Source organism: Mesorhizobium sp. CA8 (assembly GCF_020164955.1).
Taxonomy (GTDB): domain Bacteria; phylum Pseudomonadota; class Alphaproteobacteria; order Rhizobiales; family Rhizobiaceae; genus Mesorhizobium.
Genome location: NZ_JAIUHG010000008.1, coordinates 159687 through 212969, shown reverse-complemented (window position 1 = coordinate 212969; position 53283 = coordinate 159687). Strand labels below are relative to the sequence as shown.

Here is a 53283-nt window from a genome sequence, read left to right as displayed (position 1 = left end):
GCGCGGCGACCAGCACGCCGCCGAGCGAAGGCCCGAGCGCCGTGCCGATCGCCGACATGGTCCCGAGCAGACCCATGGCGCTGCCGGTGCGCTCCTTCGGCACCGTCTCGCCGACGAAAGCGATCGTCAGCGCCATCATCACGGCAGCGCCCAGGCCTTGCACAGCGCGCGCGGCGATCAGCAGCGCCAGCGACGGCGCGAGTGATGCGGCAAACGAGGCGGCGCTGAACAGCGCGAGGCCGGCGATGAGCAGCGGCCTGCGGCCGACCAGATCGCCGAGGCGCCCGACGCTGACGATGAGCATCGTGATGGCGAGCAGATAGGCGAGCACTACCCATTGCACCGCCGCAAACGACGCGGCGAGGGCCACGCTCAGCGTCGGCAGCGCGACATTGGCGATGCTGGTGCCGAGCGAGGAGACGAGCATGGCAAGCGACAGGCTGGCCAACGCGCCCGCCGTCGAATGGCGCAGGCGCGCGGCGCGGGTTTCAGCAATGTCGGCCATGATTTCTTCTCCGTTGGTTGAACTTGCCGGGAAGATAAGCGTGGGCGTGACATGGCGGAACGCGCAGCATTTGCACTTGAATAGTGCATCAGACGCCATGTCGCTTTGGCGGATCCGTGCTATGGTTTCGCCATGTCGGGACCCGATCTCAACCTGCTCGCCACTCTGGATGTGCTGCTTGCCGAAGGCAGCGTCGCCCGAGCCGCGCGACGCCTGAAACTCAGCCCTTCGGCGATGAGCCGGGCTCTGGCGAGGCTGCGCACGGCGACCGGCGATCCGCTTCTGGTGCGCGCCGGGCGCGGCCTGGTGCCGACGCCGCGCGCCGTCGAGCTCGGCGCTGAGGTCGGGCGACTAGTGAGGGAGGCGGAAGCGGTGCTGCGGCCCGCCGAGCGGCTCGACCTTGCGCGGCTTGACCGCAGCTTCACGCTCCGCAACAGCGACGGTTTCGTCGAGAATTTCGGCCCGGCGCTGCTGGCCCGTGTGGCCGAGGAAGCGCCGGGCGTGCAATTGCGCTTCGTGCCCAAGCCCGACAAGGACAGCGGCCCGATGCGCGAGGGCGCGGTCGATCTGGAGACCGGCGTGGTCGGCGGTTCGACGGGCCCGGAGGTGCGCGCGCAGGCGCTGTTCCGCGACCGCTTCGTCGGCGTCGTGCGCGCCGGCCATCCGTTAAGCGAAGGCCGTATCACCGCCGCCCGCTTCGCCGCCGCCCGGCACATACTGATCTCTCGCCGCGGCCTCGACCGCGGCCCGGTAGACGACGCCTTGGAGCTCGCCGGACTGACGCGAAAGGTTGCGACCGTGGTCGGCGGCTTTGCCGAAGCGCTGGCATTGGCGCGCGGCTCCGACCTCATCGCCACCGTGCCGGAGCGCTATACCGGCACCCTGCGCGACGGGCTGTTCACCTTCACGCTGCCGGTAAAGCTCGCCGCGCTGACCATCTCGCTCTTGTGGCATCCGAGGCTCGAGGTCGATCCGGCGCATCGCTGGCTGCGCGGGCTGGTGAAAGAGGTGTGTCGCCTTCCCTTTCCGCCACTTCACCGGGACGAGAAACCCATGCCCTGAAAAGCCGGCGCCGGAAATGTGTTCGAATGCGAGAAGCAGGTAGCGTCGAACGGCAGTGCTATCTCGTTGGCGCATTTCGCGACAATTGCCCTGGACAACAGGTTTCCTGCCAGCCTGCAACGGAACCGGCCTGCGCGGCTACGGGATGCTGCGCGAGAAGCGAAACGGCGGGCGCCCTGGAAACGGGCATGAAAACCTATCGCGTCGAGGAGATAAACGGCGAAGCCGTCGTCGCGGTCCATTCGATAGAAGCCAAGACACCTTTCGAGGCGGCTGAGAAGGCGCTTGGCCAGAAAGTCACCTTGCGCGCCGGCGCCGACAGATGGGTGCGTGTGGTCGATCTTACCGAGCGGCCGCGGCCGGTGAGGCTCAGGCCCGCGATTTTCGAATTCAAGGCGGTCGGACAAGGAAATAGCGACCGCTTTTGCTCCGTGGCGCTTAGGCGCCGGCGGCGCCCATCAGCGCTGCAACCAAGGTCGCCAGAAAGACAAGCAGCCCCAATGGGACCCGATCCAGCCATGACCGCCGTCTGGCAAGAACTTCGAACAACCAATTGGTCATCGCAACTTCCCCCATTCGCTGGCGACATTCTATCACATCTTTCATGAGCGGATCACAGATGCGCCGGATGCCGCTTTCAAGGACCCCGTCGTCGCCAGGCGCCGGTGCTGCGCTGCCGAATTACACCCAAAAAAAGTCGAGGCCGAAGAGGCAGGCCGGCCGGCGAAAAATCAGCTTGTTCAAGCGGATAAGCCTATGTGTACGGCGCGGCCTGCGGCCATCGGAAAGGCCCGGAATTCCGCCATTCAGAGCTTCTCGGCGGGGCTCTGGCATGGCTGCAAACGCATGCTTCGGGCACCAAAAGACGACTAAAAAGGCGCTCCCAAGCGGTTGCCGGCAGCGTTGACAGGACACCGCCCGAATGGCAATCCGCAACCGCTGGTCACGCCATGACCGTTGCTGTTGGGGACGGACGGGGTTTCAGCAGCTTGGCGGCGGCGCCGGACGGGCGGGCACCTTCGAAGTGTGCCGCCCGCTCCTGGCCGGGCAACGTTTCCAGCTTATAAGAACAGCTCGCTTAAACAAATCGAGCCTGCTTTTGCGTTCTGAAATTCTCAGAACGTGAAGCCGGAGGACGGCAAGGCCGCAGTCACCGCCGAAAGCCTGTCACGTCTGGCCAGCGTCGGTTTGCAATATGGCTTCTTCATCGGCTGTCTCGACCCGGTCGAAGGCAAGATCAGGACAGCAACTATGCTCCGCGTGCTCCACGTCAAGCGACGAGAGTGAGGCGACCAGCCATCAAGCGGAAGAAATTTGACTGGCGAGCCGATCGGCGCATCAGCCAGCTAAGGCGAAGCGTCAGCCGGCGTGCCGCAGCCATTGGCGGTCGAACACGTCAAGGATGGCGCGGAACTCGGCCGGCGGGATCTGGCCGACGTCGCCTTCGCCGTCGGCTCCCAGGAACCGGCCGACCAGCCGGTCGACAGTTTCCGGATGCTCTATCGCTGTGCCGAGCGCCGCCAGGTCGGCTGCGATCGACCCCTGCGGAAGCAGATATCCTCCCCATGCTGGGGCGCCAGGCACCGGATCGCGCAGGCGCACCATGAGGATCCTGGTGAACGAGGGCTGCGCCTCCGGGCCGATGATGGCTGTGCCACACATATAGCCGCCGAGCACGCTACCCGGCTGTGACTGGGGGAACAGGCTGAAGAAGAACTGGGCGTCGCCGCCGACCTCCCTGACATGGACATACAGGCCGCGCTTCGCGGGCGTCACGGGGCCGCCCAGAACGAGCTGGCCGGTCGGCAAGGCCTCGCGGTAATGGGCGGTGAGGCCGTGCACGCCCGGTCCCGCTTCGATCGACAGGCTACCCTTGATAAGCTGACCGCGATAGTAGGGCGACCAGGCGCGCGAATAGCAGGCATAGCTTCCGATCAGCGCGATGCTCTGGGCGCGGTCGTCATGCGCAGAGGCTGCCTCGAACTGCTGCGCGGCGAGCCGTTCGAGCGCGCCCCGGTCCTTACCGTGACGGGCGCAGACGGTGGCGGTGAAGCTCGGCAGATCGCTTTCAGCGATCCACACGCCCGGCTGCTCCAGCTGCAGCAGCTTTGCCCAGTCCTCGTAGACGCTGAGCTCGCGCGGATGAGCCCGACCCTGCAGCCACTTGTCGGCGCGGCCGATATCGAATGCCGTTCTGGGATTGACGGCGCGGAACGCCGCCGCGAGATCTTTTCGGGTCACCGTCCCCAGCAAAGCCGAAGTCAGCCTTAATTTTTGCGCGATGTGCTGCGCCATGCCACAAACCCCTCGGCGCCTTTCGCCGCCAGAGCGTCTCGGCGCGTGGCGGGAATAGACGAATTGCCCACGATTCATTCAGCACGCCGGCAAACATCTCCGTTGCCGTATGCTTATTTCCATTTCCTAATATCACAGGAAATCCAGAGAATTCCACAGCCTTCCACGCACGCCGTCTTTGCGACCTGGCGACCGGCGCTAGGGTCCGCATCGGGATGAATACGTTCGGGATGAATACAGGGGAGATCATGAAACTCGTTTTATCCGCGCTCCTCGTTGCGGTTGCGCTGTCGCAAGCCGCCGAGGCCAAAACAAAAAAACCGCTGACCGAGACAAAGACCTGCAACGAGAAAAGTCGGCCGCTGCTCGATAAGACGGCCACCGGGGGCATCGTGCCCTCGGCGCCCCTGACATCGAAGAACGCCGATCCGGGCCAAGCCTATCCGCAGCCGCTGGACCTTCACTTCTAGAGCAATTCGGGGAACTGCGCTCGGCGGTCAACCGCATAAGACAAAGTAGCCGTTCCGGTGGCCCTTTAGGTTGTTCACCATACGGGGATTGTCGGGTAACGGCCGGAGGGCGGAACCAACAGCCTGAGAGCCGGGCTCGGCCGGCGCCGGCCCAGCCATCCGCGGCCATCCTCCCCTTATGTTGCACTGCGTTAGATTTGTTGCATTGCGATATGAGCCCGCAGGCGCAAGTTTTCCCCCAGGCGGGATACGAACGAACGTTGCGAGGTTCGTGTTTCGTGTCAGCATCGGCGCAGGATTTCCGACCCGACATAGAAGGGTTACGGGCGCTGGCCGTGGCGGGCGTGGTCGCCTTCCATTTCGGCCTGACCGCGCTGCCCGGCGGCTTTGCCGGGGTCGACATCTTCTTCGTCATCTCGGGCTATCTGATCACCCGCCATCTCGTCGCCGAAATCTCCGAAACCGGCCGGCTTGACCTGTTGCGTTTTTATGCCCGGCGCGCGCGGCGGCTGCTGCCAGCGGCGCTTTTCGTCATCGCCGCAACGCTTGCCGCGGGCGCGATCATCCTGTCGCCGGAGGAGCAGGCACTCTATTCCAAGGGCGCGATGTTCGCCTCCGCTTATATGATCAATCTGTGGCTTATCCGCTGGTCGTTCGACTATTTCGCCAATGACGCCACGAGCAATCCGTTCATCCACTATTGGTCGCTGTCGGTCGAGGAGCAATTCTATCTGGCCTGGCCGGCGCTGCTGATGCTGGCCGCCTGGGTGAAGCCCGGCAAGCGCGCCATCATGGTCGCGATCTCCGCTACTGGCCTCGCTTCCTTTGTTCTCTGCGCCTGGGTGACGAGCGTATCGCAGCCCTGGGCCTTCTACTTTTCGCCGCTGCGCGCATGGGAATTTCCCGCCGGCGGCCTCGCATCGATGGTGCCCGCGCGGCTGTTGCACGAACGCCCGCGGCTGGGGCGGGCGTTGAGCCTGACCGGACTGGCGATGATCGGGGTCGCTTATCTCACCTTCAGCGAGGACGCTCCCTTCCCCGGCTTTCTGGCGCTTCTGCCTGTGGTCGGTACGGTCCTTCTGCTCAAGGCGGGAGCGGCCGGCGCCAGGGACGGCACTCCTCGTTTGCGCAATTCCAAACGGAACTGCGTGAACGCCGCCCTGGCGCTGCCGCCTTTGCAATGGATCGGCAGGCTCTCCTATTCGCTCTATCTCTGGCATTGGCCGGTCATTGTCTATGCCGGCATGCTGGCGCCGGAGCTGACACCCGCCGAGCGGCTCTACTGCCTTGCGCTGACCCTCGCGCTGTCCATCCTCAGCTATCACCTCATCGAGAACCCGATCCGTCGCAGCGGCTGGCTGATGGCCGATGCGGCGCGGGCGCTGGTGCCGGCCCTCCTCCTGACCGGCACCGGCGTCGCAGCCGCTTACGGCAATGCGAGGCTCGCCGTGCACGACCTCGATCCGGAGCAGCGCATCATCGCGGCGAGTGCCGCGGAACCTTCCACGACCCGCGCCAGGGCGGGCTGCGTGCAGGACTATGAGACGGTGACGCCGACCCCTTGTGTGTTCGGCGACGGCAGGCGCACTATCGCCCTGTTCGGCGATTCCCACGCCGACCACTGGTCGACGCCGCTGATCGAGGCGGGCCGGAAAAACGGTTACCGGGTGGTGACCTGGCTGAAGAATTCCTGCCGCGCCTCGCGCATCAGCGTCTGGTCATCCGAGCTCAAGCGCGCCTACTCGGAATGCGACCGCTGGCGCGAGCAGGCGATCAAGGAGATCATTGGGGCAAGGCCGGCGCTGGTGGTCATCTCGGAGCTGGCGCTGACCAGCGGACGCAAGATGGCGGGCGGCGGAGGCGGAGGCGATACGGACAGCCAGGACGCCGACTGGCGGGCCGGCCTGCGCTCCACGCTCACCAGCCTGAGCCAGGCCGGCCTCAAGGTCGCCTTCATCCGCGACGTGCCGTTCAACAACGCGAATGTCGACACCTGCGTGGCGCGGGCGCTTTGGCGGAACGAAAGGCCCTCGCGCTGCGACCAGACGCGGGCCTATGCCGCCAACGACAAGATGGCCAGGTTGGAACGCGAGATCGTAACCAGCGTCCCCAACGCGTCCTATGTCGACCTCACCGACCGCTTCTGCAGCGCTACCACCTGCCACGTCTTCATCGACGGCAAGCTCGCCTTCCGCGACCAGCACCATATGGCGACGCCCTTCGCGAAATCGTTGAGCCGGAGGTGGAAAAAAGGGTGATTTCGAAAGTGGGGCGGTAGCGGCGCCCACTCCTTCGTCATGCTTGACCCGAGGATGAGGACCGGAGGGGCGTCGGCGCTTCACGCGCGGCGACCCCCTCTGTCGCCTTCGGCGACATCTCCCCCTCGAGGGGGGAGATTACCAGCCTCAGCCCACCACAACGACAAAGTGCTTCGTCACCGGCTCGAGGATCTTCCACGTCCCTTTGAAATCGGCCTCTACCACGAAAGCATCGCCGGGGCCGACCTCGACCGGCTCGCCGCCATCGGGCGTGATGATGATGCGGCCGGCGATCATGTGGACGAATTCATAGTCGGTGTAGGTGGCGTGATAGGTGCCGGGCGAGGCGCGCCAGGTGCCGGACATCACTTTGCCATCCTCGGTGGTGTGCTGGACCGCCGTCTGCATGGTGGGGGAACCCTCGACCGCGATCCAGCCCGGCAGATCGCCGCCATCGGCATGCTCGACAGCGCCGAACTTGAGAATGGTCTTCTTTGTCATGGAGGGCTCCTGTGGTTCGCCGGAATTGGCTTGCGACGGCATAGCCGATAACGGCAGGCCTTGCATGGTGCGATGCGACAAAGCGCGACGCCCTCTCTCCTTGAGGCCCCTCGAGGGGAGATAGCCCAGCGCATTTTCCTCGGAACACGGCCACCTCGAAACCGTTTAGCTTGTGAAGGGGCGTCCTCGAAACTCAAGGAGGCAGCGATGAAAAAGCTTCTGCTTGCTTCGATGATCGCCATCGCCTCGGCGTTCGCGATCGCGCCGGCCAGCGCCGGCGGCGTGCAACTCGGCATCGGCGTCGGTCCAAGCTATGACGACGACTATTATGGCGGATACTACCCTCACCGCTATTACCGGCACATCTATGATGACGACGACTACTATGCCCCCGATCGTGAGCGTTATGTGGTTCGCTATCATAGCCGGTATTATCGCGATAATTGCCGGGTCAAGATCGTGAAGCACTGGCGCCATCACCACCGCGTCATTGAAAAAATCCGCATTTGCGAGCGCTGATTAGTGCCCGCAATTTGCTGATCTCCACCGCGAGGGGAGATGACGACCCGCCCATCGCCAGCGGTGGGCGGGCGAATATTAGCGATTCGGAACATACGCTGCCTCCCGGGCGTTTATGGGGTGATCAACCCAGGGAGGCAGTCATGAAAAAGCTCCTGCTCGCTTCCGTTATAGCCATCGCGTCGGCGTCCGCCGTAATCGGCCCGGCCAACGCCGGACGCTTCGAATTCGGGATCGGCATCGGCGACGGCTATTATGATGACGATTATGAGGATTACGGACCGTCCTACGGTGACAGTGACCGGTACATCTATCAGCCGTACTATCACCAATATTACAGCTACAGGCCGCACTACTACCGGAATTACTATTTCCGGCAGCACAGGCGTTGCCAAGTCGAATATGTCAGACACTGGCGTCATCACCACCGGGTCTACGAGGCGATCCGCGTCTGCAGATATTGAGCTCGCTGGCAACGGCGGACTGGCTTTTTAGCCGCTTTTGCGACCCACCTCGAGGGCGACCACGCGCGGCGAATATTAGTGATCGGGAACATACGCTTGCTGCGGCGCGTTTATTTGGTAATTGGCCTTCAGGAGGAGGTTGCCATGAGAAAACTGTTACTTGTTTCGGCGATTGCCATCGCCTCCGCCGCAGCCACAGTCGCGCCTGCGGATGCACAGTTCTTCGGTCCGTTCGGCGGCTTCAGCCCGTTCTTCGGTGGTCCCTTTTACGGCGGCGGCCCGTTCTTCGATTACGGCGGCCGCTATTACGGCCCGCGTTACTATGATGACTATTATCCCGGCTACGTGGTCCGCTATCCGCACTACCGGTACCATCGGTATTACAGACATTACTACGTCTATCCCCACCGGTACCACCATAGGCATCATTACCGGCACCACAGGCATCACCACGGGCATTATTACCGGTATTAGCGGGCGGCCGGCGGACTGGCTGATCTCCTCCCAGTGGGGGAGATCGCTTCGGCGCCTTGCAAATTCCCGCCAAAATGCCATCTAACTCTCCGGCATCCACGGAGAAAATCTTTGACGCAGCGAAGCGGCAGCGCCGACCTGCCGCTGCATGGCGGGCGGGTCCCGAAATGGCTGGGCGAGCGGATGACGAAGCTCGGCGCGGTGCTGTGCGAGGCGATCATCCATCATTACGGCCGGGACGAGTTGCTCAGGCGCCTGGCGCATCCCTTCTGGTTCCAGTCCTTCGGCGCCGTGATGGGCATGGACTGGCATTCCTCCGGCATCACCACCTCGGTCATCGGCGCGCTGAAGCGCGGGCTCAATCCGCTCAGCAACGAGCTCGGCATCCATGTCTGCGGCGGACGCGGCGCGCATTCGCGCAAGACGCCGGGCGAGCTGCTGGCGATCGGCGATCGCGTCGGCCTGGACGGCGATGCCCTGGCCACCGCCAGCCGCCTCGTCGCCAAAGTCGACAGCGCCGCCGTACAGGACGGCTACGACCTTTACCTGCACGGCTTCATCGTCGCCGATGACGGGCACTGGGTGGTGGTGCAGCAAGGCATGAACGGCGACGCCCGACAGGCGCGCCGCTACCACTGGCTGTCGGAAGGGCTCAAAAGCTTCGTCGACCAGCCGCATGCGGCGATCGAGGGCGAGACCCAGGGCGAGATCGTCAATCTCACCGACCGGCGCGCGGAAAAAGCCCGCGGCGGCCAGGTCGAGCTTCTGAAGACCATGAGCCCGGAGAAGATCCTGACCGAGCTCGCGGCGCTGGAGCCGCAACCCGAACCCGAGCCCGCCGCGCAGCCGCTGCTCCCCAACCTCGTCATGCCCGCGCATCACGATGTGCGCGAAAGCGACGTCGTCATGCGCCGCCTGCACGGCAACATCGCGTCGGCCGTAGAAAGCGGCCCGAAGGATTTTCCCGAACTGCTGCTGGTCCCCGGCGTCGGCCCGCGCACGGTGCGGGCTCTGGCCATGGTGTCGGAAGTGGTGCACGGCGCCCCCTACCGCTTCTCCGACCCGGCGCGCTTCTCCCTCGCCCATGGCGGCAAGGACCGCCACCCCTTCCCCGTGCCGCTAAAAGTCTATGACGAGACGATCACCGTGCTGAAATCGGCGGTGGGAAAGGCAAAGCTCGGACGCGGCGAGGAGTTGGAAGCGCTGAGGCGGCTGGACGGCGAGTCACGGCGGATGGAACGCTATGTGACGGGGCCGAGCTTGAAGGAGATCGTGGCCGGCGAGATGGACCAGTCGCATTTGCTGGGCGGGCGGAGTGTATTTGGGTGGGAGCCGCCGCCTGAGGGTGGCGAGGGGCCAACCTCCAAAACTCACACCGGACTTCGCAAATAACGTCGAAGGTCAGCGCCGCCCCTCATTGCCCTGCCGGGCATTTTTTCCCGTGAACGGGGAGAAAGTAGCCGTCGCCGGCGTCGCGCCTCTCCTTCGCCCCGTTTACGGTGAGAAGGTGCCCGAAGGCGGATGAGGGGCAGCGCCATGCCTCTGCAAGTTCGCGTCAGCCACCTCACACTGTGATTCACTTTGCTGTGCCAAGCTCTTGATTTGGCCGCGTCCTTGCCGCCCCCTACCCAACCTTCTTCCCCATCATCATCCCGTAATGCACCGCCAGCAGGTCCAGTCCCACCTTCAGCAGCTTCACAACCACATCGCGCCCCTCGCCGCTGCGTTCGGCGATGGCCTTAACCGACTGGCCTTCAAGGCAGATTTTGCGCACCACCTCCGCCACCTCCCAGTGGGCGAGCGCCGCCGCGGCATGGGCATACGCCCGGCCGGCTGAGAGCACCCGGTCTGGGACGCTACCGCCGATCCGGCCGCTATCGACGCGCTCGCTCCAGGATTGCGGCTGCAGGCCCTCGCGCTGGCTGCGCTCGAAATCGTCGCGGAAGCGTTGGCCGGCCTCGCGCTGTTGGCGCGTCAGCGAGGTGATGCCGGTGAGCGGATCGACATTGCGCAAGCGCACGACGCCGACGGTGGAGGTGTAGCCGCCGTTCGACACCTCGTAGATGCGGCGCGCCTCAGCAGTGCCCGGGGTGAGGCGCTGGCGGCCGAAGCCGTCAGGCTTCAGCGCGAAGTCGTGGCCAATCTCGCGGCGGATGCGCACCTGCTCTGCCTCGCCCTTGGGGAGTTTTGGGGGCTGGGGTTTTTTGACGGCTTTGCGGGGCATGGCGGATCCTTCAGTGAGATGGCATTGAAAAAGGTTGGTGGGACGGCGCGGCCCTCCCTGCCCTGCTCGTCCTGCGCACCAGCTGCGCCGGGCGGACCGGGCATTTCCCCTACTTAGGGAGGCTGGCTGTGTCTTCGCCGCTTCGCCATCAGCTCCCGCGATGGCCGTGAAATCTTGCATGGTGATGGGCGCAGTAGGAGCGCGTAGCCGACGTCGGCAGGCCGCAGCACAGCATGTCCGGTCCCGGGCGCGCGCCAACGGGATCGGATTCGGCATCCTCGCGCAGCGCAAGATCGAGCGGCGCGCGGCAGCGGCCGAACAGGCAGTCGAGGAAGCGCATGGCCGCGACATGCGGCTGCCGGCCAGGGTTCACTGGAGGCGGCGGCGCCGGGAGCTTGTAGAGATGCGCTTCGGATTTTTCGCGGGCGCTGGGTGCGAGCCAGGCGGGTGGCAGCGTGCGCGCGGGTTTGCGGGCTTTGGGCTTTTTGGGCTTGGGGGTACGGACGGTGACGTTGCTCGGCTCAAAGGGAACTTCATAGACCGGAGCGTCGGCGGGACAGCACTCTCCTCTGCCCTCCCGGGCATCTCCCCCGCAAGAGGGGAGATTGGCAGCTTCCGCGCCGGCGCCCTCTGCCAGCTCGGCGTATCTCGAAAGCACAGCCGGCTCCGACAGTGCCATCCCTCCGGTCACCGCCCTCCCCCGCCGGCCAGGACGATCGGGCCGGGCGTGCTTTCTCGGTCTGCCGCCGGCGCGGCCGCCTTTGGGATTGGCGAAGCCGATGGCGCTCAAGCCGGCGTTGCGGTGGACGATGCCGATGATGGCGTTGCGCGAGACCGGACTGCCACGCAGCGCGCTGAAACGGCCGGCGATGCGCGAGGCCGACATCCCCTCCTTCAGCAACGCGGCGATCACGTCGATTTCCTTTTCGGTGTAGGCGGCTACCATCGTCTCATTCCATTGATTGCGAAGCGCTAGTGCGAAGCGCCAGGCTTCAGGCCAAGCGCCAGGGTTTCGGCCGAAGGCCGTTGGGGATCAGGTCAGCGAAAGCGTTGAAGGTCAGGCGGCGCTTGGAGCCTTCAAGCGAAGGAGCGCGGCCTCGGCGGCGGTTCGCGTCAGGCCCGACACCGCCCGGCCCGTCACCCTGTCGAACAGGATGACGGTGCCGTCCTCGGTGCAGATGCAGCTCGTGCCCGAATTGGCGGCCGGAGCCGGGGGAGGAGCGGCTCCGGCCGTTCCGGTGAACCGGGGTGCGGGCGGTTCGACCGGATCCGGGGCAAGCGCCCCGGAATGCGTCCGGACCGGGGACAGTCCGGACGATTGGAATTCGACAGGCGGTTCAAACTGGACAGACGGGTGCAACGCGTTCATGCCGCCTCCCCTTGCTCGGCGGCGAAAGCGTCGATGCGCTGCGAGGAACCAACAAGCCTTGAGATGCTCGTGGGCGGCGTCGGAATCACCGGCAGTGCGGAAATGCTTGCGAGATGTTCATTCATGCGCTAAGCGTACTTTATGTACGAATGCTGCGCAAGCGGAATCGTACATGTTGGACGATTATTTTCAGGCGTTTTGTACGATGATGGATTCCCGGCACAGATTGCAGCAGGCGCGCGCGCAGGCCGGCTATGCCTCGCCCAGCGATGCGGCCCGCGCCTTGCGCGACATCAACAAGAACACGCTGATCAGCCACGAGAACGGCAACCGGCCATTGTCTCGGAAAGCGGCGGAGAAATACGGCCGGCTGTTCGGCGTCGATCCCGGCTGGCTGCTGTTCAACGCGGATGGCGCGGAAGCGGCGCCGGTCAGCCTCGCCTCTTCGCCCGTCACCATCGACGTGCCGATCGTGTCCTGGATCAGCGCCGGCGAGCTCGGCAGCCAGGACAGCGTGGTCAACCTCTCCGATTATCCGACCATCCCCACCGCCGATCTCGAGGAAGGCGAATGGATTGCGTTGCGCGTCGATGGGCCGTCGATGAACAAGATCTCGCCGCCGGATTCGATCATCTTCGTCAATTTGCGCGACAAGCGGCTGGTGACCAATGGCTGCTATGTGATCGCCGACGAGACGGGACGCGCCACCTACAAGCGCTATCGCCCGAACGACAATCCGCCGTTCCAGCCGGCGTCCTATCTGGACATCCCGCCGCCGGAGCTGGAGGGCGCAATCACCATCATCGGGCGAGTGAAGCGGTCGATGATCGATATGTGAGCCGTTGGGAGCGATGCCGCAGCCTGAGGCGCTGCTTTGCTTCATGCCCTGTTGCAAGGTCCTCGCCAAGCTCCATTTGACTCACCCCAACGGCATAAATGCAGCCACCGCAATTTCTGCTTGCATTAGGGCACAAAACCAGAACTATATAGGTATCCGCGAGAACTGTCGCGATTACTCCGGGGGGATTAATCATGTCACGCCGCACCGGCGCGCTGATGCGCGCGTTTGTTGCCTGGGTCCCGCGCGGGCTGCTCCTGGCGCTGGCAGGGATGGTTGTGCCTGGGGCGGGAGGCCAAGGGCAACCATAAGCGTGCCGAGGCCGATCGCAAGAAGGCGCTGAGTCTCAAGTCTAATTGAGCATCGGCTATAGGGGGTCAGCAGATGTCACCTTGGAAATGGTTGCAAGTGGCGGCGGTCGTCCCCGCAAGCATCGTTGGGATTGAAGTGATGCCAACGATGTTCGGCGGCGGCAGGCATCACCACTATCAGTCAGTGGAGATGCCGCCCCAGCCGGTGACCACCGCCGACATCGATGCCGAAATCCGGAAGCAGGATCTCCAGATCTTCGAGGCTATCGCCCGCGAATTTCCGGACGACTACGATGCGATGCTGGGCAAGATCACTGCCGCGGCCCAGACCGGAAACCAAACAGAAGTGCGCAATGCAGCAGGCAGGCGGTCGCCGATCTGAGGCACAGATATGCACCGCTCCTACCTTCGGCGCCGGACAGCAACGTCTCGGAAGCGCTTTCGGCGCAACTCGACATGCTCAATCACGTCATGGCGCGCGAAACGCCGGCTACCTGCAACAATTACCTGCGCAACGGGCCGGACGCGATCAGTGCGCCCGGCTACGATTTCCGGGCTGACCTGGACAGGATCGGCGCCACGCTGTTCCGCGCCTTTGGCGCCGCCAAAAGAAGCGGCCTGCCAGCGGCCGTGCCTAGCGATCAGGACTGGTCGCTGGTCGCCGACGTTTTCACAAAGATCGGCGGCACGCCGGCCGAGATGGAGGCTATCTCGAACGCCAACCAAGACTTCCCAGGCCTCTGCCCGGCCATGGCAAGATTCTATGAGGCCGCCCTGGTAATGCATGGCGAACCCGGGTGGCACATCAAAACCGCCCTGCTCTACGCCATCGTGAAGAATTAGGCCCCGGTGACCAGGCGCTGCACTGGTCATGTGATGAAGGTCTGCCGTGCGATGTACCGCGAAAGCCGTCGGCGGCTCTGGCCACTTACAGGCAGATATCCAAGTGAAAGCCGGGCTTGCAGGTCAGATAAGAACTGGCAGGAGGATTACGGAATATTCTCCGGCATCAAGAACAAAAAAAGAACTCTCCTGTCTTGTGCCTGTCGTTGAAATCCCGTTAGATCGTAGCTGCGTGAGGCTGGGGTCTCATTAGTGGAGGGGTTGTGCGCAAATCTGTCACGGAATATCTGATTTCCATTCTGCTGGCGTTTGTCTGCTCTGTCGGTCAGCCGGTCATCGCGCATGCCGAGGACGCGAACTATCATCCGCAGGATTTTGCCCAGCCTTTGAGCGTGGCAAGAGGCATGATCAGTCCAGCTGGCGGCGGGGCTTTCTACCTGAAGCCAGAGGACCGCTGCAATCTGGTGGTGAAGGAGTTTGGCTGGGACTACGACCAGTGCGGCACGATCGATCAATCGATCTTCGGCTTGACCCCGGAAATCGACAATCTGACCGTCGAGAAGCCGGTGTCGGACGGCTATGTGAGCCTGGCGGACTGGGATTCCAGTGACCGCAACCAGGAAATCAGCTCGATCGAGGACAGCTTCAAGGAATCGGTGAAAGCGCAATCGGAGCGGTCCGGACAGGAAATCCGCTTCGACGGCTGGCTCGTCTATCCGCAAATCGACAAGGGCAAGAACATTCTCTACTACTCCAATATCCTGAACTGGAGCGGCGAGAGGACGATCAACATCTCGGTCTCGATCTTCGATCGGCAGGGCTATGTCCCGATGAAGATCGTGCCGGTGAACGGCAACGTCACCAGCGATGACGTACAGAAGATCGTCGCGGCATCGGCCGCCGCCTACAAGCCACAGGCCGGCTCGTCCTATTTTGAATTCTCCAGCGGCGACAAGATGGCCGGCTACGGTGCGCTGGGCGTGCTGGCGGCAACGCTCGGCGTCAAGTATGGCGGGGCAGCCAGCGCCGGCCTGATCGCGCTCGCCCTCGTGGTGCTGAAGAAGGGCGCCTTCGTCTTGCTGGTGCCACTGGTGTGGCTGAGAAGGCTGTTCAGCAGGAAAAAGGCAGATAGTTGAATGTGTGTTGACCGTCCAGTCGAGCGCCAGCTTGTTATAAGTTTTCCGCGGATTTCTTAGAGCCACATTATCGTTCAAATCGTACGAATCCCGCTTGATTGCTTTTCGTACATAAAGTACGATACTTCCCTTCTTTTGAGGGAATTTGCTTGGACACCGCGAACCATGCCGCTTTCGCTGATCTCTCCCGCCCCTTGCTGTCGCCACTGCCGCTCGCCGAGCGCGAACGCCTTGCCGGCGCCTGGCGCATGGCCAGCCAGGACATCGCCGACGACATCCGCTTCATCCGGCAATATCTGAAAGTAATCGCCGAGAAGGACGAGCGGCTTTCGACCGGCACGCTGCTGCATGGCCGCGCCTATGTCGAGGCCTGTGCGGCCTGGCTGCCGGAGACAGTGGCCCGGTATCTGCGGAACCTCAGGCTGATCAGCGAATGTGAAAGCGCGATGATCGCGGCAGGGGTAAGGTTTGCACAGTCGAGCGACGCTTGGTGAGGAGCGTTCTCACCTCTTCCTCGTGGAGAGGGAAAGGACTCCAAGACCATCCGAGAAGCGAACAATCATGTCGCTGCAACCCTTGGCTCTGCGGCTCCAAAAATGCATCGTTTCACACAATTGCCAATTGGTGGACGCGCGTGAGCGGCCGATGGTTAATTCCTCTCAGGCGAAGGAGGGTAAGCCTGCGTATCAGGGAGGAATTCGTTTTGATGGACCAGCGCATCGACATCAGCATACAACCCGACGATCAGCCTTACGAAGTCACCTCATTCGCCCGGAAGCACGGCCTGACGATCCCCGTCGCGGACGCGGTCCTTTTCGCCAAGGGTCCGTCGCCGTCGCGAGCCGCTTGCGATACGGCTGCGCTGGCCTTCCTGTGTGCGGTCGCGCGATACGCCGGAAATCAAGGAAAACGGTAGCCTCTCCTACCAGTTGAACTGCAGCGCAATGCCGAGCGTGCCGGTCAGTCGGCCGCCATGCTCGAAGCCTCGCTCAACACTGCGGCGCCGGTGATGCCAAAGGCATTGGCGTCGCCGGCATTGCCCCATTGAGGCGCAGGCCGAAATGCTCCCCCTGAACGAAGGTTGGACGCGGCAAGCGCGGCCGAGATCGAGGCGTTCTCAAAGGCGCGGGTGATGCGGTTGTCGAAGTCGTCGACGTGGGCGGCCAACGCCGTCTTGCCGGGAACGGAGGGGCGACCCACACTCGGTCGGAGATTTGCTTCCAGGTCTTGCGGTTTAGCGCAATGCGGGTCAATCTGCCATGGCTTTAGGAGAAGTCGGCATCGAACTTCGCTCCCATCTTGAACAAGGTTGCCAACGCCGCGCCGAAGAAATCCGTGATGGTTCAGCGGGGGGTGTAGATGCGAAGCATGGTGCCGTTATCGTAAGCCGCCGTGACGAGGACGTTTAGCTTGAGCGCGTCCGCCAAACTGCTGAACAGGGGTTTGCCGGCGCCATAGGCGATCGGCCGAGTCAGGATGACGTACTCATCAACCAGCCCTGCCTTAGACAATGACTGGGCGATCCCGCGCCGCCCCAAGCAATGATTTCGCCGCGGCTTGTTTTTTCAATTTAGCGATTTCCTCGTGTAGATCACCTTTCGCTATGGTGGATTCTGGCCAAGTAGCCTCCTTCAGCGTTTTCGAAAACACGACCTTAGGGATGTCGTTCATCGGCCCGGCATAGGCATCCTCGGATTTTTGCCAGTACGGCCCCATTTCCTCGTAGCTCACGCGGCCCATGATGTGTGTGCCAGCGCGACTGATGCGATCGAGTTTCCAGCGCTTGAGCTCTGCCGGTTCAGGAAAACCGCCCGTCGACATTCCTACCGGCCCTACAACATATCCGTCGATCGACATGGTCATGATCAAGACGACTTTTCGCATGCGCATAGCCTTCGGGCACAGGTCTCACACACGGAGCGTCGAGCGCACCGTCACATGACCCGGTGGAAAGGGTGCGGGCCTTGGCTGGGCGGTCAGCCCTTGGTCTTCTTGGCGGGAGACTTCGCCTTGGCAGGGCCCTTGGCCGGCTTCTCCGCCTTGGCGGCTTTCGGCTTGTCGGCCTTGGCGGCAGCCTTCTTCGGGCTTTTTGCCGCCGACTTGCCGGCCCCGTCTACCTCGGCAACCGCCTGGTCCCAGTGCTCCATGTGAGCGCCTTCGGGCCGGCCCGCCTGCTCCCAGATCTCGTGTGCCCGCTGGCGAATGCGTTCGTGCCTGTCGTCCGTCACTGTCGCCTCCTGATGTTGGGACGGTTCCCCGGCGCGAACATTAGCCGAATTTTCGCGTGGCGTCTTCGGTATCACGAATAGCGACCGACCTGAGCGGCGCTTAGCGTCCGTCGGTGACGACCGCGATGCCCAGATGCGCTGCCTTCTTTGTAATCAATCCGGCCAAATCCGCATCAGAGCGGTCGGTTCCCGTGCGTTTCCGCAACAGGGTAATTGCCTCGTGCATCGACAGCAGGCCAGTCCTATGCTCGGCTAAAAGCTTGTCGACTTGGCGTGCTATGTCAGGTGATTCGACGTGTGGATGGTGCATGGCAACGACTCCTTCCGCGCTTCGTTGCCTCCCAAACCGCTGCCTATCTTAGGCCTTATGCCCGGATGCGAAAAGAGCCCGATCCTTCCCCGATGCTTCGGTGAGGGATCGGGCTCTTCAAGGCTGATCTACTCGATCACCTGAACAACGCGGCGCGTGCCGGGATCGATCAGCACCGTATGGTCATTGACGACCGCATAGCGGTACTGGACGTCCGGTACCTGCTGCAGCTCGACAGTGTCAGGTACCGTGGAACCCACACCAAGCTCAAGGCCAAGCACGTTGACCGAGGCGATCGGATGCTTGTGGACATATTCCTTGACCACGGTCTGCTGCTCGGGGGTGACGATCACCTCGTCCGCGGCCGCGATGCCGATGCCGGCCATCAGAGCCAGGCCGGCGACAGCGGGAATGAGGGTGGTTTTCATCGTTTCTCTCCTGTTGCGTTGGCGAGCTCCGCCTGCCTCCGCGGGAGCGGAAACACCGGCAGATCGAACGTTGGAGCTCCCGGGGGCAACGCCCTCGGCAAGGTGTTGTTCCGTCAGCGACGACTAATTGATTTGGCGGAACCTTCGCATCGGCCCCGCATTGGAAGGTATTGAAACTCCCCAAGACTTTGAAATTCATAGGGCGGAGGTATATGCAAGAAGGTTCCATCAGAAGCGACATCGAACTTCGGGCCCCGGTGGCGATCGCCGTCGGCGCCGGTTTTAAGCGCGAGATCACCTCACTGACCGCGATGCAGAATTTCCTCAAGGAATGGCCGCCGGCTGCGCGGGACGCGAGCTACGTCACGGCGCTGCGCGCCTGCGAGGCGGCGCGGGGCGGAGAGATCGATCTCGACAAGGCGCGGCAGGCGTTCCTGATTTTTGCGAAGAAGGCGGGGATTGAGTGGACCGGCGCCGATCCGGTCGTGACGCTGCGCGAAGCAAAGATCAGGCGCAGCCGGGCCCGCGAAAGCCGGGCGCAGAACCGCCACGCGCCTGGGTAGGCCCGAGTGCCGAGGCGGCGCAAGGCCGCTTCGACCGGCTCGGAGCCCGGCTGGAGCGAACGGGCGGATAGCTATGCGGATTTGGGCAGCACCTCGAACCGCACCGAGCACCAGTTCGCTTCCAACCGGCGCCTCGCCGGCTGACGCTCGACTGCATCTCTCCGTGATTCGGGCTGGGTAGCCGCTGTCAGGTCGGCGTCGATTCGCCCAGCGCCTCGGTGACGAAGGACGCGGCGATCAGATCGTCCGCCTCAATACGTAGGGAGCCCTCTCCGCCCCCCATGATGGCCGCGACCTTCTGAAAGGCCTTCATCTCATGCTCGGTGATCCGGGCCTCCCGTATCCTGGCCTTGAGATCGGCGACACGCAGCCCGAGCGAACGGGATGTTCCGATTTCTCGTTTCGACATGTTGGTAAACTCCTCCTCGCCCCGCCCGTATCTGTTGCCACCGCCCGAATCTTCACCCTGCCATTGGTTTGTGTTGTCTATGAGACAGCGTGAACCAGAGCCGCTAACTCAAGCGCAGGAGGAAGGTTCCGTTAGCATATGGTAACAAAATAATAATCGGTTAACGGCCCCCCGCCCTCACCGGGCGGGGGGCCATCCGATTTGGCGCGCTATCGATCAATCGAGGACTTTGACGATCTTGCGGGTGCTGGGGTCGACGATCACCGTCCGGTTATCGACGACGACGTAACGGTATTTCACGTTCGGCACTTCGTGTAATTCGACCGTGTCGGGAAGCGTGCTGCCGATATTCAGCTCGACGCCCGGAACCTTAACCGAGGCTAGCGGCTGCTTATGCACGTATTCCTTGATGACGGTTTCCTGCTCCGGCGCGATCACGACATCCTGCGCGGCAGCCGCGCCAATACCAGCAAGCAGCAGGAAGCCAGCGGCGGCGGAGGTGAGGTGCATTTTCATTGGTAGTCTCTCCTATGTGGATTTGAACGCCTTGATGCTGCGCCTGCGATTTTCCACAGCGGGTCGGCATTGTCGTAACGCGGTTCGCCTACCCTTGTTCCTGCAAAAACTGGACCGGCGCCTGCAAAGCAGCTGCCGCCGTGTTCCGCGAACCAAAGCCTCCCACCGGTTGCAACTATTTCGGAACAATGCGTTTCGGGTGGGGTTACCCATACGAAGGGACCGACTTTCCGAGGAGAAAATCCAATGAAACATCTGCTGATCACAAGCATGATCGCGCTCGGCGTCGGTTGCGGCGCGGCGATGGCGCAGACCGAATCCGCACAGCCGAGCGGCGGCGACAACAATTGCGCGGCCGGCACGGCCGATTGCCAAAAGGGCGGTAAGGCCGGCGGCCAGGCCCAGGGCGAAATGAAGTCGCAGACCCAGAAGAACGCCCAGGGCAAGGCCGGCGCCAACACCGAAGAGCAGGCTCAAGGCAAGACCAAGATGAAGACCGACGAGCAGGCCCAGGGTCAGTCAGGCGCCAATACCGACCAGAACGCCCAGGACAACACACAGCTGAAGAAGAAGCAGCAGGCACAGGGCAAGACCGGTACCAGCACCGAGCAGAACGCTCAGGGCACCACGAAGATGCAGACTGAGCAGAACGCGCAGGGCAAGACCGGTACGACCACCCAGCAGAATGCCCAGGACAAGACGAAGATCCAGACCGATCAGCAGGCTCAGGGTAAGACTGGCACCACCACCGAGCAGAACGCTCAGGGTGGCACCACCAAGATGCAGACTGAGCAGAATGCCCAGGGTAAGACCGGCACCACCACCGAGCAGAACGCTCAGGGCAACACCAACGTCGAGACCGACCAGAACAAGACAGCGTCGATCAACAACGTCACGGTGGAACAGAAGACGCAGATCACGCAGGTCATTCGTGAGAGCCATGTCGAACCGGTTCGCGACGTCAGCTTCGATATCTCGGTCGGCGTCGAGGTGCCGCGCCACAAGGTGCGCCTGCACCGTCTGCCGGCACGCATCGTCAAGATCGTTCCGGCTTACGAGAACTATGAGTATTTCGTCTTGGCCGATGGACGCATCGTCATCGTCGACCCGGACACCTACAAGATCGTAGTGATCCTGAGCTGATCCGGTCAGCATAGCGGATAAGGGCCCGCCCAGGTGGCGGGCCTTTTGCGTGGACAGGCATCTAGACCCGGCAGGCAGCCGCCCGCATGCACTGCGGTCCATTAGGCAGGACTTGAATGTCGCCGAGTCGGGAACGATCCGGCGCAATTGCCAGTTGTCACGACGGAAGTCCTGCGTCCGTCGTCCCTGTCAGGGCCGACCAAAGGGCGACGGGGCCGCCGGAAAATCGTTCAAGCTTGCGGTCCACCTGGAAAAGGTGCATGGGTCACGATGGGTAGAGATATGGGCGAGATCGCTGATGGTCGAATGTGGTCGCGGCGCTCGGTTGGGCAAATGTACTTTCCGCAGTTTCTTGTGGGAATGGTGGGCACGCTTCTGATCATCCTCGGCTGGACCTTCATGTCCACGGGGTCTGTCTGGATGGCGATCGGCTGGACATTCCTGGCGGCCGTGGTTCTGCAGGCCGGCTATTTCGTGGCCGTGCTCTGGCTCGTGCATGGTGAGACCCGCGTAACCGACGAAAGCAAAGCGGACGCAAGCGCGGCACCCGCCAAGATACCCGGCCCGTTCGAGCGCGACGGCATCATCCACGCTCTCATCTTGCGGCTGTTCCCGAAACTGCTTCCCTAATCACCTCGCGCTCGGTCGGCCGCAGGCCGATCATCTATTGCTTGGCGACAGGCATCCACGCCGCAATAGTCCGGCCCGCTGCTTCCTCAGTTCGAACGCAGGGGCCGGGTTGTACCTCGGCAGGGCCGAGGCGCAATCAATTGCATCGGAGCCGATAGACCGCCATTCACTTTGCATCGGCGCCAAATGCGCCGCCATCAAAGCCGATGCGGCGCAACCAAACGCCGGCTTGCAGTCCCTCCTGATCGGAGGCTGCAATCCGCGCCCGCCTGAAACCCCTGCTCGATTTCGCCTAGCGCGCGGTGGCCGGTGTGGCCGAGCGCACCGTTTCCGTCGACGAGAAGACGACGAAGCCAAAGACCAGGACCGCGGCAGCGACGATCAGCGAACCGATCGCCACGACGGGCTCGATCTCAGGATGGCCTGCCGCCAGCATCCAGTAGAGCGCCGGCAGCATGATCACGATGCCGACCGTGTAGAGGCCGTAATGGATCATGGCGATGCGGCGCTCGGCCTTGGCAGGGTTGAGCGCATAATAGCCGCCGAAGATAGCACTGGTGACCCAGCCGAGAAGGTTGATGTGAGCATGCGCCGGGAAGGCGCCATGATCGCCCGAAATTGCCATCTGCAGTCCGGCAGCGATGCCCAGGATAAGAAAGATGATGGCCGTCTTGAAAAAAAGCTCCGAAACCCGTGGCATTTTGTTCTCCTCCCAATGCCTCTGTGAACCCGAGCCCAGTCTACATCGCTCAAGTCATATTAGCCATCACACACTTAGGTCGGCGTGGCCATCGGGCGAAAGCAGCGAGGTTGGGGCGAGCATCCGGCAGAGGGCCTCGCAAAAAATGGCTCGCCTCTTTCGACGCGAGCCAAAAAAGGGAGCCGGGCTTGAGGTCGGCCCCATCCAGGTTGCCACCTGATTTCAAAGATGGCCAACGTAGCAGAATGCAGGATTTATTCCACCGCGACAGCGGGTTGGTCAGGTAAGCTTCCCAGTGGCGGAGCAAGCCTTTCGCCGACCGGGGGCGTCCCTTCCCTTCTAGCCGGCGGGCGAAAGCATGCGCTTCAGCGTCCCGTCCTTGAGCCAGAACTGATGGTAGAGCGCCGCCACGGCGTGGATTGCGATCAGCACGATGAACGCCGGCTTGGCAAGCGAATGAATGTCACCCCAAGGGTCGCCCAGATAGAACGCAAGAAAGCCTATTGCGGGCGCCGCCAGCAACAGCACATAGAACAGGCCGTGGGATGCATGCGCGGCAAGCTGCATCCATCTCGGTCCCCGGCCAGCGGGAGCCGGCGCGCCGGATGCCAGTCTGACGATCAATCGAACAAGCACAAGCGCAAGGATGGCCAGGCCGACCCAGTAGTGAGCGGAGCCGAGCGCCTGGTCCGTCGCCGATACCGCCTGTCCGCCTTCAGCTGCGTCCACGACAGCCGTCATGCTCTCACCGAAGAAGAGCTGAAATAACACCAGCGCTGCGGTCAACCAATGCAGGCCGATCTGAAAAAACGAATATCCACGTCTGGTTTCCATTGCATTCTCCAGAGTACAAGACGCCCTGCGCCTTCACGTTGCTTAGTAGTCGAGAGGAGGTTGGCCGAATTCGGCTCGAAAGTTCTCGCAATTGTGGCCGCGATGTTACATTTTCGTATGGCGGGCATTCGCGCCGGCCATAGCGGTTCGAGACCAGCCGGGCGCCTTGCAAGTGCGCGGCGTTTGGGCAATGCTTCGGCTCGGGGGAGTGGTTTCCGTAATTTCGGAAGCACGATTACATGTTCATCGACTACTACGAACTTCTGGAAATAAGCCCGAACGCCAATTCGGAGACCATCGAGCGGATCTTCCGCTACTTTGCCATGCGCTACCATCCCGACAATCGGGAAACCGGCAATGAATCGCGTTTCAGCGAGATCGTGGAAGCCCACAATACGCTTCGCGATCCGGTCAAACGGACACAGTACGATATCCTTTATCGCGAACATCTTGGCCTTCGTCACGAGCTCACGGAAGGAGCGCGCGATGGCGGCGGCATGGAGAGGGATAGCGTCATCCAGGCCAATCTGCTGTCACTCCTCTATGTGAGGCGCCGGCGCGACGTCAACAATCCGGGCATCGGCGATGAGGAGCTCGAGCGCTTGTCAGGCTGCCCTCGCGAGCACCTGGAATTCCATCTGTGGTATCTCAAGGCGAAGGGCTTCATCGGCAGAACCGAAAACGGAACATTCGCCATCACGGTCGAGGGCATCGATCACGCCGGGACCAGGCACGGCCGGGATCGCCCCGACGCCACTCGCCTCCTCAATCACGCCGATTAGGCCGATCATCGAAAACCCGCCTACAGACCCTGAACCAGTGGCGGGCTCGTCTCATCGACACAAGGTGACTGAGGTCCGACGGGCTGCCGCATTTGGCCCGTCTCACCAAACCAAAGCCGATAAGAACGAAAACACCGAGGCGAACCATTTTTTTCCGAGACCGCGAATGAGTTGCCATCGCTCCCAAACGAAAAGCCGCCGGGCGAGGCCCGGCGGCGTTTTCGTTCGCCCTCTGGTCGGTTCGGCCGGCCTTATGGGGTCGTTGTCGTCGATGTGGTCGTCGTCGCCGTGGCGGCGGCAGCGGCGTCTATCTTGCCCGCCAGCGTATCCTTGGCCCAGGCGGTGACGTCCGCGTCGACGGGCTTGTTGGCCATGTCGCCAAGGGCTGCGTCCAACGAGGCATCAGTGGGGGCGGGCGCGTTGTCAGCCGCAGTCTGGGCATCGGTCACGGCCTGGTTGTCGGCCGTGATTGCCGCGTTCTGCGCATCGATCTGCCCCTGAACGTCAGCGATCTGCGCATCGAGAGCCGCCTGCTGTTCGGGCGTGAAGCCCGTTGTGTCGGTCGCATTGAGATCAGCGAGCTGCTGAGTGAGGCCGGTGAGCTTGCTCTGGTCGGCGGCCAGTTGAGCGTTGGCCGCGTCGAGCGCGGCCTGCGCGTTCTGGGCCGCCGCGGCTTGCGTTACGTAAGCCTGGATCCCGGCGAACTTCTTGCTCTTCGAATTCATGTAAGCGTTGATGTTGCGCTGCAGCGAGTTCAGCCGGCCGAGCTTGGCGTGAATGTTCTTTTCCTTGGGCGTGGCGGCCGTGGTCGTATCGTCAGTCGTCGCGTCATCGGTCGAGCTGTCATCCGACGCGCTGGCATCGGCGCTCTTGTTGTGGCCCGAAGCCGACTTGCCGTGCGAGGCGCCGCTCTTGCCGTTGCCCCCGCCATTACCGTTGCCGCCGCCGTTGCCGCTATTGCTATTGCCGGCGCCATGGCTGCCGCCATTGCCGTGGCCGCCACCATTGCCGTGGCCCCCACCATTGCCGTTGCCGCCGCCATTACCGCCGGCGCCCGCAAGCGCCGGCGCGGCCGCGAGCGCAAGAATGGCAAGGGATGCCAGGAGTGTCTTTCGCAATGTCATTGTGCTTCTCCGCAGATGAATCGTCGCTTGGCCCAACCGCTAGACAGCCTCTTATGAGAATTTCCTAATGGCGTCGGATAAACTTTAAGCAATTGCGGTCGCGAAATGAGAGCATGGCAGCCGCCGACCGGCAACTCTCGCGAAAATTCCCTTTAACCCACTGAAATTTAAGGAAAACACAAAGGGCCGAACCTGGTAGGGCCGTTTGGAACAATGAGGGCCCTTGTCGCGCCAGACCATGGTCCCAGAGGTCATGCGGCCGCGAAAATCGCCCGCAATCGGGAATATGTGGACCATCGGAACCCTGTCGGGAGGTCAAGGTTAAACATGCGAAGGGACAGAGCCTAAAAAGGACAGTCACCATGAACCGAATTCTTCTCACTGCCGCCTTTGTTGCTTTGTCCTGTGGTCTGGCCACGGCCCAATCGGGCACATCGTCGGGCACCTCGTCATCGTCTTCGACCACCACGACGATGCCCAGCAGCCAGGACACGGACCAGACCACGACGAATTCGACCAACTCGAATTCCGCGAAGGATTGCGCGCCTGGGCAGCAGGCCGGCAGCGCAAAGCAGTCAGCGCCCGGCCAGCAGGACACCAGCGCCAAGTCGAACGCTCCCGGCCAGATGAAAACGACAATGCAAGGCTGCTAGCCCCGAACGGTCATGTCGGGATCAACGTTCTCGTTGTCGTCATGATGCGCACGAGCTTTTTGGCACGCGGTTGCCATTGAGGGTGGTGGCACGAGCACTACCTAACCGCCGACCAGCGGCACGGTCACCGAGGTCGTGTAGCTGATCGGGAAATTGCTGAAATAGGGGAAGCTGATGACGAAAGCATAGCTGGCGTTGACATGCGCCATGCGAAAGCCACCGCTCGCCGGGTCGGTGGTGATTGTGACATTCACATTCTGCAGGCCCAGCGCCTGCAGCTTCTGCGTTGCGACCGCCTGGATGTCCGCCTGCGTCAGCGTGTTGTTGAGCTGCAGGGAGCGCGCCGAGGCTTCGAGCGCGTAACGCACGCTGGATATGCTGTTCATCGACCAGCCAAAGGCGAAGATGCCGAACAGGAGCATGATGAGAAAAGGCAAGACCAGCGCGAATTCGAGACCGGCGCCGCCCGAGACATTGGCCCCAAATGCCCTAAGCTCAAATACCCCGGATCTTCCTTTAGCGAACACGGATCACCTGCAGCAGACCGAGAGCGGTGTTGTCCGGATAGGGGCCGAAGGTGAAGGGCGGAATCCAGGTGCCAGATGCCTGGATCTGGACATAGACGGATGGCGCTTTCGGCCCGCTGCATAAGGTCGAAGCATCGACTATGGTGGTTCCACATTGGTAGATGCGGCTAATCGCGACTTGCGCGTCGGAAGGCTTGTTTTCCCAGCTGGCCAGGGCGGCAGCCTGGATCGCGCTATCGTCAGCGGAGCCAGCCATCACGAGGTTGGCCGCCGTTTTCACGCCGGCGCGCATCGACAGCGAACCCGTGACATAGGACCAACCGTCCATGATTCCGAGCAACGCCGCACATAGGACGGGCAAGACAAACGCGAGTTCCACCGCGGCGATGCCCGCTTCATCGCGAATGGCCGGCATCAATCGACGGGCAGCGGACTTCACTCGACCACCGCGACTGACTGGGCGGCCGGGATGTCCTTCATCCCAAGGGTCGAGCAGTCCTGGTTGATAGTCGAATTGCCCGACCACTGGATGGTATCGGCAACGATCTGGGTGCAGCCGTTCTTACCCGAAAAATTGCCGAGATAATTGACCTGCTGCCTGGGAAAATAGATCGCGCCGGTCAAAAGCGAGGTCGCGGTGCCGTTGAAAGTGCTTTGCGCCGCCGTCCCGGTCCGGTCGCCGTAGAACAGCACGCCGGAATAGGTGCCCGTGGTGGGGGCGGCCAGCGTCACGGTGGCGTTGCCGTTCATACTGACAGTGTTGCTGCCGGCCATGTAGATCGTTACGTCGCTGCCTTGGATGACGGCACCCGCATTGATCTTCAAATCGCCCTGGACGACATAGACGCCGGGAGAAAGCGTGATATTGCCGTTGAGACTCATGCCGCTGCAGTAGGTCCCTGGCTGGATCGTCTGCGTCGTCTTGTTGCCATTGATCTTCTGGCATGGGTTCGAGGTCGCGGGGGCCGGCAAGCTGGCGAACGGGTCGGCCGCCGGCAGCGCGTGGGTAATCGGGGTCTTGCAGACCATCGGCACCGGATTGTTCAGCACGACGCCTCCCCCCGAGATTAGGCAATCAGCCTGAAGACTCGCCGATCCCTGAACCTTGATGGCGTCGTTGGCGATCGAATTCGCCATGATGACGCAGCCGGTCAGTTTGACGCTGGTGCTGCCCGAGAAAAGTGCTGCCTGGGAGGCCGAGGGATTGAGCGCTTCGATGCAAGCTTTGGAGGCATCGGTGATCAGCGCCACCGCCCTCGCCCGCTCCGGCACCTTTGTCTGCGTGAAGATGGAGGTGAATATCCGGTCGAGATCCTGGTTGAGGATGACCTCCACCGCCTTCTTGGCCGTGTTCGGTCCCGACGCCGGCGGGGTGTTGACGACGATGGTGCCAGCACCCAGGCCATTCGAGGCGGCCGATGCCGTGGCTGCCGCCGTAATCGCTGCGGTGTCGGACCCGGCTATCTTCTCCAACGCGCCGGCATAGGCGGCGGCGTCGGCGATCGCCTGCAGCTTCAGGCTCGAATAATACCAGTAGGAGGTCTCGACGCCGAGCCCCGCGCCGCCGACGACGACCGGCAGGGTTAGCGCGAAGATGGTCGCGACATTGCCGCCCTTGCCTTCGCAAAAGCGTCGAAAAAGAAGTCGAGAAAAAAAAGGTCCGAAGAAACGTGCCAAAAAGGCCATGGCCGAGCGTGCCCAAGCTATCCCAGCCGTCACGTCATCATTGCGATATGAACGAATGCCTAATTATTTCGCTCGATTTGCGCCGGTGGGACCCCAGCGTGCCGCTGTCCCTATCTTGCGCCGCACCGACTAAGACCTAAGGCCTAATGCCCGTAGGACTTAAGGCTAAGCATCGGGAAGTTATGCTATTTTAGCATTTCTCGCATTTTATCCTTTTTGCAAATCGCTCGTTGAGAAGGCGCGCATATCACATCTCGCAGGTCTGCGAGGATGGGCTCATGTTGGGACGTTTTTTGGCATCGAGGCGCGGCAATTTTGCGATTGCGACCGCAGTCGCCATGGTGCCGCTTATGCTTGGCGTGGCGGCATCCGTCGATCTGATAGGCACGAGCGACGACGCCGCGCAGTTGCAGAATTCGCTGGACGCGGCTGGCTTGGCGATCGGCACGAAATACCTGCCGAGCATGTCGGCAAGCGACGTGCAGCAACTCGGCCAGACCTTCTTCGCCGCCAATATGAGCGCGGGCGACGCGCGGGAATTATCGGGCAGCCTCGCCGCCTTCCAGGCCAGTGCAAGCCGCGATCCGGGCGCCTATTTCATTTCGCTGTCGTCGAGCATCAGCCGGCCGGCCTTCATCAGCGGCATGCCGGCCTGGCAGGCGACGCGCACCGCCTCGGTCAAGCTCAAACCCGGCGCGCAAGCCTGCGTGCTCGCGCTCGATCAGCATGCCGACGGCGCAGTCAACCTGCAGGGCTCGACCAATGTGACGATGACCGGCTGCGTGATCGCGGCCAATTCGGACGCGCCCGACGCCGTCAATCGCGGCGGTTCGGCGATCGTCAGCGCCGGCTGCGTCTCGACGGTCGGCGGCACGCAAGGGCTGACTCCGCCGAACGCCACGCTTTCCTGCGGCGCGCCGCAGGAGAACCAGTATGCTTCGTTCGATCCGCTGGCCGATGTCGTTCCGCCTGCCTACACGCTCTGCCTGCCGATGCCCAATGGCAAAGCGGTGACGCTCTCGCCGGGCACCTATTGCGACAAGAGCTTGTCGGGAAAGATCACCCTCAATCCGGGCACCTACATCATGCGCAACGTCACCATAAAGCCGGGCGGCAACGGCAGCCTGAGCGGCCAGGGCGTGACGATCTTCCTGATGGAGAACTCGCAGCTTATCATCAACGCCAACGAGCAGGTGAACCTCTCGCCGCCGACGAGCGGCCCTTACGCCGGCATCACCATCTTCCAGGCCCGTGGCAACACCCAGGCGCTGACGCTCAACGGCGGATCCGGATCGGTGGTCAGCGGTTTCATCTACGCCCCCGACGCCGCCATCACCTACACCGGAAATTCGGACATGAACGCCCAGGGCAGTTGCCTGCGGCTGGTCGGCGATACTGTGGCGATGATAGGGAACTCGGCCGTAAAGTCGGATTGCACGGCCGAACTCGGGGGCCGAGCGGCGTATGCGGGCCGGATGATCACCTTGGCGAAATGAGTACCAGTCTCCTCCTCCAGGAGGAGATTACGCCTAGGCTACGATATCCGCGCCGGCTTGCTCGTCGAAGAGCACCGCGCAGCCGCGCTCGAGCGCGACCTGCGTCAAGGCGTTGGTCGCGTCCTCATCCGACGAGACGAAATCGCCCGTCAGGACGCGCAACTCCTCGACTGCCTTCGACATCGGCACGACACGCCCCGCCAAACGGTCGCTCGCGCAAGCGTCGATGACGCACAGAAGATCGATGAGTTCGAAATTATCCATGGCGGCCTCCGCCAGCGCCATCCCTTCGCTCATTCAACGGCACGAGCCGCGGACTGGTTCCCCCGCGTGCTTTCATCGACTGGCCTGATGGGCGCGAGCTTGAGATCGAAGCGGGCCGGCAGGCATGGCTCGACACAGGCCTTGCGCACCGATCCGGTGGCCGTCATGTCGATTGGAAGAAGGACTACCATCTGGGCACGGCGTTGCGGCAAGAGCGGCCGCCGAAAAGGAGGAAAACGCCACCAACCAGGCCGGCAAAAAAGCAGCGCAGCAAACAGGTTAGCGATGACCTTGCCGGGTACATGGCCAGCAACTCCAAGAGCGGTCATAGGAAGGAGTGCCCGCCATATCGCAGGAATGGCGGACACTCCGTGGTCAACCGCCGATGAAGGGACTTTGTCCGGCGGCTTGCTAGCCAATGAAATGGGGCTGCTGTTGTTTCCTGGAAATTGCCACCTCGGGCCTCTGCGTTCGTGCGGTGAGACTTCGGTCCCAACATGGCCCCGGACCGTCGACCGGAGGCCTGGACCACCCCTTCCACGACAACGCGCCAAGCGCTTGGCCGGGCTCGCCATTGCCTGATTACATTAGCAATCCGTTATCCTAAGGCGTATGAATGAGACAGCGGTCGCCGACGATCGCAACGTCAGGCGCCGCTTCACATATGGGAGGACTACCATGGCCGAAGCTGCAATGAAGGTGACGAAACTCGAATCCAAATCGCACAACAATCCAGACGAGGTCCGCGCGCCCGCCAAGACGCGTGTCGAGATCGTGCGGCTGCCGGGTTACTCGCTGGCGCGCATGAACATGCAGCCGGGCTGGAAATGGTCCGAATGCGTCAAGCCGGTGGTCAAGACCGAGAGCTGCCAAGTCTCGCATGTCGGCTATGTCGTGTCCGGCTCGATCACCGTGCGAATGACTGACGGCACGCAAAAGACCTTCGAGGCCGGCTCTTCCTACACCATCCCGCCCGGCCACGACGCCTGGGTCGAAGGCAACCAGCCGTTCCAGTGCATTGAGGTCTTGAGCGCCGAGCAATACGCCAAGCCGGCATAGCGCAAGCGATCGCCCCTCGAGGGGGAAATGTGACCGAAGCCGGCAGAGGAGGTTCTGGCGCGTGGAGCGCAACGACCTGCAAATGGTCGTCGACACTTCATGCCAGGCGCCTCCTCTGTGGCCCAAGGCCACATCCCCTCAGAGCTGAGAATTGCCGCGCAACCTGCCTCGATCCGCGGCTGTATCGTCAGGCTGTGGAAACTTGCATGTGGTCGCGTGGAGGCTTGACATGGAACTGCTTTTGTTCTCTTTATGTTCTACCAATTCCCCTTGCAACAGACGCAGCTAATGCTGCAATGCCACACAAATGACCATGAGAGCGCAGGATGCTCGCCACGAACGCCGCTGCGGCCACCATCCTGCATGCCGATCTCGACGCCTTCTACGCCTCCGTCGAGCAGCTGCTCGATCCATCATTGCGCGGCAAGCCGATCGCCGTGGGCGGCGGCGTGGTGCTGGCGGCTTCCTATGAGGCCAAGGTCTTCGGCGTGCGCGGCGGCATGCCCGGCCGCAAGGCGCGGGAGCTCTGCCCGCAGCTCATCTTCGTCGGTGGCCGTTTCAACGAGTATCAGCGCCTCGGCGACGCGGCGATTAAGGTGCTCGGCGATTTCACCCCGCTGGTCGAGCGCATCTCGATCGACGAGGCTTTTGCCGACGTCGCAGGCTGCACGCATCTGTTCGGATCGCCGCAAGAGATCGCGCGAAAAATCCGCGAGCGGGTGAAGGCTGAGCTCGGCCTGCCGATCTCGATCGGCGTGGCTCGCACAAAGCACTTCGCCAAGATCGCCTCGCAAGTGGCCAAGCCGGACGGGCTGGTGGTGGTCGAGCCCGGCACCGAGCTCACCTTCCTGCACGACCTGCCCGTCACGCTGATGTGGGGTGTAGGCCCGGCGACCAAGGCCAGGCTCGCCGAGATCGGCGTCGAGACCATCGGGCAGCTGGCGCGCACCCATAGCGGCGCGCTGGAGCGGCTGATCGGCCATGCCTCCGGCCAGAAGCTCGCCGCGCTCGCCTGGAACAGAGACCCGCGCAAGCTCGAGACGCAGCGCCGCGCGCATTCGGCCGGCGCGCAGTCTGCGCTTGGCCGCAAGCCCGCGCTGCCGCGCGTCTTCGTACCGACGCTCTTGCATCTAGCCGACCGCGTCGCCAGCCGGTTGCGCGCCAAGGACCGACCCGGGCGCACGGTCACGGTGCGTGTGCGTTTCGCCGACATGCGCGCCGTCACCCGCTCCGTCACGCTGGAGCAGCCGATCCAGGCCACCGCGATGCTTGCCGAGATCGCAGGGGAGCTGGTCCGCGGCGTGCTTGCCGCCCATCCGGGCGAGAGGGACATCACGCTGCTGGCGATCTCGGTCTCGCATCTGGAGGAAGGAGCCGAGCTGCAGCTCGAACTGCCGCTCGGCCTTGCCGACGAGAAGCTGAAACCCGGCAGCCGCAAGGGCCTCGCCCGTTTCGGTGCCGACCGCGCCATCGACAAGATCCGCCAGCGCTTCGGCAAGGAGGCCGTCGGCTATGGCACGGTGGCGCTGGAAGGCACGCGCTCGGTGCCTGACGGGTTCAGGGAGCTGGCGGAGAAGGAGCTGTAGAAAGGCGAGCCGGAGCGCAAGCCGGACGCGGTTGCGGGTGGCGGTGGGCTGTTTCGCCGATCCGGCGTTTCCCGCGCCGACGCGGATTGCGAGGGAGGAGAGAAGGCATACGTGGGTGGAAGGCTAGCTGTTGATTTCCGCCGTGGGAAGATTGGCAGCTTCGTTAACCGCCGATGCCGTTGGCGCAATCCAATCCAGTTCATCCCATGCCCTGCGCATGCTAACAGGATCGCTTTCAACCTAAACACCCGGGATGGACAGCGACATGGCAGGCGAAAAAGTGGCTTTGGTGACGGCGGGCGGCAGCGGCATGGGGGCTGCGGCGGCCAAGCGCCTGGCGGCGGACGGGTTCAAGGTCGGCGTGCTTTCCTCCTCCGGCAAGGGCGAGGCGCTGGGCAAGGAACTCGGCGGCTTCGGCGTCACCGGCTCCAACCAATCGAACGAAGACCTGAAGCGCCTTACCGACGGCGCGCTGGAGCGTTGGGGCCGCATCGACGTGCTGGTCAACAGCGCCGGCCACGGGCCGCGCGCGCAGATCATCGAGATCAGCGATGAGGACTGGCACAAGGGCATCGACACTTATTTCCTCAACGCCGTGCGCCCGACTCGGTTGGTGACACCGGTGATGCAGAAGCAGAAGGGTGGCGTCATCATCAACATCTCGACCGCCTGGGCGTTCGAGCCGAGCGCGATGTTCCCGACCTCGGCCGTGGCGCGCGCCGGGCTTGCCGCCTACACCAAGATCTTCGCCGACACCTACGCCGCCGACAACATCCGCATGAACAATGTGCTGCCCGGCTGGATCGACAGCCTGCCGACGACGAACGAGCGTCGCGACAGCGTGCCGATGAAGCGCTACGGCACGTCGGAAGAGATCGCCGCGACGATCTCGTTCCTGGCTTCGGACGGGGCCGCCTACATCACCGGGCAGAACATCCGCGTCGACGGCGGCATCACAAGAGCGGTGTGAAGAGAGCTGTGCGAGGCAAGAGGACGCCGCCTCGGGTCATCCCGCCCTACGGGAATTGAGCACCCACAGAAAGGCTATCGAGGCGACCAGGACGATCGAATTGCCGACCACGATGTTCCAGAAGCGCGTCGGATCGTCCGCAAGAGCGACCCAATGCAACTTGCCCCGGACTTCGCCTGTCTGGATGCCGCAGGCAATGTTGTAGATCGCCAGCGCAGCGAGCGCCGCCATCAGGACAACGAGGTCGTTGTTCTTGTTGCGATCCATGGGAAGCGGCTTTTAACAGCGCTTGGTGAAATTTTGCTTACCTAGGGTAAGGCGGCGGCCGGAAGGCCGGCCACCGCCTGCTCTTACCTTGACGCAATTCCAGACGGAAGGTTACGGCGAGGCGCCGACTCCTAACGGCTACACGCTTTTCCTGGAATTGCTCTGACTTACTGGTTGATCTCGGGCTCGACGAGCTTGGCCAAGTTGCGCAGCGATTCCTGCCAGCCGAGATAGCAGGCCTCGGCAGGGATAGCGTCCGGGATGCCGGCCTGGGTGATATTGATCTCGGTGCCGACCGACACTTTCTTCAGGATCACGGTCACTTCGATCTGGCCCGGCAGGTTGGGATCGTCGAAGCGGTCGGTGTAGCGCAGGCGCTCGCTCGGAACCAACTCGACGAATTCGCCGCCGAAGGCGTGGCTGTCGCCGGTGGTGAAGTTGCGGAAGGACATCTTGTAGGTGCCGCCGACCTTGCCCTCGAACTGGTGCACCGTGCAGGTGAAGCCGTTCGGCGGCAGCCACTTCGCCAGCGCATCGGCTTCGACGAACGCGCGGTAGACCTTCTCCGGCTTGGTCGCCAGGACGCGGTGCAGTTGGATGGTGCTCGGCATATCTCGATATCCTTCCTTTGTTGATCGATGCCCCAAGGACGGGCAGCCCCCAGCCTATGCGACAGAGGCTGTCAAATTTTTTGCGCGGCGGCTATGGGCGAGGCGTGAGCGGAAGAAAACCTTGCAAAATTAAGTAAAATTGAGAATGGCTCGCGCAATAATTGTATTAGTCTCTACTTATTCTATCTGCATAAAATATCGACAAAAATACCGGCAATTTTCTCTGTACTAAATGCTGGTTTTCGGGAACGATAGCCCGTGCTGCAAGTTGGTTCGGATCAGGCACTTGAACTTGCAACAAGCCATCCGGGCGGGGCAGCGCGGAAGGAGTGTCCGATGAGCTTCGTCGTCAACGCGGTAGGCGTTCCTCTTTATTATAGCGGCGCTTCCAACCATTGGTTTTCGGCAACGTCCGGACCGACATTCAACGGCAGCAGCGGCAACGACTCAATCTGGGCCTCCAGCGGCGTCAATGTCACCATGTATGGCGGCGCCGGCGATGACATCTATTACCTCTATTCGGCGGGCAACAAAGTGGTCGAGAACCCTGGGCAGGGAATCGACACGATCAACACATGGATGAGTTACACGCTGCCGGACAATGTCGAAAACCTCGTCGTCACCAACGCCCATAACTATGCCTTCGGCAATGCGCTGGACAACATCATCACCGCCACGGCGGGCGGCCAGACGATCGACGGCGGGGCGGGCAACGATGTGCTGATCGATGGCGGCGGCGGCGCGGATGTTTTCATCATCGCGAAGGGCAATGGCAGCGACTCGATCGTCAATTTCGCCTCGAACGATGCTGTGCGGCTCGACGGTTACGGATTCACTTCGTTCGCCGCCGTCCACAACGCCATGATCCAGGCGGGGCCTAATGTGGTGCTGAACCTCGGATCGGGCGAAATCCTCGAATTCAAGAACACCACGATCGACAAATTCCAGCCCAACCAGTTCCAGCTGCCGATCGACAAGTCCGGCATGTCGCTGTCCTTCAGCGACGAGTTCAACACGCTGAACCTTCACAACAGCCAGGGTGGCACCTGGGATACCAACTTCTGGTGGGGCGCGCCGAACGGCAGCACGCTAGCCCGCAATGGTGAGCTGCAGTGGTATATCGATGCCAATTACGGCCCGACCAGCTCGGTGCATCCGTTCAGCCTGCAGAATGGGGTCCTCACCATTACCGCGGCGCAGGCGCCGGCCGACATCAAGCCGTTGATCAACAATTACCAATACACCTCCGGAATCCTGACCACGCATGATTCCTTCTCGCAGACCTATGGCTATTTCGAAATGAAGGCCGACCTGCCGGAACACGCAGGCGCCTGGCCGGCCTTCTGGCTGCTGCCGGAAGACGGCTCCTGGCCGCCGGAGCTCGACGTGATGGAGATGTACGGACAGAAACCGAATTCGCTGCTGATGACCGCGCACACCAACCAGACGGGCCAGCACACGACGGTCGGATCCACCGTGAACGTCATGGACACCGCCGGCTTCCATACCTATGGCCTCCTTTGGACCCCGGACAAGCTGGTGTGGACCTATGACGGCGTGCAGGTCGCCGAAGCGGCGACGCCGTCCGACATGAACAAGCCGATGTACATGCTGGTGGACCTCGCGATCGGCGGACAGGCCGGTGCGCCGCCGGACCATCTCGCCACGCCGGCCGAAATGAAGATCGACTATATCCGGGCCTATACGCTGAACGACCTGCCAAGCCAGGCGCTGGCGCTGTCCAGCCACACCACAAGCAGCACGCAGCACCATCTCGACACGACAAACGAGCATGCCTGAATCGGGCGTTTAGGCGACGGCCCGTGATCGGGCTTCGAGAGGGAGGGCGGGAATGACTGGACAATCGGGACTGCGGTCCGTCCTGCGTCGCGCCATCGCCGATGTCGGGTTGTTCTCGCTGCTCATCAATCTTCTGCTGCTGGTGACCCCGCTCTACCTGCTCCAGGTCTATGACCGGGTGCTGCCCTCCTCCAGCCTCGAGACGCTGGTCTATCTGTCGGTCATCGCGGTCGCGGCGCTCGGCTTCCTCGGCTTTCTCGACGCCGTCCGCGCCGTCTACACGCAGCGGGTCGCGGCGACGGTCAATGACAGGCTGAGCGCAAGAACGTTCGCCGCTTCGCTCGGTTCCAGGAACGCGCCGTCGCCGCTCACCGACCTTGCCTCGGTCTGCGCCTTCATTCGCTCGCGCGGTGTTTCGGTGCTGTTCGACCTGCCCTTCGCGCCAGTCTTCCTCGGCCTGCTCTACCTGATCCACCCGCTGTTGTTCTGGGTCACGCTCGGCGGCGCGGCGCTGCTCGTCATACTGGTCTTCGCCAACCAGCTCGCGATCGGCAGGAACGATGCGCTGTCGGCGGAGCGCTCGGCTTTGGCCAGCCGGGCCGAGCAGGCCTTCGCCCGTAACGCCGACACGCTGCGCGCCATGGGCATGGTGGAGAACGCCGCGCGCGCATGGGGCCGGCATGTATCGGAGGCGCTTGTCCTGCATGACCGTTCGGCCGGCGCCAACGCCGTCTTCAGCGGCGTTTCTCGGGCGCTGCGCATGATGTTGCAGCTGGCGATCCTCGGCAGCGGCGCCTGGCTAGTGCTCAAGGGCCAGATGACGGCCGGCATGATCTTCGCTTCATCGCTGGTGTCGTCGCGCGCGCTGCAGCCGCTCGACCAGCTGATCGGTTCCTGGCGGCAGCTCGGTGAGGCGAGGCGCGCCTGGATGCGGCTGGGAACCGCACTTGCGGCGCAACCGGGAGAAGCACACAAGTTCATCTTGCCCGACCCGACGGGCGCTGTTTCAGCGCAGGATCTTTTCTACATCGCGCCGAACGCCACGTTCGGGGCCGAGCCGATCCTGAAGCGGTTGAGTTTCGCGATAGCCGCCGGCGAAGCGGTGGCGATCGTCGGCCCGAGCGGCGCCGGAAAATCGACGCTGGCGCGGCTGCTTGTCGGCGCCGCGCAACCGAGCGGCGGCTCGGTCAGGATCGACGGCGCCGAGCTCAGGACCTGGAACGAAAACCAGCTCGGCCGGCATATCGGCTATCTGGCGCAGGAGGTCGAGCTTCTCCCCGGCTCGATTGCCGACAACATCGCCCGCTTCGACGCGCAGGCCGACGACGCCGCGATCGTCGAAGCGGCAAAGCGCGCCGAAGCGCATGAGTTGATCCTTTCGCTGCGCGACGGCTATCAGACGATGATCGCCGGCACGCTGTCGGGCGGCGAGCGGCAGCGGATCGGGCTGGCGCGCGCCTTCTACGGCAATCCGCGCATCCTGGTGCTGGATGAGCCGAGCACACATCTCGACGGCGCCGGAGAGACGGCACTGGAAGCAGTGCTCGCGGCGACTCGCGCTGCTGGCGTCACTACGATCGTGATCACGCATCGTCCTTCAATCGCCTCGGCTTGCGACCGCGTGATGGTCTTGCGCGGCGGCGTGATCGAGGCGTTCGGGCCGAGCTCGGAGGTGCTGCGGCAGCCGGGTAAAGCCGCGCAGCGGAGCACGGTGGTGACCGGATCGTTCGCGCCGACCATCCGTGCCGCGCCGACCATCCGCCATGGGTCCTGAATGATGACGCAGACACTCACCTTCGAAGGCCCCCCGCGTACCGACTTCCGGCGCACCGCCTTCGCCGGCTACGCGGCGATCGCGCTAATGGTCGGCGGCTTCGGCTATTGGGCGGCGAGTGCGCCTCTGGCAGGTGCTGTGATCACGCAAGGCACGATCGCGGCGACAGGCGGCAACATCCTGATCCAGCATCGCGAGGGCGGCATCATCAGGCAATTGCTGGTGCATGAAGGCGACCGCGTGCGGGAAGGCCAGAACCTCATCCTGCTCGACCGGACCGCCGCGGAGGCCGATCTCAACCGGCTGACAAGACAATGGATCGCGCTCAAGGCCAGCGCGGCGCGACTGGAGGCCGAGCGCGACGGCCTCGCCACGCTGGCGCCGATCGCCGAGCCCGCGCCGGCGCCGTTCCAGCGGGAATTCGAAAATCTCATCCGCGAACAGCAAAAGGAGTTCGATGCCAGGCTTGCACGGTTCCGCTCGGAGCAGTCGATCCTGGCGCAGCGCGTCGCCATGCATCGCGAGTCGGTCAAAGGGCTGAACGCGCAGAAGACGGCAATCGAACAGCAGGCCGAGGTGGTGAAGAAGGAGCTAGGCATCAAGACCGACCTCCTCGACAAGGGCCTCACCAATCGCACCGAATATTCGCAGCTCTTGCGCTCCGAGGCCGACCTCGTCGGCCAGGCCGGGGCGCTGGAGGCGGACCTCGCCTCGGCCAACACGCAGATCGTGGAAGCGGAGGCGCAGACCGAACGCGCAACCACGCAGCGCGTCGAGGAAGCGTTGACGAAGCTCGATGACGTGCGAACCAACCTCGCCGACATCGAGGAGCGGATGCGTGCCGCGCAAGCGGTGCTCGCGCGCACGACCATCACCGCGCCGGCGGCGGGCATCGTCATCTCCTCGACCTACAATTCGCAAGGCAGCGTGGTGGCGCCCGGCGAAAAGATCATGGAGATCCTGCCCACGACCTCGGGCCTGGTGGTCGACGCCAGGCTGCGGCCGAAGGACATCGACCAGGTGCATGTCGGCCAGCCGGCAAAGCTCAGGCTGTCCGCGCTCAACACGCGGCTCACGCCGGAAGTCCCGGCCACAGTGAGCGAGATTTCCGCCGACCGGCTGATCGACCAAGCCACGCACGAACCCTATTTCCGCGCCAGGCTGAAGATCACTGATGCCCTGCCCCCGGGCGTGAAGGCGGACCAGCTCTATCCCGGCACCCCGGTCGACACCTTCATCAGCACCGGCAACCGGACCTTCTTCGAATATCTGGTGCGCCCGATGATGGATTCTTTCGCACGGGCGTTCAGGGAAAGGTAGAGGTGCGTCTGCACATTTGCGTCTGCCTTCAGCGTGCCGCGGTAAGCTGGATTTCGACGCCGATATCGGGCAACGCGAAGCTCGCTCCGACCGTGGCGCGGGCCGGCGGTTCGGTGCCGTCGAGCCAATCAACCCAGGCCTTGTTCACGGCGTCGAAATCTCCGACATCGTTCAGCCAGATCTGCGCGAACAGCAGTGTTGATCGATCCGCGCCAACGCTTTTCAAAAGCGCATCGGCCCTGATCAATACCTGCTTAGTCTGGCCCGCCGTGTCGGCCTCTTTGTCATCGGCCGTCAGCCCCGAAAGATAGATCGTTCCGTTGTGACGACGATCCGCGGCCCCTTCCCTGGCTGAATCGAATTTGGGCCAGCGCCTGTAGACATCGCGGCGGCAATGAAACAATCTTCACTGCGGGAACATAAGCGCCTCAAAGAAGGCGCCTACCTTCGGGTGCGCATGAAGAATCGCTGGACCTTGTACGATCCACGCCTGGCCTGGATGCTCGTTGCACCGGTGCTTCTGCTGCTGATCTTCTTCCTGGTGCTGCCGATCGCGGTGATGGCGGCGTATACATTCTTCACCTTCGTCACCGCCGGCGTCGAAACCAGCGCGCTGACCACCGCCAACTGGCACGAATTCTTCACCGACAGCTATTATTCGGGCTTCCTGCTGAAGACGCTGCGGGTCGGCGCGATCACCGCGCTGCTGTGCGGCGTGCTCGGCTATTTCCCGGCCTATTTCATCTGGGCGACGCGCTTCAGGCACAAATGGCTGCTCTTGCTCCTGCTCATCGTGCCGTTCTGGATCAGCTTCACCATCCGCACCTTTTCCTGGATCAACATCCTGGGTGAACAGGGCGTCATCAACGTCGCGCTGCTCAAAATGGGCATCATCAACGAGCCGCTGCCGATGCTCTACAACGAGGGCGCGGTTATCCTCGGGCTGCTGCACTTCCTGCTGCCCTACATGATCCTCAACGTCTATGTGAGCCTGGAGGGCATCGACCGCACGCTTATCTCGGCGGCCCGCTCGATGGGCTGCACCAGCGCGCAGGCGTTCCGCGAGGTGACGTTGCCCCTCTCCCTGCCGGGTCTCGCGGCGGGGCTGCTGCTCTGCTTTGTGCTGGCGGCCGGCAGCTATGTGACGCCGCAGCTGCTCGGTTCGGGCCGCGACGCGCTATTCGGCAATTTGATCTACGACACCATCATGAGCGAATTGAACTGGCCGATGGGCGCAACGCTGTCAATCGTGCTGTTCCTCGTGCTCGGCTTCTTCGCCGCCATCTACACCCGCTACATGGGCATGTCGCAGATCGTGAAGGGGTTGGGCGGATGAAGGCTGCGCGACCGAACAAGGAAGGCAAATGGGCGTGGCGACTGACCGGCTTCGTCACGCTCTGCGTCTACATCTTCATGTTCGCGCCGATCGTGGCGACCGTCATCCTGTCGTTCAACGCCTCGATGTTCGGCGGCTTCCCGATGACCGGCTTTTCGCTGCAATGGTACGCCAAGCTGATGAACAATGACGCGGTGCTGACGGCCTTCCGCACCTCGCTGTGGATCGCGCTGGTGACTGCGGCCGTCACCACGGCCATCGGCGTCGTCACGGCCTTCGCGCTGGCGCGCTTCGCCTTCCGCGGCAAGCAGGCGCTGAGCACGCTGGTGATCCTGCCGGCGCTGGTGCCGGAAACCATTCTCGGCGTCGGTCTTCTGGTGCTGATCAAGGCAATCGACCAGCCGCGCACCATGCTGCTCCTGGTGCTTGGGCATATCCTGCTTGCGGTGCCCTATGTGGTGCTGATCGCGCAGGCGCGCATGGTCGGCATAAGGCGCGTCTATGAGGAGGCGGCGCTTTCGCTGGGCGCCTCGCGCTTTTCGTCCTTCCGCGAGATCACGCTGCCACTGCTCATCCCGGCGGTCGTCGGCGGCGCGCTGCTCGCCTTCACCATCTCGTTCGACAACACGTCGGCCAGCCTGTTCTGGCGGCCGGCAGGCGTCGAGACCATGCCCACCCAAATCCTTTCGATGCTGAAAATCTCGATCAGCCCGGAGATCAACGCGCTCGGCACCGTGATGATTGTGGTGACCGTCGGCATCCCGCTGATCGGCGGGGTGCTAATGCAAAGCCTGACAAAACTGAGAAGACGCGGCGAACCCAAGGAGGAAGCACGATGAAACTGACCACCACCAAGCGGCTGGAGCGGCTGCACGACCGCTATGTCAACGGCGATCTCAGCCGACGGACGTTCCTGAGCCTGACCGCGGCTGCCGCGGCCTCGGCCGGCCTCTCCATGCCGTGGATGAGCCGGGCGCTTGCCGCGGTCGAGCAGGTGCGCTTCGACGGCTGGGGCGGAACGGTGCAGGACGCGATCGACAAATATGCCTTCCAGCCCTACACGGCCAAGACCAAGATCAAGGTGGTGCAGGGCACGTTCGGCGACGAGAACGAGATCATCACCAAGATCAAGACGGCCAAGCCCGGCGACTTCCAGATCGTCCATTCGTCCGGCGTCAACTACTACATCAAATATATCAATGCCGGCATGAACTCGGAGATCAACGAGGCCAACATTCCCAACATGGCGAATGTGCTGCAGCCGATGATCGAGCCGTTCCGCAAGCTGACGCCGAAGCTGTCGGCCGTGCCTTACGACTATGGCACCACCGGCATCGCCTACAACACCAAGGTGATCTCGCCGGAAGAAGCCAAGGAAAAGGGCGCGGCACTTCTGCTCGACAAGAAATATGCCGGCAAGGTCGGCGGCTATGCCGACATGACGACGCGCGTCTGGTACGCGGCCCTGGCCACCGGACAAGACCCCAACAACCTAAAGGACATGGACGCGATCTGGGCCAAGGTCCGCGAGACGCGCGACCTCGCCAAGAAGTTCTGGAGCTCCGGCGCGGAGCTGATGGACCTGCTCTCCAAGGGCGAGATCGTAGTGACCGACGCCTGGTCGGGCCGCGTCGCGGCGCTGCAGGACCAGGGCCATCCGATCGGCTATCTCGATCCGGCCGGCTCCTACGCCTGGATGGAGGATATGCTGATCCTGAAAGGCTCGCCGATGGCCGAGTGCGAGGAGCTGATCAACTTCATGCTCGACCCGGCGACCTCGATCGCGGTGGCCGAGGGCCAGAGCTATCCGCCGTCGCTCGACCCGAACAAGGTCAAGCTCACCGAGAAGATCGAGAAGCTGCCGGCCTTCGACAAGACGGGCACCATGAAGTCGCTGACCTTTGCCGATCCGGTCTATTGGGCGACCAACGAGGACGCCTGGACCAAGCAGTGGAACAGGATATCGAAAGGTGCCTGACAGCCAGGGCGCGACACTCAATCCCCGGCCGGCCTCGGCCGGGGCGGAAGGCGTGAGCGCGGCCGCCGGGGCGAACAGCCCTGCGGTCGAGTTCCGCAACATCAACATCGCCTACGGCAAGTTCGTCGCGGTGAGCGATTTTTCGCTGTCGATCGACAAGGGCAGCTTCGTCACGCTGCTCGGCCCTTCGGGCTGCGGCAAGACGACGATCCTGCGCTCCATCGCCGGGCTGGTCGACATTTCGGCGGGCCAGATCATGATCGGCGGCCGGCGGGTCGACGACGTGCCGATCTACAAGCGCAACATCGGGCTGGTGTTCCAGAGCTATGCGCTCTTTCCCCACAAGAGCGTGTTCGACAATGTCGCCTTCGGCCTGAAATATCGCAACGTCGCCAAGCCCGAGATCAAGCGCAAGGTCGGCCAGGCGCTGGACATGGTGCGGCTGCCGGGCAGCGAGAAGAAACTGCCCTCGCAATTGTCGGGCGGCCAGCAGCAGCGCATCGCGCTGGCGCGCGCCATCGTCTTCGAGCCGCAGGTGCTTCTGCTCGACGAGCCGCTCTCGGCCCTCGACGCCAATATGCGCGAGGAAATGCGCGTCGAGATCAAGAAGATCCAGAAGGAAACAGGCATCACCGCCATCTTCGTCACGCACGACCAGGAAGAGGCGCTGTCGATGTCGGACCGCATCGTGGTGATGAATGCCGGCTCGGCCGAGCAGATCGGCACGCCGGAAGAGGTCTATGAGCGTCCGGCCACCGCCTTCGTCGCCGACTTCCTCGGCAAGGCCAATATGCTTTCGGGCACGGTGAGCCGGTCCGACGGGCCGACCATTGTCACGCTCGCCGGCGGCCAGACGGTCAATGTGCTTTCACCCAAGGCGTTGCCGCAGGGAAGCTCCGTCACCGTCGTGGTGCGGCCGCAGAAACTGTCGGTCGGCGGAGCGAGCGCCAACCGGTTGCCCGGCCGGATCGTGTCGGCCTCCTATCTCGGCGGCAGCGCCATCTACGAGGTCGACATAGGCGGCAAGGCGAACATCCGCGCCAACGCCCCGATCGACGGCCGGGTGCTGCGCGAAGGCGAATCGATCGAGCTCGGCTTCGATCCCGACGACTGCGTTTTGCTGAATGAGGCCGGGCTGCGGATTTCCTGAAGGCGGCGGTCACCTTCCCGCAGGCATGGGGCGGTTGCCACGCATGCAGCACAGCGGCGGCCTTCCGTCAGCGGTTCGTCGTTTCACCGAAACAGCGAGCGGTCCATGTCCTTGCTTTGACGCAATTCCGGACGGAGAACCACCTTGGCGGTCGGCAGGACGGCTATTACAGCTCATTTCTTGGAGAGAAACGCCTTGCAGGCAGGAGTGAGCTCACTGATGTGCTGTTTAAGGCAGCTCAATCCCTTTGCGTTGTCGACCATCTTGCACAATCGCTGAGCATCCGCCCTGCATGGTGTTTTGTAGGCATCTTTCGCTAAGGCGGCGTCTGCGAGGAAAAGCGATATGGAAGCCAGAAGCACCAGTTCAAACGTTTTCTGTTTGCGCATGACTTAATTCCCCTCTGAAAATGAGCATAGTAACGCAGCCTTATATACGCGAATCCTGATATAAGAGGAAGGCAAGGACTTCGTTACGACGCGCTCCGTGCCGCATTGGCAAGAGCGATATTTCAAACTGAGAAACTGCCAGATTCCACGGTAATTTCGACGCCCGCTCCCACGCTGGTTCCCCCGGTCGTCAGCGACACTCCCCATCGACGACGCGAAGGATCGCCCCGCAAACGATGGAGACGAACGATGACGACCATGGAACACACCGCTTATGAAACCGGCCGCGCGGGCCTCAGCCTTACCGGCTTTGCCGGCCGCTCACTTAGGCTTTTCTACCGTGCAATGAGGATGCGCAGCGACCGCGCCGCCATGCAGGCCATGCCCGATTATCTGCTCAAGGACTTGGGTATCGCCCGTTCTGAAATCGATCATTACACCTCGATGCGCTACGCCTCCGACGCCGACGGGATGGATATCCGCAACGCCCACTGACCGCCGATAGCGATCGTCGCCACGCCGCCGACAGACCCCGGGCTTCCCCACGCCCGGGGCTTTTGCGTCCGGCGCATTCGGGTCAAGACGCTTCGTTTCAAACGATACGCCCAACCCAATTTCCACGGTAGGCGTATGAAAAATTCCACGGTCGCATCCACTCTCGTTCAAACGCTCCACCGGCAAACAGAGGCCGTCACGGCAACCAAGCCGCAAACGAACCTTTGGAGATGACGATGCAACCCAACACCAAACCCGCACGGCTTCCGCTCAATGGCGTCGACACGCCGAACCTTTTGGCGACGATCAATTTCGTCGCCGGGCAACCGGAGTTGGCCAAGTTCCAGTTCCGCGCCCACAACGAGTGGATCGAGGGCACGCACAGCAAGACCGTCATGAACGGCTTCTTCGGCGCCGGCCAGGAGCAGAAGCACGAGAAGCCGCATTATGCCGATGCCGACCATCCGGCGATCCTGTGCGGCGCCGACAATGCGCCGACCCCGGTCGAATGGCTGCTGCACGGCCTGGCGGGCTGCCTGATGGCAGGCGTCGCCAACATCGCCGCCGCGCGCGGCATCAAGCTCACCAAGGTGAAATGCTCGGTCGACGGCGACATCGACCTGCGCGGCATCCTCGGCATCTCCGACGAGGTCCGCAACGGTTTCCAGAACATCCAGGTATCGTTCGAGATCGAAGGCGACGCGCCGGCCGAAAAGCTCCAGCAGCTGGTTGAGCAGTCGCGCGCCCGTTCGGCCGTGTTCGACGTGCTGACCAAGGGTGTTCCGGTCAGCGTCGGCATCAAGACCATCCAGTAGGCCGGCCGGCGGTCCGGAACCGATCCGGACCGCCTGCCAATCGATGGAAATGACTATGAAACGCGCGGTCGTCATCATCGGCGCGGGCCAGGCCGGGCTTGCGCTCAGCCATTGCCTCGGCGAGGCCGGCATAGACCATGCCGTGCTGGAGCGCGGCCGCATCGGCGAGCGCTGGCGTGCGCAGGGCTGGCGCTCGCTGCGGCTGCTCACGCCGAACTGGCTGAACGCCCTCCCCGGCTCGCCCTACAAGGGCGGCGACCCCGACGGCTTCATGACCAAGGAGGCTTTTGTGGAAAGCCTGGAACGCTACGCCTGGCAATGGCATGCGCCCGTCGAGACCAATATCGAGGTCATCGCTGCCAGGCGGACCGGCGAGGGCTTTGCCCTGCGCACCAGCGCCGGCGACTGGTCGGCGCGCGCTGTGGTCGTCGCGACCGGACATTGCGACCGGCCGGTCATCCCATTTTCGGCTGAGACCCTTCGCGGACCGCTCAGCATCCACGCTTCGCAATATCGCTCGCCCGGCGAGCTACCGGGCGGTGGCGTGCTGGTCGTCGGCGCCTCATCCTCCGGCGTGCAGATCGCCGACGAGCTCGCCCGCGCCGGGCGGCGCGTGGTGCTTTCAGTGGGCAAGCATACGCGCCTGCCCAGAACATGGCGCGGCCAGGATATCTTCTTCTGGCTCTGCGCAACCGGCCTGATGGCGCAGCGCCTGGAAGACCTCGCCGATCCTGAGGGTGCCCGGCGTCAGCCATCGCTGCAGCTCGCCGGCCGACCCGACAGGGCCGATGTAGACCTCGCCACGCTGCAGGCACTCGGCGTGGAGCTGGCCGGGCGGGTGCGGGGCGTCGGCGACCGCGAGATCGCCTTCGCCGACGGTCTCGGCCAGCACATCGCGGCAGCCGAAGCGAAGCAGGCGCGCCTGCTCGACCAGATCGACCGCTTCGCGGGTGTGACGACACCATACCGGCCCGAGCCGGTTGTCACGCCATCGGCCCGCCCAGAACGGCTGTCGCTGGCGGACGGATCGATCCGTAGCATCGTCTGGGCCACCGGCTATGCGCGCTCGTTCGGTTGGCTGGAGCCGCTGGCGCTCGGCGCCGATGGCGAGCTGGCGCATCAGGGCGGCGTCACCAGCGTGCCCGGTCTCTACGCGCTCGGCTTCCGCTTCCTGCGCAAACGCGATTCCAACTTCATCGGCGGCGTCGGCGCGGATGCCGAGGCGATCGCCGCTGAAATCTCCCGTTATCTCGATTGCAACGGCCGCAAGGCGGCATGAGGACCACGAACATGGTAAGCAACCCGATCTCACTTATGGCCACCCCCAGGCGCGGCCATTACGATGCGATCATCGTCGGCGCCCGCTGCGCTGGCGCCGCGACGGCGATGCTGCTCGCGCGCGCCGGCCTCAAGGTGCTGGCGATCGACCGCAAGCCTTATGGATCCGACACACTGTCGACACATGCACTGATGCGGCCGGCCGTGTTGCAGCTTTGGCGCTGGGGCCTGCTCGAGCGGCTGCTCAAGGCCGGCACGCCGCTGATCGAGACGACGACTTTCCACTATGGCGACGAGGAGATCACCATCCCCCTCGCCGCTAGCTCGGACCTGCCCGGCCTCATCGCGCCGCGGCGCACCGTGCTCGACCGCATCCTGGTCGATGCGGCGCGCAAGGCCGGCGCGGAGATGCTGCACGAGGTCGCGGTCGGCGATCTCTTTGCCGACACGCGTGGGCGGGTGCGGGGTATCGAGATCCGCGCCGCCGGCCGTACTGCCGTGCGGGTCAGCGCCGATATCGTGGTCGGCGCCGATGGCATCGGCTCGCTGGTGGCAAAATGCGTCGACGCCCAGACCTTGCGGCGCGGCGCGGTGTCGGCTGCCCATGTCTATGGCTATGCGCCGGTCGAGCCCGGTGCCGGCTACCACTGGTATTTCCGCGACGGGATCGCCGGCTCGTTCATCCCGACCAATGACAGCCTCGCCTGCATCGTCGCCTCGGTGCCGACAGGCCTGTTCGACCAGCGCTTCCGCCTCGGCCACGCCCGCGCCCGCATAGATATGCTCGAGGCGCTTTCCCCGGCACTGGCAGCACAGGCGGCCCGGGCACCGAAGGATGCGCGCCTGCAGGCGTTCCGCGGCGTGCCGGGCTATATCCGCCAGCCGCATGGCCCGGGCTGGGCGCTGGTGGGCGACGCCGGCTTCTTCCGCGATCCGATCACCTCGCATGGCATTTCCGACGCGCTGCGCGACGCCGAGAGCCTCGCGCGGGCGATCCTCAATGGGTCCGAGGCAGCGTTCGCCGTCTGGCAGCAGCAGCGCGACATGATCGCCAACCAGATCCTCGACACCACGGACGCCATCGCCGGCTTCGATTGGACGCTTGACGATCTCGGCGAGCGGCATCGCCGCTTCAGCGCTATCCTGAAGGCAGAGGTGCAGGCGCTGGCCGGGCAGCCCATGCCGGCCCGCCGCGCTGCCGCATCAAAGCCCTCGACCTATCGGGCGGCGGCCAACCAGGACAAGCCGCCAGCCGAGCTTTCCCGCAACCGAACTGGAGCAAGACCATGACTGTGCACGTGATGAAGGACGGGTGGGTCGGTGTCATCAAGGGTCGGCCAAAGGTGGGCGCCTTTGCCGAACGCTCGCGGCGCACGCAGCCGCAGGATGTCGATGCCTTCGCCGCGATGACCGGCGACCGCAACCCACTGCATTACGACAAGGCGCTGGCCGAGGCTTCTGTGTTCGGCAAGCTTATCGTGCAGGGCGGCGTCACTTCCGGCATCCTGAACGCGGTGGTGGCGGAAGACCTCCCCGGCCCTGGCTCGGTGTTCCTCGAAGTGTCGTGGAAATTCGTCAGGGCCGTCGGCGTCGGCGAACTGATCACCGGCCGCGTCGAGGTCAAGGAGGTGCGCGCCGACAAGCCGATCACCAAGCTGGAGACATCGGTGCGCAACGAAGCGGGCGAGCTTTGCCTCACCGGCACCGCGACGGTGTTCACCGTGCCATTGGCCAGGGGCTGAAAACTGCGCGAGCGCCTGCTACGCGCCCGCCGTCTCGGCGATGAAGGCGCGGACGTGGTCTATGAACTCTTCGAAGGCGGGCTCGCCTTCGAGGAGGATGTGGTTCTGGCTATCGAGCTCGATGAAGCGCGCGCCGGGAATGCCGGCCGCCATGGTGCGGCCCGATTCTACCGGCGCTACGTTGTCGTCGCGCGCGTGCAGTACCAAGGTTGGCACACGCACCTTTTCCAGCAAGTCGCTGACATCGATCACCGAAAAGGCGTTCTGAAGACGCCAGGCATCGTCGGGCGAGACGGTGCGCAGCATCAAATCGTCCATCCAGGCGAAATGCTCGTGCGTGGCGCCGGGGATGAACATGGAGCAGAAGGCCTGGCGAAACATCGGGTTCGGCTTGCCCCAGCTCTCGCGCATCAGCGTCGCCACGGCCTCGCGCGTCGCGATCTCGCCGGCGTCGCCGCGCGCCCGCCAGCCTTTGACGTAGCCGCCGTAGAGGATCATGCCCGACAATTTCTCGGGGTGGCGGATGGCATAGGCGATCGAAACCGCGCAGCTCTGCGACAGGCCGAGCAAGGTGAAGCGGTCGATCCCGGTTGCCTCGACCACGCATTCGAGGTCCGATACCATGGTTTCGAACGAGATGTCGACGACGTGCCTTTGCGACAGGCCATTGCAGCGCTCGTCATAGCGCACCAGCCGGTTGTGACGTGACAATTCCCGCATCCAATGCCGCCAGATCGGGCTGTCCCAGTCGAAGGTGAGATGCGACATCCAGTGCGCGGCGCGCAAGATCGCCGGCCCGCTGCCGGTGCTGGCATGGGCGAGCCTGGTGCCGTCGAGAGCCCGGCAGAACTGCACGGCGCGGCCGGGATCCTGCGGCGACGCGGCAGGCTTCGACGGCGGCGCGAGGGGAGCGGACTGCGGCGCGCGTCCCGTGGCTTGAGCGGCGGCCGACCGGACCTTGTCCTCCAGCGCCTCGATCTCGACGGCGAGCCGCACATCTTCGGGCGCGAGGCGGCGCAGGCGCTGGGCGAACGGCAGCGCGCGTCGCGGCTCATTCCCCAGGCGCTCGACCAACTCGCGCAAAATGCCAAGCTCGACGATTTCCACCTCGCTGGCGATGGCCTGCCGCCACGCTTCATAGTCGAAGCAGCGCTCCAGTGAGAGGTCGGCAAGAAAGCCGCCGCGAATCGAGGCCAGGACGGCTTCGAGCTCCTCGGTCGGATGGGAGGAAAGATCGGCCTTCACCAGCGGCGCCAGCCGCGCATAGTCCGTCTCGACATTGAGCGCGACAGCATTGCGATCGGCGGCAAGAACGGATTCGTCGGCGCCCAGGACCTGGCGGATCTTGGACAGGCTCCAGCGCAAGGCGCCGCGCGGATCGTCGGGGATGTCCCAGAATATCTCGCACAGCCGCTCGCGCTGATGCTGCCTGCCGGTGACGGCAAGGTAGGCGAGCAGCGCCCGCGTCTTGCGGGATGGCGGCAGGAGAAGCGGCTCGCCGTCGCGCGTGACCTGAAAATCGCCAAGAACGCGCAGTTCCAGCATGTGCTGACCGCCTTTCATGCGTCCACGCGCTTGTCGATCGCCATGATCTCCCTTCGGCCTTGGCCGACGCTGCGAAGGGGCAGCCAATAGCAAAATCGGCTAATTTAGGAAAGCTTGGTCCGGACCGCCGCGACCCGAGGACCAGATCGACTCGGCGGCGCGGACAGGAGCATATGTCAATCAAGGCACGTGGTCGCTCGTTTACGCCTTTGCCGGAACCGCTCTCGGCCTGATGACGGTCGCCAGCACGACCCCAGCCACAATGAAGGCCGCGCCGAGCAGATCGTAGTCATGCAGGCTCTCGCCGAGCAGCAGATAGGCGAGCACGGCGACGAACAGCGTCTGCAGATAGAGCAGCATGCTTGCCCGGCTCGCGCCCAGCGTCTCGACGCTTTTATTGTAGAGACAATACATCAGCGCGCCGCCGGGCCCGGCCAGATAGGCAAGCGCGAGCAGGCCATTCCCGTTCAGGGCGGAGCGCTCGTCGTTGACGATTTCCCACAGATGGAACGGCAGCGCCACCAGCGCGCCGGCGCCGAGCAGAAGGACTACCAGCGGCAGGAGCTCGATGCCGAATTTGGAGCGGCGCAGCAGCACGGTGTAGAGCGCCCAGCAGAAGGCGCTGCCGACGATCCACAATTCTCCGATGTTGAAGCGCAGTTGCACCAGCGCGTCCAGCTTGCCATGGGCGACGATGACCAGCATGCCGGCGAGCGCGGCAACCGCGCCGAGTGATTTCCAGAGGCCGAGCGGTTCGCCCAGCACGAGGCGCGCGAGCACCATGGTCATGATCGGCGACATTGCCATGATGATGCCGGCCGTGGTCGCATCGGTGTCGTTCAGGCCATGGTAGATCATGCCTTGGCAGAGCGTCAGGCCGATGGCGCCGACGGCGACGATCTCCAGCGGCCGCGATTTGAGCAGCGCCAGCATGGCGCCGTGATGGCGGTGCACGATCGGCAACAGAATGGCGCAGGCGAGCAAGAGCCGCCAGAAGCACAGTCCCCAGGGCGGCATTTCCGGCGCCACCCATTTGGCCGCGATATAGACGCCGGCCGAAAGCAGCCAGCACAGCACGGCGGTGGGATAGCCAGTGAAGGACGGTATCGCTCGACTGGCCGGCGGTTCCGCCGGATGCGCTATCGGTATCGCCTGCATCGCATGTCCCCCGCTTCGTGAAGGTCAGCCCAGTCGCAGCGACAGTCTACCTCATGACGGGGGTGTTACATAGTTGGCCCGGCAAAGCCCACGCGGCAGGGACCAATGCGGCCTGCCGTTGGACCTAGGCAGCAGGTCCCAGGCCGAGCCGACGCTACCGTGGAGCTGCGATGCAAAGCGTTCGGCTTCGATGTCTTCGAGGCCGTCGATCCGGCGCATCGGTCAGTGACCGAGGACGTTGCGCTCTGCCGATGGCGCCAGGCTCTGTGAACCGGGCACCGAAAACGGCGCGCCCTGAAGAACCCAGTCGGCCGCGATCTGGCCGATGACCGGGGCGAGCTGGATGCCGTAGCCACCTGCGCCGGCGGCGGTGATCAGCGTCGGCTCGGAGGCATCGATCGGTCCGACGAAGGGGCGATGGTCGGCGGTGACGGGATAAAGGCCCGCCCAGCCCCGGCCGAGCCGCGCGCCCGGCAGGTCGGGCAGGCGTTCCAAAAACAGCTCGGCCAGATCGACCTTCGACTGCTCCTCGCACTGGTCGTTGTAGTTATCGGGGTCTTCCGGCGCGATCGAATTTACCTTGTGGATCTCGGCGATCAGCTCGCCCGGCTTTTCATGGCGGAAGTTGAGCCCGCTGCCCTCGCCGTTCACCAGGTCCATGACCATCGGCATCGTGTAGTCGAGCGGCTCGTCGAGATGGATGACGACGGCCTCGTGGCGCTCAGGCCAGATGTGCAGGCGCTGGCCGAAGAGTTCGGCCACCCGCGGCGCCCAGGCGCCGCCGGCATTCACCACGACATCGCAATCGATCAGCCGTCGCTCGCGATCGATCGGGCCGCCATTGGTTTCGAGCGTGTAGCCGCCCGGGCGTCGTTGCACCCCGAGCAGCTTGCGGTACTGACGGATCTCGCCGCCCTTGGCGCGGACGATGCCCGCCAGGAAATTGCACATCTCGTGGGGATCGAGGAAGCCGTTGTCGGGCCCGAACAATCCGCCTTCGAGCCCGTCAGGATTGAGGTGAGGAACGAGGTCCCTGAGTTCGTCGGCATGGATCAGACGCGATCTCAGCCCCGCCTCGCCCTGGATCTCGACCGATTTGGCGAAGAGCTCCATCTGGGCGGGCGTGCGGGCCAGCCGCAGATAGCCGATATGGTTGAACCGAAGCCCCTCGCCTTCCCATTGGCGGAACCGGCGCAGTGAATGGACGCGCAGCATGATCTCGAACGGGTCGGTCAGTTGCGATCCGACGACGCCGACGGACCGGCCGCTCGATCCCGAAGCAATCGACTGGGCTTCGAGCACGGTCACGCGCGCGCCCTGCTCGACGAGGTTGAGCGCCGTGCACATGCCCAGCGTGCCCGCGCCGATCACCACGACATGAGGAGAAGCTGTCATCTGTGGTCCGCCTGTTTTCACGACTGCGCGGCGACGTGGCCCAGGGTCTCGTCGATCGCTTGAAGAATGGCGTTGGCATCTTCCTCGGTCATCGGCGTCGACAGCGCGAACAGGCCGTAGCTGGCGGACAGGACGCCGCGGCCAATCAAACCCTTGTGGAAGGTGTCGAACTTCCTGTGCTCGGCCGGACCTGGATAGATAGAGCGGTAATCGGTGACGGGATGCGACGTGAAATGAACCTTGAACAGCGAGCCGAGGCCGACGCATTGGCCGGCAAGCCCATGCTTTTCGAATGAGGCGGTAATCCCTTCGCGCAAGGATGCGCCGAGCCGATCGAGATGGGCAAAGCTTTCTTTCGTCAGCGCCCGCATCGAAGCAAGGCCGGCGCGCATGGTCACCGGATTGGCCGTGAATGTGCCGCCATGCGGCAGCGCGGGCTTGCCTCCGGTCGGATCGAACACCGCCATGATATCGGCGCGCCCACCCACGGCGCCCACCGGGAAGCCGCCGCCGATGATCTTGCCCAGCGCCGTTAGGTCGGGCTCGATGCCCCACAAGCCTTGCGCGCCAGACCATCCCAGCCGAAACGAGATGACCTCGTCGAAGATGACGAGTGCACCTGCGGCATGGGCGATCTCGACCATGGCGTGGAGGTAATCCCGGCGCGCCGGTGTGAGGCCGGCACGGTTGGGCATCGGGTCGATCAGCACCGCTGCGATGTTGTCGCCCTCGGCGGCGAAGACGGCGCGCAGCGCCTCGGTGTCGTTGAAGGGCACGGCGATCACGTCCGCCAGCACGCCGCGCGGCGTGCCCTTAGCATAGGGCGTCGACCTGGGCAGGTCGCCCCAGTTCGCCGGCGAGGAGTCCAGGCTCACTTCAGCGAAATCGTAGGATCCGTGATAGGCGCCCTCGATCTTGACGATCTTCGGCCGCAAGGTGAAGGCGCGCGCGGCCTTGATCGCCATCATCACGCCCTCGGTGCCGGAGTTGGTGAAGCGGATCTGGTCGACGGAGGGCAGCCGCTCGACCAGCAGCTCGGCAAGCTCGATCTCG

Annotated in this window: 66 protein-coding genes (2 of these 66 running past the window's edge); 36 read left to right on the top strand and 30 right to left on the bottom strand. The window is 63.4% G+C overall.

The features are described from left to right. A protein-coding gene (locus LB553_RS12190; protein WP_224513468.1) for an MFS transporter crosses the window boundary here: on the bottom strand, window positions 1–505 show its 5' portion. Its footprint begins 932 nt before the window's first position; the window shows 505 of its 1437 coding nt (coding positions 1–505); it begins with the start codon at window positions 503–505; its stop codon lies beyond the left edge, outside the window. 132 nt (window positions 506–637) lie between these two features. Here LB553_RS12190 and LB553_RS12185 point away from each other — a divergent pair, with 132 nt between their 5' ends. The 3 genes from LB553_RS12185 to LB553_RS12175 all read left to right on the top strand — a co-directional run bounded on the left by LB553_RS12185 (window position 638) and on the right by LB553_RS12175 (window position 2854). Then, complete coding sequence (locus LB553_RS12185; RefSeq protein ID WP_224513465.1) at window positions 638–1567, top strand: LysR family transcriptional regulator; 930 nt, start codon at window positions 638–640, stop codon at window positions 1565–1567. 188 nt (window positions 1568–1755) lie between these two features. After that, window positions 1756–2175 (top strand): hypothetical protein, encoded by a 420-nt coding sequence (locus LB553_RS12180; RefSeq protein ID WP_224513464.1) that lies wholly within the window; start codon window positions 1756–1758, stop codon window positions 2173–2175. Between the two features lie 514 nt (window positions 2176–2689). Then, the gene (locus LB553_RS12175; protein ID WP_224513462.1) at window positions 2690–2854 is read left to right on the top strand and encodes a hypothetical protein; all 165 of its coding nucleotides are present in this window, start codon (window positions 2690–2692) and stop codon (window positions 2852–2854) included. Window positions 2855–2926: 72 nt separating this feature from the next. Here LB553_RS12175 and LB553_RS12170 read toward each other — a convergent pair whose 3' ends face one another. Further along, window positions 2927–3862: a hypothetical protein gene (locus LB553_RS12170; RefSeq protein WP_224513460.1), complete on the bottom strand. Its 936-nt coding sequence runs from the start codon at window positions 3860–3862 to the stop codon at window positions 2927–2929. 215 nt (window positions 3863–4077) lie between these two features. On the opposite strand from LB553_RS12170, the gene LB553_RS12165 reads away from it, so the two are divergent. Beyond that, window positions 4078–4332, top strand: a complete 255-nt coding sequence (locus tag LB553_RS12165; RefSeq protein WP_224513458.1) for a hypothetical protein — start codon at window positions 4078–4080, stop codon at window positions 4330–4332. A gap of 278 nt (window positions 4333–4610) precedes the next feature. Further along, complete coding sequence (locus LB553_RS12160; protein ID WP_224513457.1) at window positions 4611–6590, top strand: acyltransferase family protein; 1980 nt, start codon at window positions 4611–4613, stop codon at window positions 6588–6590. Between the two features lie 147 nt (window positions 6591–6737). On the opposite strand, the gene LB553_RS12155 is transcribed toward LB553_RS12160, so the two are convergent. Continuing rightward, window positions 6738–7091, bottom strand: a complete 354-nt coding sequence (locus LB553_RS12155; protein ID WP_224513456.1) for a cupin domain-containing protein — start codon at window positions 7089–7091, stop codon at window positions 6738–6740. Between the two features lie 207 nt (window positions 7092–7298). Between LB553_RS12155 and LB553_RS12150 the strand changes: the two genes are divergently transcribed. The 4 genes from LB553_RS12150 (at window position 7299) to LB553_RS12135 (ending at window position 9940) form a co-directional block, all read left to right on the top strand. After that, the gene (locus LB553_RS12150; protein ID WP_224513455.1) at window positions 7299–7610 is read left to right on the top strand and encodes a hypothetical protein; all 312 of its coding nucleotides are present in this window, start codon (window positions 7299–7301) and stop codon (window positions 7608–7610) included. Window positions 7611–7753: 143 nt separating this feature from the next. After that, window positions 7754–8074, top strand: coding sequence for a hypothetical protein (locus LB553_RS12145; RefSeq protein WP_224513454.1), 321 nt, complete (start codon window positions 7754–7756; stop codon window positions 8072–8074). A gap of 144 nt (window positions 8075–8218) precedes the next feature. Then, window positions 8219–8548, top strand: a complete 330-nt coding sequence (locus LB553_RS12140) for a hypothetical protein (RefSeq protein ID WP_224513453.1) — start codon at window positions 8219–8221, stop codon at window positions 8546–8548. A 111-nt stretch (window positions 8549–8659) separates the two neighbouring features. Further along, entirely contained in the window at window positions 8660–9940 is a 1281-nt protein-coding gene (locus LB553_RS12135; protein ID WP_224513452.1) for a DUF763 domain-containing protein, read from the top strand. 232 nt (window positions 9941–10172) lie between these two features. Here the strand turns inward: LB553_RS12135 and LB553_RS12130 are convergent, their stop codons facing one another. The 4 genes from LB553_RS12130 to LB553_RS30515 form a co-directional block, all read right to left on the bottom strand. Further along, the gene (locus LB553_RS12130; RefSeq protein WP_224513451.1) at window positions 10173–10772 is read right to left on the bottom strand and encodes a DUF6456 domain-containing protein; all 600 of its coding nucleotides are present in this window, start codon (window positions 10770–10772) and stop codon (window positions 10173–10175) included. Window positions 10773–10920: 148 nt separating this feature from the next. After that, window positions 10921–11718 (bottom strand): GcrA cell cycle regulator, encoded by a 798-nt coding sequence (locus tag LB553_RS12125; protein ID WP_224513450.1) that lies wholly within the window; start codon window positions 11716–11718, stop codon window positions 10921–10923. Window positions 11719–11829: 111 nt separating this feature from the next. Then, window positions 11830–12141 carry a hypothetical protein gene (locus tag LB553_RS12120; protein WP_224513447.1) on the bottom strand — a complete coding sequence of 104 codons (312 nt, stop codon included), beginning with the start codon at window positions 12139–12141 and terminating at the stop codon, window positions 11830–11832. Next, window positions 12138–12266 carry a hypothetical protein gene (locus LB553_RS30515; protein ID WP_263484021.1) on the bottom strand — a complete coding sequence of 43 codons (129 nt, stop codon included), beginning with the start codon at window positions 12264–12266 and terminating at the stop codon, window positions 12138–12140. Before LB553_RS30515 ends, LB553_RS12120 begins: the two co-directional genes overlap by 4 nt. A gap of 47 nt (window positions 12267–12313) precedes the next feature. Between LB553_RS30515 and LB553_RS12115 the strand changes: the two genes are divergently transcribed. The 6 genes from LB553_RS12115 (at window position 12314) to LB553_RS12090 (ending at window position 16185) form a co-directional block, all read left to right on the top strand. After that, window positions 12314–12979, top strand: coding sequence for a helix-turn-helix transcriptional regulator (locus LB553_RS12115; protein ID WP_224513446.1), 666 nt, complete (start codon window positions 12314–12316; stop codon window positions 12977–12979). A 408-nt stretch (window positions 12980–13387) separates the two neighbouring features. Continuing rightward, entirely contained in the window at window positions 13388–13672 is a 285-nt protein-coding gene (locus LB553_RS12110) for a hypothetical protein (protein WP_224513443.1), read from the top strand. Between the two features lie 74 nt (window positions 13673–13746). Then, window positions 13747–14133: a hypothetical protein gene (locus LB553_RS12105; RefSeq protein WP_224513440.1), complete on the top strand. Its 387-nt coding sequence runs from the start codon at window positions 13747–13749 to the stop codon at window positions 14131–14133. A 263-nt stretch (window positions 14134–14396) separates the two neighbouring features. Beyond that, window positions 14397–15269 (top strand): DUF2167 domain-containing protein, encoded by an 873-nt coding sequence (locus tag LB553_RS12100; RefSeq protein ID WP_224513439.1) that lies wholly within the window; start codon window positions 14397–14399, stop codon window positions 15267–15269. A 149-nt stretch (window positions 15270–15418) separates the two neighbouring features. Beyond that, window positions 15419–15763 carry a hypothetical protein gene (locus LB553_RS12095; protein ID WP_224513438.1) on the top strand — a complete coding sequence of 115 codons (345 nt, stop codon included), beginning with the start codon at window positions 15419–15421 and terminating at the stop codon, window positions 15761–15763. A 212-nt stretch (window positions 15764–15975) separates the two neighbouring features. Next, window positions 15976–16185 carry a hypothetical protein gene (locus tag LB553_RS12090; protein ID WP_224513437.1) on the top strand — a complete coding sequence of 70 codons (210 nt, stop codon included), beginning with the start codon at window positions 15976–15978 and terminating at the stop codon, window positions 16183–16185. A 44-nt stretch (window positions 16186–16229) separates the two neighbouring features. Here the strand turns inward: LB553_RS12090 and LB553_RS12085 are convergent, their stop codons facing one another. From LB553_RS12085 to LB553_RS12060, 6 genes are all read right to left on the bottom strand, one after another. After that, entirely contained in the window at window positions 16230–16436 is a 207-nt protein-coding gene (locus LB553_RS12085) for a hypothetical protein (protein WP_224513436.1), read from the bottom strand. Window positions 16437–16612: 176 nt separating this feature from the next. After that, window positions 16613–16780, bottom strand: a complete 168-nt coding sequence (locus LB553_RS30790; RefSeq protein ID WP_224513435.1) for a hypothetical protein — start codon at window positions 16778–16780, stop codon at window positions 16613–16615. Further along, window positions 16773–17153 carry a dihydrofolate reductase family protein gene (locus LB553_RS12075; protein ID WP_224513434.1) on the bottom strand — a complete coding sequence of 127 codons (381 nt, stop codon included), beginning with the start codon at window positions 17151–17153 and terminating at the stop codon, window positions 16773–16775. Before LB553_RS12075 ends, LB553_RS30790 begins: the two co-directional genes overlap by 8 nt. Before the next feature lie 92 nt (window positions 17154–17245). Further along, entirely contained in the window at window positions 17246–17497 is a 252-nt protein-coding gene (locus tag LB553_RS12070) for a DUF2934 domain-containing protein (RefSeq protein ID WP_224513433.1), read from the bottom strand. 100 nt (window positions 17498–17597) lie between these two features. Beyond that, window positions 17598–17807: a hypothetical protein gene (locus LB553_RS12065; RefSeq protein WP_224513432.1), complete on the bottom strand. Its 210-nt coding sequence runs from the start codon at window positions 17805–17807 to the stop codon at window positions 17598–17600. Window positions 17808–17935: 128 nt separating this feature from the next. Continuing rightward, window positions 17936–18235, bottom strand: a complete 300-nt coding sequence (locus LB553_RS12060; protein WP_140541659.1) for a DUF1236 domain-containing protein — start codon at window positions 18233–18235, stop codon at window positions 17936–17938. Between the two features lie 257 nt (window positions 18236–18492). On the opposite strand from LB553_RS12060, the gene LB553_RS12055 reads away from it, so the two are divergent. Next, window positions 18493–18798 carry a DUF982 domain-containing protein gene (locus tag LB553_RS12055; RefSeq protein ID WP_318011494.1) on the top strand — a complete coding sequence of 102 codons (306 nt, stop codon included), beginning with the start codon at window positions 18493–18495 and terminating at the stop codon, window positions 18796–18798. 187 nt (window positions 18799–18985) lie between these two features. On the opposite strand, the gene LB553_RS12050 is transcribed toward LB553_RS12055, so the two are convergent. Further along, the gene (locus LB553_RS12050) at window positions 18986–19207 is read right to left on the bottom strand and encodes a hypothetical protein (RefSeq protein WP_224513429.1); all 222 of its coding nucleotides are present in this window, start codon (window positions 19205–19207) and stop codon (window positions 18986–18988) included. A 216-nt stretch (window positions 19208–19423) separates the two neighbouring features. Beyond that, a complete protein-coding gene (locus LB553_RS12045) occupies window positions 19424–19723 on the bottom strand; it encodes a DUF1236 domain-containing protein (protein ID WP_224513427.1) in 300 nt (99 codons plus the stop codon). A gap of 246 nt (window positions 19724–19969) precedes the next feature. On the opposite strand from LB553_RS12045, the gene LB553_RS12040 reads away from it, so the two are divergent. Beyond that, on the top strand, window positions 19970–20866 hold the full coding sequence (locus LB553_RS12040) for a DUF1236 domain-containing protein (protein ID WP_224513426.1): 897 nt from the start codon (window positions 19970–19972) through the stop codon (window positions 20864–20866). Between the two features lie 282 nt (window positions 20867–21148). Further along, a complete protein-coding gene (locus tag LB553_RS12035; protein ID WP_224513425.1) occupies window positions 21149–21496 on the top strand; it encodes an exopolysaccharide production repressor protein in 348 nt (115 codons plus the stop codon). A gap of 292 nt (window positions 21497–21788) precedes the next feature. On the opposite strand, the gene LB553_RS12030 is transcribed toward LB553_RS12035, so the two are convergent. After that, window positions 21789–22196 carry a hypothetical protein gene (locus LB553_RS12030; RefSeq protein WP_224513424.1) on the bottom strand — a complete coding sequence of 136 codons (408 nt, stop codon included), beginning with the start codon at window positions 22194–22196 and terminating at the stop codon, window positions 21789–21791. Window positions 22197–22535: 339 nt separating this feature from the next. After that, on the bottom strand, window positions 22536–23030 hold the full coding sequence (locus tag LB553_RS12025) for a cytochrome b (RefSeq protein WP_224513423.1): 495 nt from the start codon (window positions 23028–23030) through the stop codon (window positions 22536–22538). 239 nt (window positions 23031–23269) lie between these two features. Here LB553_RS12025 and LB553_RS12020 point away from each other — a divergent pair, with 239 nt between their 5' ends. Then, the gene (locus tag LB553_RS12020) at window positions 23270–23812 is read left to right on the top strand and encodes a DnaJ domain-containing protein (RefSeq protein ID WP_224513422.1); all 543 of its coding nucleotides are present in this window, start codon (window positions 23270–23272) and stop codon (window positions 23810–23812) included. Window positions 23813–24063: 251 nt separating this feature from the next. Here the strand turns inward: LB553_RS12020 and LB553_RS12015 are convergent, their stop codons facing one another. Further along, a complete protein-coding gene (locus tag LB553_RS12015; RefSeq protein WP_224513421.1) occupies window positions 24064–24936 on the bottom strand; it encodes a hypothetical protein in 873 nt (290 codons plus the stop codon). 362 nt (window positions 24937–25298) lie between these two features. Here LB553_RS12015 and LB553_RS12010 point away from each other — a divergent pair, with 362 nt between their 5' ends. After that, the gene (locus tag LB553_RS12010) at window positions 25299–25589 is read left to right on the top strand and encodes a hypothetical protein (protein ID WP_224513420.1); all 291 of its coding nucleotides are present in this window, start codon (window positions 25299–25301) and stop codon (window positions 25587–25589) included. Window positions 25590–25690: 101 nt separating this feature from the next. On the opposite strand, the gene LB553_RS12005 is transcribed toward LB553_RS12010, so the two are convergent. From LB553_RS12005 to LB553_RS11995, 3 genes are read right to left on the bottom strand one after another with little or no spacing between them, the layout of a single operon-like run. After that, entirely contained in the window at window positions 25691–26116 is a 426-nt protein-coding gene (locus LB553_RS12005; RefSeq protein ID WP_224513417.1) for a TadE/TadG family type IV pilus assembly protein, read from the bottom strand. Beyond that, a complete protein-coding gene (locus LB553_RS12000; protein WP_224513415.1) occupies window positions 26106–26555 on the bottom strand; it encodes a TadE/TadG family type IV pilus assembly protein in 450 nt (149 codons plus the stop codon). The genes LB553_RS12005 and LB553_RS12000 overlap by 11 nt, the downstream gene beginning before the upstream one ends. After that, a complete protein-coding gene (locus tag LB553_RS11995) occupies window positions 26552–27802 on the bottom strand; it encodes a pilus assembly protein TadG-related protein (RefSeq protein ID WP_224513413.1) in 1251 nt (416 codons plus the stop codon). Before LB553_RS11995 ends, LB553_RS12000 begins: the two co-directional genes overlap by 4 nt. A 278-nt stretch (window positions 27803–28080) precedes the next feature. On the opposite strand from LB553_RS11995, the gene LB553_RS11990 reads away from it, so the two are divergent. Next, window positions 28081–29298 (top strand): TadE/TadG family type IV pilus assembly protein, encoded by a 1218-nt coding sequence (locus LB553_RS11990; protein ID WP_224513411.1) that lies wholly within the window; start codon window positions 28081–28083, stop codon window positions 29296–29298. A gap of 33 nt (window positions 29299–29331) precedes the next feature. On the opposite strand, the gene LB553_RS11985 is transcribed toward LB553_RS11990, so the two are convergent. Continuing rightward, on the bottom strand, window positions 29332–29562 hold the full coding sequence (locus LB553_RS11985) for a hypothetical protein (RefSeq protein WP_224513409.1): 231 nt from the start codon (window positions 29560–29562) through the stop codon (window positions 29332–29334). 678 nt (window positions 29563–30240) lie between these two features. Here LB553_RS11985 and LB553_RS11980 point away from each other — a divergent pair. The 3 genes from LB553_RS11980 to LB553_RS11970 all read left to right on the top strand — a co-directional run bounded on the left by LB553_RS11980 (window position 30241) and on the right by LB553_RS11970 (window position 33177). Further along, a complete protein-coding gene (locus LB553_RS11980) occupies window positions 30241–30621 on the top strand; it encodes a cupin domain-containing protein (RefSeq protein WP_224513407.1) in 381 nt (126 codons plus the stop codon). A 326-nt stretch (window positions 30622–30947) separates the two neighbouring features. Further along, on the top strand, window positions 30948–32207 hold the full coding sequence (gene dinB / locus LB553_RS11975) for a DNA polymerase IV (protein ID WP_224513405.1): 1260 nt from the start codon (window positions 30948–30950) through the stop codon (window positions 32205–32207). Between the two features lie 265 nt (window positions 32208–32472). Continuing rightward, window positions 32473–33177, top strand: coding sequence for an SDR family oxidoreductase (locus tag LB553_RS11970; protein ID WP_224513402.1), 705 nt, complete (start codon window positions 32473–32475; stop codon window positions 33175–33177). Window positions 33178–33213: 36 nt separating this feature from the next. Here the strand turns inward: LB553_RS11970 and LB553_RS11965 are convergent, their stop codons facing one another. Further along, a complete protein-coding gene (locus LB553_RS11965; RefSeq protein ID WP_224513401.1) occupies window positions 33214–33444 on the bottom strand; it encodes a hypothetical protein in 231 nt (76 codons plus the stop codon). 167 nt (window positions 33445–33611) lie between these two features. Further along, complete coding sequence (locus tag LB553_RS11960; protein ID WP_224513399.1) at window positions 33612–34055, bottom strand: SRPBCC family protein; 444 nt, start codon at window positions 34053–34055, stop codon at window positions 33612–33614. A gap of 336 nt (window positions 34056–34391) precedes the next feature. Between LB553_RS11960 and LB553_RS11955 the strand changes: the two genes are divergently transcribed. From LB553_RS11955 to LB553_RS11945, 3 genes are read left to right on the top strand one after another with little or no spacing between them, the layout of a single operon-like run. After that, the gene (locus LB553_RS11955; RefSeq protein ID WP_224513397.1) at window positions 34392–35855 is read left to right on the top strand and encodes a family 16 glycosylhydrolase; all 1464 of its coding nucleotides are present in this window, start codon (window positions 34392–34394) and stop codon (window positions 35853–35855) included. A 52-nt stretch (window positions 35856–35907) separates the two neighbouring features. Further along, entirely contained in the window at window positions 35908–37629 is a 1722-nt protein-coding gene (locus LB553_RS11950; RefSeq protein WP_224513394.1) for a type I secretion system permease/ATPase, read from the top strand. Then, entirely contained in the window at window positions 37630–38949 is a 1320-nt protein-coding gene (locus LB553_RS11945; protein WP_224513393.1) for an HlyD family type I secretion periplasmic adaptor subunit, read from the top strand. 28 nt (window positions 38950–38977) lie between these two features. On the opposite strand, the gene LB553_RS11940 is transcribed toward LB553_RS11945, so the two are convergent. Beyond that, window positions 38978–39352 carry a RidA family protein gene (locus LB553_RS11940; protein WP_224513391.1) on the bottom strand — a complete coding sequence of 125 codons (375 nt, stop codon included), beginning with the start codon at window positions 39350–39352 and terminating at the stop codon, window positions 38978–38980. Window positions 39353–39406: 54 nt separating this feature from the next. Between LB553_RS11940 and LB553_RS11935 the strand changes: the two genes are divergently transcribed. From LB553_RS11935 to LB553_RS11920, 4 genes are read left to right on the top strand one after another with little or no spacing between them, the layout of a single operon-like run. Further along, window positions 39407–40285, top strand: coding sequence for an ABC transporter permease (locus LB553_RS11935; protein ID WP_224513389.1), 879 nt, complete (start codon window positions 39407–39409; stop codon window positions 40283–40285). Further along, complete coding sequence (locus LB553_RS11930) at window positions 40282–41124, top strand: ABC transporter permease (RefSeq protein WP_224513387.1); 843 nt, start codon at window positions 40282–40284, stop codon at window positions 41122–41124. The genes LB553_RS11935 and LB553_RS11930 overlap by 4 nt, the downstream gene beginning before the upstream one ends. Continuing rightward, on the top strand, window positions 41121–42263 hold the full coding sequence (locus tag LB553_RS11925; RefSeq protein ID WP_224513384.1) for an ABC transporter substrate-binding protein: 1143 nt from the start codon (window positions 41121–41123) through the stop codon (window positions 42261–42263). Before LB553_RS11930 ends, LB553_RS11925 begins: the two co-directional genes overlap by 4 nt. After that, entirely contained in the window at window positions 42256–43413 is a 1158-nt protein-coding gene (locus LB553_RS11920) for an ABC transporter ATP-binding protein (protein WP_224513383.1), read from the top strand. The genes LB553_RS11925 and LB553_RS11920 overlap by 8 nt, the downstream gene beginning before the upstream one ends. A 173-nt stretch (window positions 43414–43586) precedes the next feature. Here LB553_RS11920 and LB553_RS11915 read toward each other — a convergent pair whose 3' ends face one another. Beyond that, window positions 43587–43802 carry a hypothetical protein gene (locus LB553_RS11915; protein WP_224513382.1) on the bottom strand — a complete coding sequence of 72 codons (216 nt, stop codon included), beginning with the start codon at window positions 43800–43802 and terminating at the stop codon, window positions 43587–43589. 249 nt (window positions 43803–44051) lie between these two features. Here LB553_RS11915 and LB553_RS11910 point away from each other — a divergent pair, with 249 nt between their 5' ends. The 5 genes from LB553_RS11910 (at window position 44052) to LB553_RS11890 (ending at window position 48132) form a co-directional block, all read left to right on the top strand. Next, a complete protein-coding gene (locus LB553_RS11910) occupies window positions 44052–44297 on the top strand; it encodes a DUF1127 domain-containing protein (RefSeq protein ID WP_224513381.1) in 246 nt (81 codons plus the stop codon). A gap of 236 nt (window positions 44298–44533) precedes the next feature. Beyond that, complete coding sequence (locus LB553_RS11905) at window positions 44534–45112, top strand: OsmC family protein (protein ID WP_224513380.1); 579 nt, start codon at window positions 44534–44536, stop codon at window positions 45110–45112. 55 nt (window positions 45113–45167) lie between these two features. After that, entirely contained in the window at window positions 45168–46391 is a 1224-nt protein-coding gene (locus tag LB553_RS11900; RefSeq protein WP_224513379.1) for a flavin-containing monooxygenase, read from the top strand. After that, window positions 46388–47680 carry an NAD(P)/FAD-dependent oxidoreductase gene (locus LB553_RS11895; RefSeq protein ID WP_224513378.1) on the top strand — a complete coding sequence of 431 codons (1293 nt, stop codon included), beginning with the start codon at window positions 46388–46390 and terminating at the stop codon, window positions 47678–47680. Before LB553_RS11900 ends, LB553_RS11895 begins: the two co-directional genes overlap by 4 nt. Next, window positions 47677–48132, top strand: a complete 456-nt coding sequence (locus tag LB553_RS11890) for a MaoC family dehydratase (RefSeq protein ID WP_224513377.1) — start codon at window positions 47677–47679, stop codon at window positions 48130–48132. The genes LB553_RS11895 and LB553_RS11890 overlap by 4 nt, the downstream gene beginning before the upstream one ends. Window positions 48133–48150: 18 nt before the next feature. Here LB553_RS11890 and LB553_RS11885 read toward each other — a convergent pair whose 3' ends face one another. From LB553_RS11885 to LB553_RS11870, 4 genes are all read right to left on the bottom strand, one after another. Then, window positions 48151–49677: an alpha/beta fold hydrolase gene (locus LB553_RS11885; RefSeq protein ID WP_224513376.1), complete on the bottom strand. Its 1527-nt coding sequence runs from the start codon at window positions 49675–49677 to the stop codon at window positions 48151–48153. Between the two features lie 201 nt (window positions 49678–49878). Beyond that, complete coding sequence (locus LB553_RS11880; RefSeq protein WP_224513374.1) at window positions 49879–50835, bottom strand: DMT family transporter; 957 nt, start codon at window positions 50833–50835, stop codon at window positions 49879–49881. A gap of 222 nt (window positions 50836–51057) precedes the next feature. Further along, entirely contained in the window at window positions 51058–52230 is a 1173-nt protein-coding gene (locus LB553_RS11875) for an NAD(P)/FAD-dependent oxidoreductase (protein ID WP_224513373.1), read from the bottom strand. Between the two features lie 17 nt (window positions 52231–52247). Further along, window positions 52248–53283, bottom strand: the 3' portion of a protein-coding gene (locus LB553_RS11870; RefSeq protein ID WP_224513370.1) for an aspartate aminotransferase family protein. The gene runs 284 nt beyond the window's last position; 1036 of the gene's 1320 nt are visible here — the last part of the coding sequence; the start codon falls outside the window, past its right edge; the stop codon is at window positions 52248–52250.

What these genes read in the sequence shown, in the direction of transcription:
- LB553_RS12185 (WP_224513465.1), top strand. Translation starts at nt 638, where the DNA reads ATGTCGGGACCCGATCTCAACCTGCTCGCCACTCTGGATGTGCTGCTT.
- LB553_RS12180 (WP_224513464.1), top strand. Translation starts at nt 1,756, where the DNA reads ATGAAAACCTATCGCGTCGAGGAGATAAACGGCGAAGCCGTCGTCGCG.
- LB553_RS12170 (WP_224513460.1), bottom strand. Translation starts at nt 3,862, where the DNA reads ATGGCGCAGCACATCGCGCAAAAATTAAGGCTGACTTCGGCTTTGCTG.
- LB553_RS12165 (WP_224513458.1), top strand. Translation starts at nt 4,078, where the DNA reads ATGAATACGTTCGGGATGAATACAGGGGAGATCATGAAACTCGTTTTA.
- LB553_RS12155 (WP_224513456.1), bottom strand. Translation starts at nt 7,091, where the DNA reads ATGACAAAGAAGACCATTCTCAAGTTCGGCGCTGTCGAGCATGCCGAT.
- LB553_RS12150 (WP_224513455.1), top strand. Translation starts at nt 7,299, where the DNA reads ATGAAAAAGCTTCTGCTTGCTTCGATGATCGCCATCGCCTCGGCGTTC.
- LB553_RS12145 (WP_224513454.1), top strand. Translation starts at nt 7,754, where the DNA reads ATGAAAAAGCTCCTGCTCGCTTCCGTTATAGCCATCGCGTCGGCGTCC.
- LB553_RS12140 (WP_224513453.1), top strand. Translation starts at nt 8,219, where the DNA reads ATGAGAAAACTGTTACTTGTTTCGGCGATTGCCATCGCCTCCGCCGCA.
- LB553_RS12130 (WP_224513451.1), bottom strand. Translation starts at nt 10,772, where the DNA reads ATGCCCCGCAAAGCCGTCAAAAAACCCCAGCCCCCAAAACTCCCCAAG.
- LB553_RS12125 (WP_224513450.1), bottom strand. Translation starts at nt 11,718, where the DNA reads ATGGTAGCCGCCTACACCGAAAAGGAAATCGACGTGATCGCCGCGTTG.
- LB553_RS12120 (WP_224513447.1), bottom strand. Translation starts at nt 12,141, where the DNA reads ATGAACGCGTTGCACCCGTCTGTCCAGTTTGAACCGCCTGTCGAATTC.
- LB553_RS30515 (WP_263484021.1), bottom strand. Translation starts at nt 12,266, where the DNA reads ATGAATGAACATCTCGCAAGCATTTCCGCACTGCCGGTGATTCCGACG.
- LB553_RS12115 (WP_224513446.1), top strand. Translation starts at nt 12,314, where the DNA reads ATGTTGGACGATTATTTTCAGGCGTTTTGTACGATGATGGATTCCCGG.
- LB553_RS12105 (WP_224513440.1), top strand. Translation starts at nt 13,747, where the DNA reads ATGCTCAATCACGTCATGGCGCGCGAAACGCCGGCTACCTGCAACAAT.
- LB553_RS12090 (WP_224513437.1), top strand. Translation starts at nt 15,976, where the DNA reads ATGGACCAGCGCATCGACATCAGCATACAACCCGACGATCAGCCTTAC.
- LB553_RS12075 (WP_224513434.1), bottom strand. Translation starts at nt 17,153, where the DNA reads ATGCGAAAAGTCGTCTTGATCATGACCATGTCGATCGACGGATATGTT.
- LB553_RS12065 (WP_224513432.1), bottom strand. Translation starts at nt 17,807, where the DNA reads ATGCACCATCCACACGTCGAATCACCTGACATAGCACGCCAAGTCGAC.
- LB553_RS12060 (WP_140541659.1), bottom strand. Translation starts at nt 18,235, where the DNA reads ATGAAAACCACCCTCATTCCCGCTGTCGCCGGCCTGGCTCTGATGGCC.
- LB553_RS12050 (WP_224513429.1), bottom strand. Translation starts at nt 19,207, where the DNA reads ATGTCGAAACGAGAAATCGGAACATCCCGTTCGCTCGGGCTGCGTGTC.
- LB553_RS12045 (WP_224513427.1), bottom strand. Translation starts at nt 19,723, where the DNA reads ATGAAAATGCACCTCACCTCCGCCGCCGCTGGCTTCCTGCTGCTTGCT.
- LB553_RS12040 (WP_224513426.1), top strand. Translation starts at nt 19,970, where the DNA reads ATGAAACATCTGCTGATCACAAGCATGATCGCGCTCGGCGTCGGTTGC.
- LB553_RS12035 (WP_224513425.1), top strand. Translation starts at nt 21,149, where the DNA reads ATGGGCGAGATCGCTGATGGTCGAATGTGGTCGCGGCGCTCGGTTGGG.
- LB553_RS12030 (WP_224513424.1), bottom strand. Translation starts at nt 22,196, where the DNA reads ATGCCACGGGTTTCGGAGCTTTTTTTCAAGACGGCCATCATCTTTCTT.
- LB553_RS12025 (WP_224513423.1), bottom strand. Translation starts at nt 23,030, where the DNA reads ATGGAAACCAGACGTGGATATTCGTTTTTTCAGATCGGCCTGCATTGG.
- LB553_RS12020 (WP_224513422.1), top strand. Translation starts at nt 23,270, where the DNA reads ATGTTCATCGACTACTACGAACTTCTGGAAATAAGCCCGAACGCCAAT.
- LB553_RS12015 (WP_224513421.1), bottom strand. Translation starts at nt 24,936, where the DNA reads ATGACATTGCGAAAGACACTCCTGGCATCCCTTGCCATTCTTGCGCTC.
- LB553_RS12010 (WP_224513420.1), top strand. Translation starts at nt 25,299, where the DNA reads ATGAACCGAATTCTTCTCACTGCCGCCTTTGTTGCTTTGTCCTGTGGT.
- LB553_RS11995 (WP_224513413.1), bottom strand. Translation starts at nt 27,802, where the DNA reads ATGGCCTTTTTGGCACGTTTCTTCGGACCTTTTTTTTCTCGACTTCTT.
- LB553_RS11990 (WP_224513411.1), top strand. Translation starts at nt 28,081, where the DNA reads ATGTTGGGACGTTTTTTGGCATCGAGGCGCGGCAATTTTGCGATTGCG.
- LB553_RS11985 (WP_224513409.1), bottom strand. Translation starts at nt 29,562, where the DNA reads ATGGATAATTTCGAACTCATCGATCTTCTGTGCGTCATCGACGCTTGC.
- LB553_RS11980 (WP_224513407.1), top strand. Translation starts at nt 30,241, where the DNA reads ATGGCCGAAGCTGCAATGAAGGTGACGAAACTCGAATCCAAATCGCAC.
- dinB (WP_224513405.1), top strand. Translation starts at nt 30,948, where the DNA reads ATGCTCGCCACGAACGCCGCTGCGGCCACCATCCTGCATGCCGATCTC.
- LB553_RS11970 (WP_224513402.1), top strand. Translation starts at nt 32,473, where the DNA reads ATGGCAGGCGAAAAAGTGGCTTTGGTGACGGCGGGCGGCAGCGGCATG.
- LB553_RS11965 (WP_224513401.1), bottom strand. Translation starts at nt 33,444, where the DNA reads ATGGATCGCAACAAGAACAACGACCTCGTTGTCCTGATGGCGGCGCTC.
- LB553_RS11960 (WP_224513399.1), bottom strand. Translation starts at nt 34,055, where the DNA reads ATGCCGAGCACCATCCAACTGCACCGCGTCCTGGCGACCAAGCCGGAG.
- LB553_RS11955 (WP_224513397.1), top strand. Translation starts at nt 34,392, where the DNA reads ATGAGCTTCGTCGTCAACGCGGTAGGCGTTCCTCTTTATTATAGCGGC.
- LB553_RS11950 (WP_224513394.1), top strand. Translation starts at nt 35,908, where the DNA reads ATGACTGGACAATCGGGACTGCGGTCCGTCCTGCGTCGCGCCATCGCC.
- LB553_RS11945 (WP_224513393.1), top strand. Translation starts at nt 37,630, where the DNA reads ATGATGACGCAGACACTCACCTTCGAAGGCCCCCCGCGTACCGACTTC.
- LB553_RS11935 (WP_224513389.1), top strand. Translation starts at nt 39,407, where the DNA reads ATGAAGAATCGCTGGACCTTGTACGATCCACGCCTGGCCTGGATGCTC.
- LB553_RS11930 (WP_224513387.1), top strand. Translation starts at nt 40,282, where the DNA reads ATGAAGGCTGCGCGACCGAACAAGGAAGGCAAATGGGCGTGGCGACTG.
- LB553_RS11925 (WP_224513384.1), top strand. Translation starts at nt 41,121, where the DNA reads ATGAAACTGACCACCACCAAGCGGCTGGAGCGGCTGCACGACCGCTAT.
- LB553_RS11915 (WP_224513382.1), bottom strand. Translation starts at nt 43,802, where the DNA reads ATGCGCAAACAGAAAACGTTTGAACTGGTGCTTCTGGCTTCCATATCG.
- LB553_RS11910 (WP_224513381.1), top strand. Translation starts at nt 44,052, where the DNA reads ATGACGACCATGGAACACACCGCTTATGAAACCGGCCGCGCGGGCCTC.
- LB553_RS11905 (WP_224513380.1), top strand. Translation starts at nt 44,534, where the DNA reads ATGCAACCCAACACCAAACCCGCACGGCTTCCGCTCAATGGCGTCGAC.
- LB553_RS11900 (WP_224513379.1), top strand. Translation starts at nt 45,168, where the DNA reads ATGAAACGCGCGGTCGTCATCATCGGCGCGGGCCAGGCCGGGCTTGCG.
- LB553_RS11895 (WP_224513378.1), top strand. Translation starts at nt 46,388, where the DNA reads ATGAGGACCACGAACATGGTAAGCAACCCGATCTCACTTATGGCCACC.
- LB553_RS11890 (WP_224513377.1), top strand. Translation starts at nt 47,677, where the DNA reads ATGACTGTGCACGTGATGAAGGACGGGTGGGTCGGTGTCATCAAGGGT.
- LB553_RS11885 (WP_224513376.1), bottom strand. Translation starts at nt 49,677, where the DNA reads ATGCTGGAACTGCGCGTTCTTGGCGATTTTCAGGTCACGCGCGACGGC.
- LB553_RS11880 (WP_224513374.1), bottom strand. Translation starts at nt 50,835, where the DNA reads ATGCAGGCGATACCGATAGCGCATCCGGCGGAACCGCCGGCCAGTCGA.
- LB553_RS11875 (WP_224513373.1), bottom strand. Translation starts at nt 52,230, where the DNA reads ATGACAGCTTCTCCTCATGTCGTGGTGATCGGCGCGGGCACGCTGGGC.